Source organism: Alcaligenes faecalis (assembly GCF_041521385.1).
Lineage (GTDB): Bacteria > Pseudomonadota > Gammaproteobacteria > Burkholderiales > Burkholderiaceae_B > Alcaligenes > Alcaligenes faecalis_E.
Genome location: NZ_CP168006.1, coordinates 2,320,126 through 2,377,796, shown reverse-complemented (window position 1 = coordinate 2,377,796; position 57,671 = coordinate 2,320,126). Strand labels below are relative to the sequence as shown.

The window sequence follows — 57,671 nt, the reverse complement described above, 5'->3', positions numbered from 1 at the left end:
ACGGTTCTCTCTGTTAATAAACACAACAAACTAAACGGGACTGCGGGAAATCCCGGTGGCCCACTGATATACTTTACAACTAAAATAAAGCCGCTGCAAACCGTTGAAACTCAAGGTTTTACGTCTCCTTCCTGCCTTTCAGAACCATCTAGGCACATGAAACATGGAAAATAAGCCCGATCACTGGGCACGTGTAGCGTCTGCTGACCTGGAACACGTGCGCAAATCTGTCAGCGACATGTTCAAGTCGCACCAGCTCAAGCAGCTACGTGCCGATCAGACCCTGCAAACCCGGCTGCGCCACGCCCAGTTTGGTCAGGTCGCCTTGAGCCGCCTGGGCTATGGCGCTGACGTACATATCCAACCTGATCATCTGGCCGGCTTCTACCTGGTCCAGATGCCCCAGTACGGCACCGCCACCATCCGCTGCGGTGGCCAAACCGTGGACTCCAGTCCCTACGCCGCCACCATCCTCAATCCCAACGAGGACGTGGATATGGTCTGGCACGCCAATAATGAACAATTAATGCTCAAGATAGACCGCAATCTGGTGGAACAGGCTGCCCGAGGTCTGGGTCTGGATGTCGGCCCGCAAGGTCTGCTGTTTCCGGTACGACTGCAGGCGCACACCCAACCTTCCTGGCAAATCATGCTGCGCTACGTGCTGGACTGTGCCCGCAACTACGAGTACATCCGACGCTCCCCGCTGATTATCAATCAACTGGAACAATTGGCGGTGACAACCCTGCTGGATCTACATCCACCGGCTCAGATTCAGGCCCTGAACCCCACCCGTATCTTGCCGCGCCATTTGAAGAAAGTCGCCACCCATTTGCATGAGCAGGCCCATTTGCCGGTCACAGTGGACGAGCTCAGCACCATTGCAGGCGTCAGCTCGCGCACCTTGCAGCAAGCCTTCAAGGAGCACTATGGCGTCAGCCCCATGCAGTACCTGCGCCAGGTGCGCCTGGATCGTCTGCGCCACGAACTGATCCATTCCAACGAGCCTCATCTGACGCTGGCCGATCTGGCCATGCGCTGGGGCTTTGCACACCAGGGCCGTTTCAGCGCCGAATATCGCAGCCGCTTTGGCGAAACGCCTGGCGAGACCCTGCAACGAGTGCGCGGCGGTCAGCACTAAACAGCCCAGACCGCCTCACCCGTCCTCTCACCCCTTCAAGATACGCTGGGCGGCCAGATAGCCGGATTGACCACCCAGGCCAGGGCCCGGATGCACAGCCGCACCAATTTGATGCAGATTACGCCAGGGCGTCGTGCCACTGCGCGCCTTCTTGTGTCCTGCAAAAGGGCGCATGAAAAAGAACTGATCGGGCGAGCACACGCCGCTATACGGGTCGCCCCCCACCAGGTTCATATTCAAAGCCTCCAAATCCGCCGGGCTGACACTGCGACGCCCGATGATCTTGGCGGCCAAGCCAGGCATGACGGTTTCCAGACGGGCCTGTACACGGTCGGCCATGGCCTCGCGCACAGCTTCATTCCAGCGCCCATCGGCCGGCACAGGAATCTCGCCCGCCTCATCGCCTTTGATGTGACGCGGCAGCTCCTGCATTTGTACCCATAGAATCCAGTGACCTTCCGGGGCGCGAGTCACATCCACCGCCACCGGCTGGCCCACGGCCAAGGTCGGTTTGGCAGGTAGATAGCCATTGCTGGCCGTCACCACCGAGGAACATACCTGCTCCATGCTTTCCGTCACATGCACCATAGGGACATGGCGCAGTTCCGGGTCCACCCAGTCGGGCGGGGAATTCAGGGCAAAGTGAATCTGCATGCCGCCGCGACCATAGTGATAATCCTGGGCGGACTTCAACAACTCAGGCTCTACTTCCGGCAACAAATCGCCGTAGAGTTGGCCGGGCGTCACATTGCACACCACGGCTCGGCGGGCCAGATAGCGTTTCGTACCCACACACACGCCGGTGGCTTTATTACCCTCCACCAATACGCGATCCACGTGAGAATGAGTCAGTACTGCGCCACCCGCGTCTTCAATAATGCGGGTAAACGCTTTCACAATCTGGTAACTGCCCCCTTTAACCACCGGCATACCGCCACTGACTACGGCGCTGAAGGTCAGTTTGCCGATCAAGGCCGAGCTGGCCTCGTCCGGGCCCAAGCCGCTATGCAACACCCAGGGAGCAATCATGGCGCGAGCCAGATCACTGCGCAGATCGCGCATGGCCCAGCGCCGGAAACTTTCCAGGGCTTGCGAGCCAAAGGACATCAAACCGTCCAGACCCCGTTCCCGCCAGGCGCCAAACGCCAGTTTGGCCATGGGCCAGCGGTAAGGCTCACCACCCAGCAAGCCAAACACCAGACCAGCATCCGGGCCAAACATGCGTGCCGCCATGGCACCCAAGGCATCGCCTTCGCCGGGCATCAAATCATTGAAACGACGCACTGTGTCGTCCATGTCCTGACGCAAGGCCAGGGCTGGGCCACCGGGGATGGCCAGACCGGTGCTGTACTCGCCTTTGACAAATTCCAAACCGGCCTTGGCCAAGGGTTCGGCCAGGGCGGCATAAGACGCCCCCCCCATGAACAGGGGATACCAACTAGACAAAACATCATGGGTAAAACCGGGGAACAGCTCCTCGGTACGGATACAGCCCCCGGCAAGCGCATTGCGCTCCAGCACGGTCACTGACAAACCCCGTTGGGCCAACAAGGCAGCGCAGGTCAGGGAGTTCATCCCACTGCCAACAATGACGACATCCGTGCTGTGCGCATCACTCATTTCAACGGTCTCCGCTAGGCGTGGTCAGGTTGGCGAAACGACCACGGTGAAACACCGCAGGCTCGTGTTCGGTCAGCGTGGTGTGGCGCACCACACGGCCAATAAACAAAGTGTGATCACCGCCTTCGTGCTGACGATAGTTCTCGCACACAAAGGTTGCCACACAATCGTCCAGCAGCGGCACGCCTTCTTCCCCATCCACATGCGAGACCAGCGAGAACTTGTCCTTGACCTGGGAATTGGCAAAACCCAGGGCCACGGGCACTTGCTCCTGGCTGATCACATTGATGGCAAAGTGGCTGCAATTTTCAAAAATCTCCAGACTGGGCGAGTGATTCACCAAGCTCCACATCACCAGAGGCGGCTCCAGCGACAGGGAGGTAAAGGAGTTGATGGTCAGACCCACCGCCCGGCCATCGGGGCAACGAGTGGTGACAATGGCCACGCCCGTTGGAAAATGGCCCAGTGCCTGGCGAAACGCACGGCTATCGACCACATTCAGATTGGACGGTGTGGGTTTGGCGTCAGCGGCTGCCAACGCTTGGGCAGACACGGCCTGCCGCTGGTCAGCGGCTTGGGACGGGGAGTCTTGCAGCGTTGCGGTGGGGGTCATGATACGTCTCCTTGAATACTATCTATCAGGCAGCCACAGATTGGCCGCGAGTCTTCTCGATCAATGCCTGGGCGGCATTCAGATCTTCCCAGGCCGGGAACAGAACCGGCGGGTGGTTAAAGCTGTTGGCCAGGAAATGAGCCAGGGCAGGCGACTGCGGGGCCGAGGTCAACAAGGCAAACGAGGACTCGGTTGGTGGCTTCAACATGGAGTTGGTCCAGCGCACCACCAGATTGGCGTAATCCCAGTAACGCTCGAACGTTTCCTGCATCCAGTTACGGTCAAACGCGCCTTCGCCACGTTGCAAAATGCTGTCCAGATACACCTGGGCGGCTTTGGCGGCGTTGTTGGAACCTTGGCCGGTAATGGGGTCGTTCACGACCACGGCATCGCCCAGACCCAGCACCATGCGGCCCGAAGGCAAGGTCAACACAGGCTTGCGTACCGTGGGAGGGAAGGCGCCAGACAGGTAACCCTGGGCGTCGGTCAGTTCCACATTGCGGGCACGGTCGGCTTCCCAAGGCAAGAATTCGCGCAGGAAAGACACGCTTTGCTCCAGGTGAGCCTCGGGAGTCTTGGCATCGCGGAAGCGATCCAACGGGCCACCGGGCACGCCTTCAAACACCATGATGTCGCAAGGACCGGACAGGGTCAGCGACGGGAACACAAAGTATTCGCCCACACCGGGGATGAAGTTGAAGGACACGCGCGAGTATTCAGGCGTAGGCTCCAGACCGTGTACATAGGTCAGGGCCAGAGCGCGCTGGGGTTTGTCGTACATGGAACGCTGATCATCACGCTCGAACAGTTTGACCACCTCGCCTTTACCGGCCGCCAGCATGGTCAGATCGTATTCCTGGGTGATACGCTCCAGCTCGGCCACGCCCACATCTTCCATGATCAGCTTGCCGCCACGCTGCTCAAACAGCTCCAGCCAGTACGGCATTTTCAGGCGCTGGTCGGTGGCTTGGGCTTCACGATCCAGGCGAGCACTCCAGTCCACGGCCTTGGTGTCAGGCTGATCGGGGTTGGGCAAGGCAAAACCGATACCTTGTACGGGAGGGCATTCGTCGTCCCAGAAGTTCAGACCCAGGCGGCGCTCGACGTCCAGCGCCTCGGCAAACATGCACTGACTGGACATCACACGGCCACCACGAATATCGTCAGGACCACGGTTGGTGAAAACGGCTACGTCGTAGCCCTGGGCCAAAAGGCCAAATGCAACGGGCATGCCAGCTTGGCCAGCGCCCACAATAGCAACTTTACGCATGATTTTTTTCCTTCTGAGGGAGCGAAGGACGCCACCCCGGCGGCGTCCTGGTTTTTCTTATTCAGCCAATTTGGGAATGGCGGGTACACCTTGCTCGGGCCCCATGGCCGAGTAACCGCCGTCCACGGCGTAATCGGCTCCGGTCACGAAACTGGCGGAGTCCGACAACAGGAAGGAGACCACTTCACCGACTTCCTGAGGATCACCCACGCGTCCCAGCATGTGAAATGCCGAGGCCACGCGGTCGGTTTTGGCACGGTCGCCCCCCGTCAGCTCGTCCATCACGCGCGACCAGATCCAGCCGGGCGAGACCGAGTTCACGCGAATACCATCAGGAGCAAAGTCCAGCGCCATGCTGCGTGTCAGTTGCAACAAGGCAGCCTTGGAGACCGGGTACAACCAGCGGCCGGTTTGAGCGATCGACGATGAAATGGACGTGAAGTTGACGATGGAACCACCACGCGGCAACAAGGGACGCACGGCCTTGGCCGCTTGCACGGCACTGACCAGGTTGATGTCCAAGGCCTTGAGCCAGTCTTCACGGCTGGAAGCCATACCCTCATCCAGATAGGAACAGGCCAGATTGACCAGGCCATCCACACGGCCAAAATGCGCCTTGACCTGCTCGATGGCGGCATTCAGACTGTCATCGCTGGTAATGTCCACGTCCCAGAATTTGGCTTTGGCGGCATCGTTGCCTACCGCTTTCTGACCACCGGCGGCGTCAATATCAAATACGGCCACACGTGCGCCGTAGCCCATCAGCACCTCGACCACGCCCGCGCCTACACGCGTTGCACCGCCGGTCACGATGACTACCTTATCCTTCAGTCCTTTCATGTCGCTCTCCTGCCGCGGGCCTTAGAAAGGCACCGCCACTTTTACAAAAAATTGTTTTCCTTCCGGACGGCCACGCACACCCAGATCCTGCTGGTACTTGGCCGTAATCAGCAGACCTTTGTCATTGGCGTAACGCAGGCTGGGGCCAATCGCGAAGGCTCGCGCCTTGCTGTCGCCAGCCATTGGGCCACGGTCGCTTTCAATCTGTTGATAGGCGTAACCACCCACCCCCAGCACCAGACCATTGCCAAAACCCCAGCCCACGGCGTAGTCGGCGTGAATGGCCTTACCCGTGCGGGTTTCGGTGTCGCTATTACGGAAGTTGAAGTCCACCATCATCTTCAAATCCCAGTTGATGCCGCTGGGCTGCGTGTAGCTGAACGCAGCAGCGGGCTGAATGGCCCAGTAGTTGCGGCCCAGGTTGGCGCTGTCGGTCACCTTGTAGCGGCCAGTCGGAGCCACAAAGTCCACGCCCAGGATGTAGTGCATCTTCTCGCTGGGGTGAAAGCCCAAAGCAGGACCAAACACCACATCACCCAGACCACTGCGGCGCTGGGACTGGCCAGCAGCTTGCGCCTTGACCGTCAACAAGGGAGCCAGCGCGTGAAATGCCAATTGGCCACCCAACACTTGCTGGTCCGTCACCCAAACCAAACGAGGCGCAACCATCGCCACATCCACTTTGAAGTCGGGAATAGGCAACTTGTCGCCGTTCTGGTCGCGTACCGAGTCATAACGCATGGCACCGCCGTACATCAGCAAGTGAACACCGGGTGGTGGCAGAGCGCCACTCATGAAATTTTCCAAACCGTCGGGATAAATGGGCAGGCCATTACCCTCAATGGCATAGGCTGGACCGGCGCCCAATGTGCCTGCTCCCAGTACAACGGCTGCTATTGTTTTATTGATGTCCCCCACGTCCGTTCTCCTTTTGTTTTTTAGGTATGACGATGAGGCCAATGGTAGAAGTGCCGTTTGTGCCGGTATATCCACTTTGCGCAGCACCTAGCCAATAAGCGCAAGAAGCCGCAAAAGCAGGGAAAACCCCGATTTGATTTAGATTTAAAGGATAAGGTCCGGACAGGTGGGCGAACGCTGTGTTTCAACGGATGCCAGAGATAATTGCTTGCGCCCGTCTGTGCTGTTGGTCACCCTGCCTAGTGATGGGCATGACTACGCAAGCAAATGCGAGGATCCACGAAGAGGCCGTCGATCAACACGATGACCTAAAGACAGGAACACCCCCACCCACCCCCTGAAGCTATAAAACTTGCACATTTGCTCCGCTGCAAGCCGCTTCAGGCCCTGGGGGGCTGGCAGGGCGAGTCAGACTGCTTGCCGCAGGCAAGAGAGAGCGTAGGGATGCAAGCATCCTGCTGCTTGAGCCGGGCGCTTGTACTTGGTCCAATGGGATGGACGCCCCTACCCGCACCGGCATCCTATGTGCCAAAGTGGGCGTAGCACCAACCACTTGAACCGAGCGAGGCGTCCATCATGAAGATTACGACACTGGGTATCGATCTGGCAAAGCACGTTTTTCAACTGCACGGCGTTGATGAACAAGGCCAAACCGTATTAAGAAAACAGCTCAAACGCGACCAGATGGCCACGTTCTTCGCTACCTTACCGGTCTGCCTTATTGGCATGGAAGCATGTGGCAGTGCGCATCATTGGGCCCGTAAATTAGAATCGTTCGGACATACCGTACGCTTGATTGCCCCTCAGTTTGTTAAACCCTACGTTAAAACCAACAAGAACGATGCTGCTGATGCCGAAGCCATCTGCGAGGCAGTGGCTCGGCCTAACATGCGGTTTGTACCGATCAAAAATATCGAACAACAGTCCGTCTTGGCCTTGCACCGGGCTCGACAAGGGTTCGTACGGGCACGGACCGCACAGGCCAATCAGATCCGCGGATTGCTGGCTGAGTTCGGGCTGATCGTCCCACAGGGAATCTCTCACCTGCATACACGTGTCCCTGCGCTACTCGAGCAGGCGAATCAGGAGCTGACAGGCTCATTTCGATTACTCATACTCCGGCTCCTGGATCACTTAAAAGAACTGGATAAACAGGTCCATGAGTTGGAGCGGCAGATTAAAGCCTGGCATAAGGCCAATGAAGCGAGCTGCCGACTTGAGAAAATTGCGGGCATTGGCCCGATCACCGCCAGTGCCTTGGTTGCCACGATCGGCGATGCCAAAAACTTCACCAATGGCCGACAGTTAGCCGCGTGGCTAGGCTTAGTGCCCAAGCAGCACTCCAGTGGTGGCAAGTCCGTGCTCCTGGGAATCAGCAAACGAGGAGATCAATATCTGCGTACCTTGTTAATTCATGGCGCTCGAGCGGTAATCTATCGTGCGCGGCAAGCCGCAGAGCCCACCGGTTGGCTACAACGACTCTTGCAGCGATCTCACACCAACGTAGCGGCGGTTGCATTAGCCAACAAAAATGCCCGTATCGTCTGGGCGTTACTGGCCAATCAACGAACCTTCCAGCCTGACTATACGCCTGACGGCTCATAGTCAGGCTGAACTGAGCTCCCCTTTAAAAACCACTATTAACCCTTCCCCCGATTGCTCAGGCAAGCACGACATGATGGCAAGATAGGTCAGACCGTGGTTGGTTAAACCCGATGTCCCCCAGGCACAACGCAGTGCGCTGGTCCGATTGAGGCACCAACCAGCAAAACCCATCAGGGACCGCCGCTGACGCGGCAATCAAGTCCGAATGTACGGGTGCAATCTCGACCCACTGTCCAACATGAAGTGAGTGCTTGGCAAAACAGGGGCGTCCATGTACGGGGGACCAAGTACCCGGCGAGTTCAGGATGCGCCCGTCGCTCTCTCTTGACCAGGGCACCGGTGCGCAGCACCAGCAAGTGCTCAGCCCAGCCGGAGCCTGCCCCGACTCGAACAGCCCCCCGGTCCAGACTCCTGAGCCCGTCTGTAGCCCGTACCTCACCGCCTATAAGCCCAACTGCAGCTACCTCTTCCGCTCAGCCGGAGCCTCTTCATGTTCAACCCCAAACAAATGCTCCAGCCCCAGCGCCAACGCATCCCTCCACGCCACGAAATCATGCGCCGTCGCACTTTCCACGTAACGCACGTCATACCCCCGGGCCCGCAGCACATCATCCAAATGGCGATTAGCCTGCACCAGGCTGACATCCCGGCTGGAGCCTGAGGACTCAAACACCCCGGCGCTCATATAAATCTTCACCGGCACAGCAGGCGAATCCGCCATCTGCCGCGTCAGCCACTGCCCACGCGCCTGGCCAGCGGGAGCCCACCAAAACGAGCCGGACATACTCAAAACATTGCCAAACCACTGCGGCAAACGCCAAGCCGCATGCATGGCCGCCAAACCCCCATAGCTGGAACCGCCAATCGCCGTCTTGTCCGCTGCCGACTGCACCCCTTGGGCCTGCAACCAAGGCATCAGCTCCGTGTCCAGAAACTGGATATAAGCCTCATTCGGCGGCAACTCCCGTGCCCGCTCCGCCATGCCCGGGTTGTCCACCAGGACTAACCACATAGGCTCCACGCGCCCCTGCGCAATCAAGGAATCCAGCATGGCGGGCGCGCGCGCCAAATCCCGATAGTCACGGCCATCAAACAAAATCAAGGTGTGATCAATGTCCTGGGCTCGAGTGCCAGCAGGCTGATAAATCTGCACCTGCCGCTCCACACCCAAAGCCTCGCTGGGCAGGCGTTCCGTACGCCATTGCCCCTGTCCCAACTGTTGCGACTCCAGACTCACCACCTGGGCCGGTGCCTGCGTCAAACGCAAGACCGACTCGCCATCGAACAGATCCTTGCTGTTCTCCGGCAGCGCCCTGGAATTAAGCGGGTCCCGCTGCAAGGCCGCACGCAACACTTCACGTGCCAGATTCTGGCCTACATAAGGCACATCCGGTGCCATGCGATAGGCAAAGCGGGCATCACGCGGCAAATCGTAGGTGATATACCAGATATCAGACTCACCCAAGCGATGCATACGATCGCTATACGAGAAGGGCCCACCATGCAGACGAACCTCGTTTCGGGCACCGCGCCAGACAAACGTGACGCGATCATGCGTATTGCTGTAGCGTTCCACCAAAGGTGAACCTACACGTTGCACATAGTCCCAGAAACCGCGAGACGACTCACCCGCCCGCAAACGCATGCTCCACTGGCGGATCACATCACCTTGCAAAGGCTCGGCCTGAACGGGCGTTTGCGGCGCTGTGACGGATTTCACCTGCCACTGATACTCACCCTGCCCCAGCACACGCAAACGATACTCGCCTGCTGTACTGGCAATAAAACCAAAAGAACCATCCCGTCCCGGCTCATCCGCCCAGTGACGAATCGCCTGGCCATCCGGGCCGAACAATTCCAGCGCCACATCACCACTGTGCTGCCAACTGCCTTGCACCAGATCATTGTGCTGCAAACTCAGTATGCGTTCATGATGTTCGTGCGCCTGAACCTCACCCTGCGCTGAGGGCAGCGTAGCCGCCCAAGCCGACCCAAACATTCCCACCATCAATACAGCAACAACAGGTGCGCGCAACATACATCCTCCTAAACGCCGGTTTGCCGCAGGACAATCCCAGTACCAAGAAGCAGTATACGATCAAAAATAATCAGCGCCCCCTTGGCTAATGCGAGATATCGCCATTTATCACTCCAGGCGGAAAGCCTGAATCAAACGATCCAGCTCTTGCACCTGGTCCTGCAACTCGCTGGAGGTGTGTGCCACCTGATTCACCATCTCCGCGTTTTGTTGGGTGGCTGAATCCAACTGCCCAACGGCCACATTAATTTGCTCGATACCAATCGTTTGCTCACGGGTAGAAGCGGCAATCTCATGCACAATCGTCATCACTTGCGAACTGCCAGTGACCATCTCGTCGATCACCTCGCCCACCTGTCCCATCAACTTCGCCCCTTCCCGAGTACTGTCGGAAGACGCCTCCACCAATTGAGCAATCTCCTGAGCAGAGGCCGTGGTGCGCTGCGCCAAGGCACGCACTTCACCGGCTACCACTGCAAAGCCTCGACCTTGCTCACCGGCCCGTGCTGCTTCCACAGCCGCATTCAAGGCCAGAATATTGGTCTGGAAAGCAATCGAGTTAATCACCGTCGTAATGTCTGCCACCTTGCTGCTGGAGTCACGAATCGCATCCATGCGATCCACCAGCTCACTGACCATCTGACCACCATGCTGAGCGGTTTTCTGCACTTGGCTGGAGACCTCCTCGGCTCGCATGGCATTTTCTTCGCTCATGCGCACTGTGCCCGTCATCTCTTCCATGGCCGACGCTGTTTCCTGCAAGGCCGCAGCCTGTTGAGTGGTGCGACTGGACAGCTCCAGATTGCCCACGGACAGTTGCGAGGTATCGTCTGCAATCACTGCGCTGCTGTGCTGCAAGGTGTGCATAACGTCATTCAACTTCAAACGCATCTGCTCGAGGGACGCCATCACGCTATTGTCTGGAATCGAACGCAGAGAATGAGCAACCCGCAAGTCACCATCAGCAATGGCTTGGGCAGCGCCATGCAAAACGGTGGGTTCAGCACCCAGCTCAGCAAGAATCTGCCGCGCAAGAAACACGGTAACTGCCGACACCAACACAATAATCAACAAAAACACCACCGAGGAGCTCAGCAGGTTGCTCTGAAAACTGGCCTTGATATTGTCGATATACACACCCGAGGTCAGCACCCAGTCCCACTGGGCCACCCCTTTACCATAGGCCAGTTTGGGAGCATTACTCTTGTCGGTAAGTTTGGGCCAGTGGTACTCCAGAAACCCTTCGCCATCATCACGAGCAATACGGCTCATTTCGGCAAAAGGGTGTACGCCATTACTATCGACCACGGCGCTGACGTCCTGACCATCGAGATCCGGTCGGGTGGGGTTCATAATGGACACGACGTCAGTGGATAACACCGACACGTAACCTTCCTGTCCAAAGCGGATACTGCCGATGCGTTGCAGTGCCTGTTTTTGCGCCTCGTCCTTGCTAAGGACGCCTTTGCTGACCAGTTGCTGGTAGTCCTGCGTAATGTTTACGGCAATATTGACGATATGCTGCAAACTACTTTTTCGCTCTTGCATCTGTGCCTGATAGAGCTGATAGTTCACAAACGCAAAAACCGCCGCCAAAGCCGTCAAGCCCAAGATCAATGGTAACCACAATTTCTGTTTCAAACCCAAACGCATCATATTCCCCGAGCAACGCTGAAAAGACAGGTCCCAGGTATGCAAAAGCCGACCGTGTCAAAGCGGTCGGCCTGCCAGGGGGCCCCATCGAACAAGCTGGGTAACGGCCTCGGGCTTAAAATACTTAAGCAAAGTTACACATAGAGATAATTAATACTAAGGCAGCTTACAAAACACTCCCGCTCAAGCGTCGGGAGGCTTCGTGACCTTGGGCAAAAGAAGGCTCACTGCTGGCTAGCGTCAGCAAGAAACCGTCTTCGGACATTAGCTCCGAGGTCAAACGGCCCTGATAATGCCCCAACTCCAGCCCCAAAGCCAGATCACGCTGCTCCAGGTTATCTACACCTTTAATGACAACCTCAAAACCTTGCTCGCTCAGCAAATGGCATCCGGTCTCCAGCAAAGCCTTGAACGTGGGCTCACGGCATGCGCGCTGAATGACCTCCGCCTCCAGCTTAACGCCACGGATCGGCCAGCCGCGCAAACGGTTGAGCCTGTTGTTTTCAATATCAGTACTCGTCAGCCAGACCTGAAAGTCCTGCTCCTTCAGGAACTGCAGGGCCTGGAACAGTTCCGGCGTTTCTTCCAGCTCCTCGTCGCTGAACAAATCCAGCTCCACGCAGCAAGGCTGCAATTCAAACTGACGCAACATAGCAGGCATGTGCTTATAGATGGGAAGCAGCATATCGACAGGCAGTTTCAGGCCAATATGGCTGGCACGCAGCGAATACTCCTGCCACCAACGACGCACATCGGCCATCAAGGTGCGCAGCATCCATTCACACAAAGCCTGGCGGCGAATCAAGTCCGGCATATGACGCAGCACCAGATCCGAGGACAAACGCAGGCCGGTAGGCGCTGTCCAGAACACCTGAGCATCCACACCACTGTACTGACCCGTACTCGTGGACACACGCAACTGATAAGAAAAAGACAGTGCTTCGCTGGCCTGGAGATCGAGCACATCCAGCGTTTCCAAGGCACGCAGCAGCTCCATCTGCGTAGGCTGGGCCGCTTCTTGCTCGATTCGCGGGGCGTAAAACTCCATAATTTCGGTATCTTGCGGCTCTTGCTGGGCGGTTAATTTACCCGTAAAGGTATAGCCCCAGCCATGCACCGACTTGATCGGCAAGGCCACACCCGCCTGGCTGGCCTTGCGGCGCAAACGGCTGATCAAAGAATCCACGGCACGGCTGTCGCTGGCAGCCAATCCCTTGTCGCGCATCAGGTCTTCACGGCTGAAACGGGCATCGGCATGCCGTATAAATGCATCCATTAATTGACGCTCGCTATGCGTCAGCTCCAGGCCGACACCATTGGGAGCCACCAGCGTCCAGCCCTTGTCTCGCAAGACCCATTCCTGCTGCCCGCTATGATCCTGAGTCTCGTGCGCGGCCTGGGAGGCATCCACAGCCGCATAAACATTCCGGCGGCGCACAGCATGACACCAGGCCATCAGCTCGGGAGCTTGCACATCCAAAGCCAGACAGGCATCTGCCCCCGTCAGCAACAGTTGTACTCGCGCACTGGCAGACAAACCGGACTGAACGGCCACAACGCCCAAAGAGCCGAAGTCATTGCGCAATTTGGCCACCATTAACGGCACGTAGCCCGCCTCGACGGGGAACAGCAACAAATCAGCCTGACTCAGGCGTGCCTCGGCTACCTGCTCCAAGGATCTGACAACGCTTGTCTTGGTACCGAAAACCCGCAATTGCTCCTGCCAGTAATGCAAGCCCTCGCCTTCTTCCAAAACGATCAACACGCAGCGTGCATGTTCCATAAGCGCCTACTATTTAATTATTGTCAGTGCAGCGATGAACCAAGCGCAGGCCGACAATACTATTTTTTATCAATAGTTGGAATTATCACTTCTAGGGTACAGAGCACAAAGTAAAGAATGGTCAAATGTGGCTTTTGAAATTTTTTGTCTTCAAAACAATGCCCGTCTTACCCTCTGAAAGTGATCAGGATTATTTTCCAATACTGTTTTTTTAAAATACCCACAGAGCAAATAATTATAGTTTTCATAACACACGGGCATAAAAAACCCGCTCGAAAGCGGGTTGCTCTAGCTCAAGACCAGCCAGAATACTTACTGGGCAGCAGCGTCCAAGCGCGACTGCAACTGGGCAGCGGGTAACCAACCATCCACACGACTGCCATCGGCAAAATAAATCGCTGGTGTGGCTCGAATGCGCAGCTTCTGCCCAGCAGCCTGTATCTGATCCAAGGGATGCTCACACGAGGCTTTCTCGGGCCGGACCCCATCCCCCATCCACTCACTCAAGGTTTTAGCTGGGTTCTGTGCGCACCAGATATCCTCGGCTTTCCGGCGGCTATCGGGGCCCAGAATGGGGAACATCAGGCTATAAACCGTAACATTGTCGATCTCCTGCAACGTTGTATGCAGACGTTTGCAATAACCACAATTGGGATCTTCAAAAATCACCATGTGGCGACTACCATCGCCTTTCACCAACTTAATGGCCTTATCCAGTGGTAAGTCATTCAGTGAAACACGGCTGAGCTCCTGCATGCGCTGCTCGGTCAAATCAATTCGGTTTTTACTATCCAATAAAGACCCCTGCATTACGAAGTTGGCCTGTGGATCGGTATAAAGCAAGGTTCCGCCGACCTCCACTTCCAGCAGATTGGGAAACGGTGTGGCGCGAATGCCATCCACCGTCACACCCGGGAAAACGGCTTCAAACGCCTGGCGTGTGGCCTCGAACCGAGCGTCTATTTTGCTGGGGCTGGCCGCCTGGACCAGGCCGCACAGCGACCAAAGCGCCAGGGCCAAGACAGAACGAAGATGCAACATCATGATGTACTTCCTTTGCTAATCAACAAGACTCTAGCGGCCTTAGAACAAAAGTGCGCCTGGCTTGATTCCAGCCGCATGCGCAATCAGACGACGTTTAACCCAAGGCAGGCGGTCTACCACTTGCATGCCGGCATTGCGCAACATGGAGGCCGGTGCTCCCGGCGCTGCAAACAGACGGTACAAGCCATCCGTGGCAGCCCGCATGGCCGCAATCGGCTCAGCGCGAGCGCGCTTGTAGCGATTGAGCACACGCATATCCCCAACCGAATAATGCGGACCGCGCTCGGACAAAACCTTGATCAGGGCCTCGATATCGCCCAGGCCCAGATTCAAGCCCTGACCGGCCAAGGGATGCACGCGATGCGCCGCATCACCGACCAAGGCCACGCCGGGCGACACCAGGCCGCTACGCTCAAAAGTCAAAGGGAAACCATATACAGGACTGCGCAAACTGAGCTGCCCCAAACGGCCATTGGATAGGGAGAACACACTGTTTTGCAGATACTGCGCCTGCTCATCTGAAGGCATAGCCAGTACCTTGTCTGCCTGTGCTTGCGGCACGGACCAGACCATGGAAACTTGCGCTTTGCCATCCACATCCGGTATAGGCAACAGGGCCAGAATCGAATCGCCGGTAAACCACTGCAGGGCGACTTGCTGGTGCGATCGCTCTACGTTGAAGTGAGCCACCAAACCAGCGTCCCCATACTCACGCCCCTGATGCTCAATACCGGCAGCAGAGCGCAGGCCAGACCGAGCACCATCGGCACCCACAAACAAATCGGCACTGATACGCTTTTGCCCGGCGGTAACGATGGTATGGCCTTCCAGACGCTCAAAGCGGTCTTCAATCCAGGGCACACCAAACACTTGCAGCGCCTGATACAGTGCCTGCTCCATCTGGCCGGATTCAACGATCCAGGCCAAATAATCCTGCGCATCCTGCCAGGCATGCAAATTCAGGCAAGCACCGCCATCACCATGGACTTCCATGGCTTGCACCGGCGAAATACGCTGGGTCGACATCAAGTTCCAGGCACCCAACTGCGCCAGAAAGTTCTGGCTGGCAACTGAGACGGCATAGACACGGGGGTGATATTGTCCCGCCGCCAGCGCCATAGGCTTGTAAGCGGGCGACAAGATGCTGACATCAAACCCCGCCTTGCGTAAACCCAGGGCACTGGCCATCCCGGCCAAGGCCCCGCCACACACCACAATCCGTTCTTTGCTCATCGTGCGCTCGGTGCTCCTGCCTGACGTGGCCACAACAGCCACATTTGACCTTGCTGCTTCATGCGCCCGGCCTGCGCACCAGCCTGATCTCCCGTTCCCCAGTACAAGTCGGTACGTGCCGGTCCCTTGATGGCCGCCCCCGTGTCCTGGGCAAAGACCAGCCGCTGCAAAGGCTGCTTAGTGGCAGGCTGCGAAGTGGCCAGGTACACCGGTGTGCCCAACGGCACATAAGTAGGGTCAACGGCAACGGAGCGTAGACCAATCAAGGGAATGCCATAGGCGCCTTTAGGCCCCAGTTCCGGGTCCACAATAGCCTCTTCACGGAAGAACACCATGGCCGTATTGACATTCATCATTTCCTGAACGCGATGCGGGTTGCGCTTGGCCCAGGCTTTGATGTTTTGCATGGAGGTTTGCGCCAAAGGCATCTCACCTTGCTTGGCCAACCATTGGCCCACCGACGCATAGGGACGACCGTTATGATCGGCATAAGCCAGTCGCACGGCGCTGCCATCGGGCAAGACCGCACGACCCGAGCCTTGGATCTGCAAGAAAAAGCCCTCTACCGGATCTTCTGCATACACGATCACGGGCGGCTGCCGATCCTGCCTGGAGACAATCTGCTCGCGTGTGTCGTAAGGCACAATGCGTTTACCCACTTGCTTGCCGCGAATACGCTTGCCAGCCAGCTCGGGATACAAGCTACCCAGATCAATCGTCAACAAATCATCCGGTGCAGCGAAAAGCGGCCATTGATAGCTGGAGCTACGTGTACGCGAGGCCTTGAGCAACGGCTCGTAATAACCCGTGACCGTATTCTGAGCCACCTTGCCATCGCCAGTCAGCAAACGCCAGGGCTGTAGTTGCTGCTGCAGGAAATCACGCACAGCGGCTGTGTCTGTGGTGTCGGCATTCAGACCTGCCGACGCCGCTGCCTGACACACGGGTTGCCAGGCACGGGGATTGGCACGCGCAGGCATGGCCAGCGAGCCGCTGACCGGGCGCATCAAGCCTTTGCAATTATTGATAAAGCCTTTCCAGACGTGATCCAACGAATCTGCCTGCCAACCCGGCAAGGTGGACCAGTTCACCGCCTGGTAGCGCCCCGCCAGTGTTCGCGCCGGGGTGTCCGGCAGAGCCGACAAGGACGGCACCTGCAAAGGCTGCAAGGCGATATCAGAACCACTGTCTGCGGTGCCCGGAGCCGTTGACGAAGAGCCCTGATCCACAGGCGTGCTTGAACAGGCGCTTAATGCCAGCAGTACGGCTGGCACGCAATAAATTAACTTCATGGCTGGGTTTGGCCCTTAGTGCAAGGTACGGGGGGAGGAAAGGATGAACTCCTGAATGAGAACCTCAAAAGGCACACCATTTTCACCCACACATTGATAGCTGCCACGCATGGTGCCAAACGGTGTATTCAGGGGACAGCCACTGGTGTACTCAAAGGTCTCGCCTGGAGCCAGCACCGGCTGTTGGCCCACAACGCCCAGGCCACGCACTTCCTGAACCTGCTGATTGTCGTCTGTAATGATCCAGTGACGACTGATAATCTGGGCCGTCTGCTGTCCATTGTTGGTAATCCGTACGGTATAGGCAAAAACGTATTGATTGCTCTCGGGTTCGGATTGCTCAGGCAGGTACTGGGGCGTGATTTGCACCTCAATATCGTCAGGCTTCATGATGGATTCCAGGTTACGGCTGTACAAATACGGGGCGCTGCACAGCCCCCCGCTTGAAACTATAATGATGACATACGGCCACGATTTTCGTGATGTCTAATCTTTACGGCACCTATTATGTCCCAAGCCAGCACCACACGTATCGCTCCCAGTATTTTATCGGCTGACTTCGCCCGCCTGGGAGAAGAAGTCCGCAATGTCATTGCCGCCGGCGCCGACTGGGTTCATTGCGACATCATGGACAACCACTTTGTACCGAACCTGACTTTCGGTCCCATGGTCTGTGCCGCGCTGCGCCCCCACACCACCGCCCCCATCGACGTACACCTGATGGTGGAACCCGTAGACGCACTGATCCCCGAATTTGCCAAAGCCGGTGCCGATTACATCAGTTTTCACCCCGAAGCCTCGCGCCACGTGGATCGCACCCTATCGCTGATCCGTGACCACGGCTGTAAGGCCGGCCTGGTATTCAACCCGGCCACCCCGCTGAACTGGATGGATCACTTGATGGACAAGCTGGACCTGGTCTTGCTGATGTCCGTGAACCCCGGCTTTGGTGGCCAGGCCTTCATTCCCAGTGCCATGGACAAGCTGCGTCAGGCCCGCGCCCGCATTGATGCCTGGACCGCAGAAGGCGGCCAGCCCATTCTGCTGCAAATTGATGGTGGCGTGAAAGTGGACAATATCGGCGCCATTCGTGCTGCCGGTGCCGATACCTTTGTGGCCGGTTCGGCTATTTTTGGCCAGCCTGACTATGCTCAGGTCATTCGCGACATGCGTGCTCAAATCGCTTTGGCAGAACAAGCTTAAGTACGGTATCCGGCCCGCCAACAGGCAGGGCCGCGGCAAACCCTTGCTGCCTCATCTACTGCAACATCGTAGCGCGACTGTAACAGCCCTGCTGCAATGTATTGTCTGGTCGCCGACGCTCCACAAACAAGGCGTTGCCCTGCACGCGTTTGGCCTGCGCCTTGGCGGAGGTCGCCAGCTCTGCAATTAAAGAGCCCGAATACAAATCGGGCTCATCAACCGTCACAACACCTAAAGACAGGCTCACAAGCGGGTGAAACACCAGCACGCCCTGGCGGTTTTCAGCCAAGTAACCGCCTGCTTGCCGGTGCTCCATTCGATACAAGGACTCCAGTTCTTTCTCCAGCTCGTCCAAAATACCTTGGCAGCGCACAGCCCAGTCCGGGCTGGTAAACACCAGAATAAAGTCATCTCCCCCCACATGGCCGACAAAATCCATGCGAGCAACGGCATATCGAGTAAAGAGCTCTGCCATAGAACGCAGTAACTCATCTCCTTTGCGATAACCGTACAAGTCGTTATAGGGTTTGAAATGGTCCAGGTCTGCGTAACATACGGCAAAGCTCTGACGATTACGCAGCAGGCCCTCAATATGCTCATCAATAGGCACATTGCCCGGCAATTGCGTCAGTGGGTTGGCATAGCGGGCCGTCATGATCTGAATCTGCGTAATTTCACGCATCAGTTCCACACTGGAGCCCAAGCCCAAATACTCATCCGCCCCCGTAATGATGAACCCATCGCTCAATGCCTCGCCCTCACCCTGCGTCATCAAGGTGCCCAGCTCCAGCAAACTGGTATCACAGTCCACAATCAATGGCGGCGTTTCAATAAACAAGGAACATGGCTTGTTGCCATACAGCTCGCGGTGATAAGGACGTGCCAACTGATCGTAAAGCTGACTACGACGCAAGATCCCCGTCGGCCTGTCGCCCCGCAACAAAGCCACCGCGCTCACATCAGGACGGCTTTGAAAGAGCTCATACACGCGATTGGTCGGGGTGTGATCCGGGACAGCCGGCGCCGCACGCAGCAAACGCCGTACACTCATGGAGTCCCGCCCCTGCGCTTGGCGCTGTGTCCGCACAGTGGAAGGACCAAACAAAGCAGCCTGGGCTGGCTCCAACTGAGGGGGAGGATTAGGTTGAGGCCGACACAGCAAATAGCCCTGACCACAAGCCACACCCAAATACCGCAAGGTGCGCAATTCTGCCCCGGTTTCAATTCCCTCTGCAATTACAATAGAGTGCGCGTGGCTGGCAATATCGCAAATGGAACGCACCAATTGCTGCTTGAGCACATCAGTATCAATATCGCGCACAAAATATTTATCGATCTTGACGTATTCAGGTCGCAACTCGGACCACAAGCGCAGCGAGGCGTAACCTTCGCCCAAATCGTCAATCGCAAACTGCAAGCCTTCTTTTCGGTATAAATCAAGCGCCTGATTCAAATAGTCGTAGCTGTCGGTGCGCTCGGACTCGGTCAGCTCGACCACCACCCGGCTCCAATCGATACCATCGAGTTGTGGCATGCCCGTACGCGGTTCAATGCGGGCCGAAGGCAACAGCCCCATCACGACATCCGGGCTGGAGTTCAAAAACAATTTGCCAGCCAAACCCTGCTGATTAAAGCTACTGACCAAGGTATGACAGCACAGTGCTTCCAGATCCCATAAACGTCCGCACTGCCGGGCAGCGTCAAACAAGGCCAAAGGCGAATAAAAACTGCTGTCCTTCGGCCCTCGGATCAAGCCCTCATAGCCCAGAATCAAGCCAGACTGCAGATCGACAATAGGCTGGAACACGGACGTAACTTGTTTTTCTGCGAGAATCTGATGAAATGTCTCGAGCATCATTCTTCCGCTCCTAGGGCCTTTCTGAACAGACTATCGAAAGCCAATCTTGTACCAAAATATGGTTTGCTCACTAAATTGATAAGCCCGCGCGCAGTAAGGAGCTTTAACATGATGAATCAAACGAAATGAAAACTCGATTTTCCGAAAACTGTTTCTGTTCGACCTTAACAGGAATTCGACAATATTTTGTCACAAACTCGCTACAAAAAGATGAATATTTGCTCTGTACTGTTTGATTTGGATGGCACCCTCCTGGACACCATTCCTGATTTGGCCTCGGCATGTAATGCCATGCGTCTTGACCTGGGCCTGCCTGTGCTTCCAGAGGAGCGTATCGCCACTTTCGTGGGTAAAGGCTCAGAAAACCTGGTGCGACGCGCCTTGGCAGACCTGCCAAACCCTCCTGACAACCATACCCAGGCATTGGAATCATTTTATTACCATTACCAATTATGTAATGGCCAACACAGCCGCCTCTATCCCGGTGTACTAGACGGATTGAACGACTTTACAAGCCAAGGATTACGCCTGGCCGTCGTCACCAACAAACCTGAGCAATTTGCGCGCCCCTTGCTGGAACAAACAGGTTTAAGCCCCTATTTCGAGCTGGTAGTGGGCGGCGATACCTGCCCGCGCAAAAAGCCCGACCCCATGCCTTTTATCTACGCCTGCGAGCAAATGAAACTGGCTCCCGAACAGGCTTTGGTCATTGGGGATTCCATGAATGACGCCCAGGCAGCGCGCGCAGCTCACATCCCCGTACTGTTGGTGCCCTACGGCTATAACGAAGGCAAGGATGTGCAAAGCCTAGATTCCGATGGTATAGTTGCCTCTATTGCCGACGCCGCCATTTGGCTGCGCAACAAACGCAACCCTGTATTCACGTCATAAAATTCATGTCTACTCGCACTCACGCATCCACAATTTACGGCGCTTATTGGCGCTGGTGGCGTTCGTGTATCGGGTAGATATAACCTTGAAGTCTGGCGTCCCTGCAAAGTAGTACACAGCGGACCGCCTCCAGGAAAATAAGCCCGGTAATCACAACGACCGGGCTTTTTTTGTTTCTGTCCGGCTCGTCGTACCCACTGACCCTCGAGATCCCAATGACAGAAATAGAATTCAATGCCCTAGCAGCAGAAGGCTTTAACCGCATTCCCCTGATTGCGGAAACCTACGCCGACCTGGATACGCCCCTGTCGATTTATCTGAAACTGGCGCACAACGGCCCCGAAGGTGGGCGTTACAGCTGCCTGATGGAATCGGTTGTGGGCGGCGAACAGTTTGGTCGCTACTCCTTTATTGGCCTGCCTGCCCGTACCGTGATCCGCAGCTATGGCCGTCATACCCAAGTGCTGCACGATGGCAAGGTTGTCGAAACAGCCGAAGGCGATCCGCTGGAATTCATCGAACAATTCCAGGCCCGCTTCAAAGTGGCCCTGCGCCCTGGCATGCCCCGCTTTGCAGGTGGTCTGGCCGGTTACTTCGGCTACGACACCGTGCGCCACATCGAACCGTCCCTGGGCATGAACCGCAAACCCTTCCCTGCTGATCAGGAAGAAGGCGTACCGGACATCATGTTGCTGCAAGTGGACGAGCTGGTCATTGTGGATAATCTGGCTGGTCGCACCTACCTGCTGGTCTACGCCGATCCCGCCCAGCCCGAAGCCTACGTACTGGCCAAGCGCCGTCTGAAAGACCTGCGCGAAAAACTGCGCTCGCCCGTGGTGATCCCTTACGCCTATGCCAGCATGCNGGCGCTTGTACTTGGTCCAATGGGATGGACGCCCCTACCCGCACCGGCATCCTATGTGCCAAAGTGGGCGTAGCACCAACCACTTGAACCGAGCGAGGCGTCCATCATGAAGATTACGACACTGGGTATCGATCTGGCAAAGCACGTTTTTCAACTGCACGGCGTTGATGAACAAGGCCAAACCGTATTAAGAAAACAGCTCAAACGCGACCAGATGGCCACGTTCTTCGCTACCTTACCGGTCTGCCTTATTGGCATGGAAGCATGTGGCAGTGCGCATCATTGGGCCCGTAAATTAGAATCGTTCGGACATACCGTACGCTTGATTGCCCCTCAGTTTGTTAAACCCTACGTTAAAACCAACAAGAACGATGCTGCTGATGCCGAAGCCATCTGCGAGGCAGTGGCTCGGCCTAACATGCGGTTTGTACCGATCAAAAATATCGAACAACAGTCCGTCTTGGCCTTGCACCGGGCTCGACAAGGGTTCGTACGGGCACGGACCGCACAGGCCAATCAGATCCGCGGATTGCTGGCTGAGTTCGGGCTGATCGTCCCACAGGGAATCTCTCACCTGCATACACGTGTCCCTGCGCTACTCGAGCAGGCGAATCAGGAGCTGACAGGCTCATTTCGATTACTCATACTCCGGCTCCTGGATCACTTAAAAGAACTGGATAAACAGGTCCATGAGTTGGAGCGGCAGATTAAAGCCTGGCATAAGGCCAATGAAGCGAGCTGCCGACTTGAGAAAATTGCGGGCATTGGCCCGATCACCGCCAGTGCCTTGGTTGCCACGATCGGCGATGCCAAAAACTTCACCAATGGCCGACAGTTAGCCGCGTGGCTAGGCTTAGTGCCCAAGCAGCACTCCAGTGGTGGCAAGTCCGTGCTCCTGGGAATCAGCAAACGAGGAGATCAATATCTGCGTACCTTGTTAATTCATGGCGCTCGAGCGGTAATCTATCGTGCGCGGCAAGCCGCAGAGCCCACCGGTTGGCTACAACGACTCTTGCAGCGATCTCACACCAACGTAGCGGCGGTTGCATTAGCCAACAAAAATGCCCGTATCGTCTGGGCGTTACTGGCCAATCAACGAACCTTCCAGCCTGACTATACGCCTGACGGCTCATAGTCAGGCTGAACTGAGCTCCCCTTTAAAAACCACTATTAACCCTTCCCCCGATTGCTCAGGCAAGCACGACATGATGGCAAGATAGGTCAGACCGTGGTTGGTTAAACCCGATGTCCCCCAGGCACAACGCAGTGCGCTGGTCCGATTGAGGCACCAACCAGCAAAACCCATCAGGGACCGCCGCTGACGCGGCAATCAAGTCCGAATGTACGGGTGCAATCTCGACCCACTGTCCAACATGAAGTGAGTGCTTGGCAAAACAGGGGCGTCCATGTACGGGGGACCAAGTACCCGGCGAGTTCAGGATGCGCCCGTCGCTCTCTCTTGACCAGGGCACCGGTGCGCAGCACCGGCAAGTGGTCAGCCCTGCCAGCCCCCCGGGGCCTGAAGCGGCGATTTTACAGAGACAAACGACGACCAGAGCTGAAGCCACAACTCAATTTCCTATCCTCTGACCCCACGGCATAAGCCCCAAAAAAAACCCCGCCCTCCCAAAGGAGCACGGGGCCAAAACTGTAGTGTGTCTCTTGCTGCAGATTACTTGGCAGCACTCAGCTCTTTGATCTGCTCGCGGAAGTAGGCCAGAGCGGCTTTGCCGTCTACGCCCTTCTTGTCTGCGGCCTTGATCCAGTCCTCTTCCACAAAGGCCAAACGCTCCTTGAGCTTGTCACCCGCCTCACCTTCGATACGCAGCGTCTTCAGACCCGCAGCCGTGTGCTTCTCAATGGCTTGCTGCTCAGCCGCTTGCCACTTGGAACCAAAATCGTTGGCAATCCACTCGCCACTGATCTTCTCGATAGCCGCACGATCGGCTTCGGACAGGCTCTTCCATTTACGCTCGTTCATGAACAGGTACTGACTGGATTTACCAAACCCGCCAGGAACAGAAACCGCCGTTTTGATCAGCTTGTCCAGCTTCCAGTTATCCAACTGGTCGTACTGAAAATACATGCCGTCAATCACACCACGCGACAGCATTTCGTAGCTGTCTGAGGCGGGCGCATTCACCGTCACAATACCCAAAGCCTTGCCGATGGCATCGAACAGCGGGCTGGGAGAGCGCAACTTCTGGCCATCCAGATCCTCAACGCTTTGCACATCTTCCTTGCTAGTAAAAATCACCGTTGCGGGACTGGTCCACATGCCCAGCAGTTTCACGCCTTTGTGCTCGTTGGCATCCATCATGAACTTTTCATAGGTACGCCAGTAGGCAACCGAGTTGACGCCGCCGTCATCCGTTGTGAAAGGCAATTCGGCAAATTCAATCAAAGGGAAACGATTGGCGGTGTAGCTGTGTACCGACATGCCCAGATCCGCAATGCCGTTACGGACCAGATCCAGGTGAGCCTGGGGTTTGCCCAAAGCATTGATGAACTCGACCTTGACGCGGCCCTCTGTCACCTTCTCCACTTCCTGGGCCCAGGGCTCGAACATATTGGTCACGATAAAGTGACCGGGCGGCATCCACTGCGAAAAACGCAAGGTTGTGACTTCGGCAGCAACCGAAGGCAAGGTCGGTGCCAGGGCGGCGGTAGCCAGGCCCAGGCTCAAGGCCAATTTTTTGAAAACACGCATCTCGACTCCTCGTAAACTATTTTTTTATCGGACCACCGGCCCGACCTCTTGACCACCATGTCACCCAGACCGACTAACAGGTGGCCCTTTCCTAGGCCCGAATAAGTGGGCCGCTTTTACATACTGTTCGGGATCACCAACACAATCCAGGGAACAAACACCAGCAACAACAAACGGGCAATATCCGTCAGAACAAAAGGTGTCACACCCCGAATAATCGTGCCCAGGGAAACATCGGACATCACGTTCTTGATCATGAAAATATTCAATCCCAGCGGCGGGGTAATCAAACTGATTTCAGCGGCCACCACCACAACCACCCCGAACCACACCAGATCAAAGCCCAGCGAGGCCACAATCGGATAGAAGATGGGCACGGTCAGCATGACCATGGACATCGTTTCCAGAAAACAGCCCAACACCAGATAAATCAGGCAAATGATCAAAATCACCGCAATCGGGGAGACATCCAGGCCCTCGATGAAACTGAGCAATTCACTGGGCAAACCAGCCACGGACAGGAAGTTGGTAAAAACCAATGCCCCGATCACCAAAGCGAACATAATCGCTGTTGTCTGGGCGGCCTCGATCAGCACCGTCAAATACATGCGCGGCTGCCAGCCCCGGCGCTTCAAGGTCAGCAAAAAGGTGGCAGCAGCGCCAATACCGGCCGCTTCAGTCGGGGTGAACACCCCCCCGTAAATACCACCCATGATGACGATGAACAGCACCGTAATGGCCATCACGCCTTTGGTCGCCTCAAAGCGTTCACGCCAACTGGCTTTTTCACCGGGACGGCCCAGATTGGGGTTGATCGCGGTAATGATGGTGACCGTCACCAGATACATCAGCATGGCGATCAAACCGGGCAAAAATCCGGCGGCAAACAGCTTGCCAATGTCGGTTTCAGTCAGAATCCCATAGACCACCATCATCACGCTGGGCGGAATCAAAATGCCCAGTGTGCCGCCGGCAGCAATACTGCCTGTGGCCAGACGATCATCGTAGTTATATTTGCGCATATTGGGCATGGCCACGCGGCCCATGGCGGCCGTGGTCGCCATGCTGGAACCACAGAGCGCACTGAAGGCTCCACAGGCAACAATCGTGGCCATCGCCAGACCACCGCGCAAGTGCCCAATAAACGCATGGGCTGCTTTGTACAGGTCTTTGGACAGGCCCGACGCATTGACCAGATTTCCCATCAGAATAAATAGCGGCAACACCGTAAAGCTATAGCTCATGGCGGTGTCAAAGCTGGTTTGCGCGGCCATGATCAAGGCCGCTTCCATGCCTGTGAATTGGGCAAAACCCACCGTTCCAACCAGCAGCATCCCCCACGCAATGGGCAAACCCATGAACAAGCTAGCCAACAGGACAAGCAGTCCGATAATAGAAATCAACATGAAACAACTCCGTCTTTATCGGCGGGGGGAGCGAAAAATTTGCAGCAAGGCAGCCACCGCTGCGATGCCGGTCATGACTGAAATGGCATAGGCAAACGGCGCAATGGGCACTTGCAAGGCATTACTCATATCACCATACTCAGCCAGCTCATTGGCCCGGTGCCACAGATACACGGTCAGCACCGCCAACATAAGGGTTGAAATGATATTGATCAGGCATTGCTGCACCCGTCGTGCCCACGGCCCCAGCCAGGCATCCAGCAAACTGACGGTCAAGTGCTGCTGATGCCAGGTCACGCGTGGCAAGGCTGCAAAAATCAGCACACCCAGCAAGATCTCGCTGGCCTCATAAGCTCCCAGCAAAGGGGCATGGAATACATACCGGCCAATCACGTCCACGGTCGTGATGCCCGTCATCAGGATCAAGATGACCACACAGGCAGTATCCAGAATTGTCTCTACAACCCGTACTACTCCACGTGAACGCACCAGCTCCATTCCTGGCAGATCGTCGTTCATTACAGCTCCACTCTTTCTGGCCTGCGTAGGCCTGTTTTTTGGGTCATCATGCCCCCCGAAAAATCGGCGAGCATTGTTATATTTTTGTTCTAAATAGTTTATAGATGAACCAATACAGGTAAATAGAAAGAAACCCTTAATTCCATCCAAAATCATGGATTTGGGGTTTCGATCTCACATAGTAAGAAAGGCAGTCACAAACAAAAGCCCTTGTCCTGTGTAAGAACAAGGGCTATCACGCTGGAGCTTGGATACCCATCTCCCCCTTTTGAAGGGCCAGGCCAGATATTTTCAATCATGTGAAAGGTTACGCATCACTTTCTCTGACAGCGTGTCGCAACACATCCCTGGCAGCCTCTGTAGGGCAAGCGGCGCGAAGCAACTTCTGAAATCTGGAGCACTCCAGATGAGAGGGCTCGGGACACTCTGCGACGTGCCGCAGCATGTTGCTCAAGGTCTTCAGTCTTTGAGCCTGGCGATCGAGTTCATCGGCGCGCTCACTCAATGTAGATCTGGGCAGGTTGGGCTTTCGATCCTTGTCAAACATGCTACCAATCTCTTCCAGCGAAAAACCCGCACTCTTGCCCAAGGCAATCAAAGCGAGCTGCACGAGTGTGTCCTCACGGTACTGCCGACGCAATCCATTTCTGGTGACGGATCGGATCAGGCCGATTTCCTCGTAATAGCGCAGAGTCGATGTGGCGACACCACTGGCCTTGGACAGTATGCCGATATCAATGAGGTTCATGCTTGACTTCAAGTTGACTTGAAGTTGGATACTAGCTTGCAACCAAGCCTAGATCAAGGGTCAGACATATGAAAGAACCAACGTTTCCACCTGGCAACAAGCTCGCTTTGACCGCACTGGCGGGCTCCATTTTGCTAGCCTCACTGGGCATCAGTGTCACGACAGTGGCACTCCCAACACTGGCCTCCGTCTTCTCGGCCTCGGTACAACAGGTGCAATGGGTCGTGCTTGCCTATCTGGTTTCATTGACGGTGGCTATCGTGTCCGCCGGACGCCTGGGCGATCTGTACGGAAGTCGCCGTGTACTGCTTTCCGGCCTGGTGCTCTTTGCCTTGGCCTCAATCACTTGTGCTGTAGCACCGACCCTGGGCTGGCTGTTTGCGGGCCGGGTGGGGCAAGGTCTGGCTGCTGCGGTCCTGATGGCATTACCCATGTCACTTGCCAAGGCCCTGATCGCCAAAGAACGCATGGGGGCAGTGATGGGGTTGCTGGGGACCATGTCAGCAATCGGGACCGCGCTAGGCCCTTCTCTTGGCGGCGGTTTGATTGAGCTACTGGGTTGGCGCTCGGTCTTTGTTCTGTTGCTTGTGTGCGCCCTTGGCATGATCGCCATTACGGCGATCGGTATCCCCAAGCAGCAAGGACCGACCAGCACGACGGCGCGTATGGACTGGATGGGTAGCCTCTGGCTGTGCCTGGCACTGCTGTTCTTCGCAATGTCCGCCACTGGCAGCAAGGTCGGAATGGCCATTCCTCTTTGGATGTTGCTTGCTGCGACGGCCATCGCGCTAGCGGCCTTTATCGGCTTCCAACGACGCGCCACCCACCCACTGGTGCCCTTGGCCCTGTTGGGTAGTCGAGTCCTTGCATCATCACTGATCATGAACCTGATTGTCAGCGCCATCATGATGTCCACGCTGGTGGTTGGCCCCTTCTACCTGGCATTTGGCCTGGGCCTGAATGAACTGATGACGGGCCTTGTGATGGCGGCCGGTCCTGCTGCCGCCGCGCTGTCCGGTGTACCCGCCGGCCAGCTCACGGACCGATTCGGCACCGATCGAATTGTGCTTGCTGGTTTGGTGCTTGCAACGGGCGGATTGATCTGCTTCGCACTGCTGCCTCTTCAAGTTGGAATTCCCGGCTACGTCATGGCACTGATACTCACAACACCGGGTTTTCAACTGTTCTTGGCCGCCAACAACACCGCCACAATGGCAGCCGCTCCAGACGCTCAACGGGGCATGGTTTCCGGGCTGATAGGCCTGTCACGCAATCTTGGATTCATGACCGGCGCAGCACTGATGCCGCTGCTTTTTGCCTCGTTCCTGGGCGATGAAGAGATGGCCTTAAATTCCCGAGTCACCATCGGCGAGGCCTTCTCCCACACGTTTCTCTTGGCAGCCGCGTCGTTCGGACTTGCCATGGTGACCTTCTTCGTGGGGAAGAGACGCCCGACATCCAGTGCAATGTCATCAAAAGGTGAACCATGACTGATGCAAGCGCAAAGGCGATCCACGCTAGCCGACAATCAAATCGTCAGCGTACCCACGCTGGCACCACCGCAAACATACAAGGTCTGGCCCGTGATGAAGCTGTTTTCAGGGTCCGAGAAGAACATCGTGGCGCGGCTGATGTCATCGGCACGGCCCAGGCGCTTCACAGGAATTGCGGCCGCCAGCTTGGCTTCACGCTCGCTACCGGCTTCAACCACGTCGTAGAACATATTGGTAGTAATGGGGCCGGGGGCAATCACGTTGACAGTAATGCCCTGGTCAGCCAGTTCCAGCGCCCAGGTGCGAGCCATGCCCAACATGCCCGCCTTGGTCGCGGCATAGGCGGTACGGGTTTGCAGGCCTAGTGCGCCACGCGAGGACATCAGCACGATGCGGCCAAAATGGCGTTCGCGCATGCCAGGCACCACCGCCTGGGTAATTTGCAAGGCCGCACCCAGGTGAATCTGGGTCAGGCCCTGCAAGTCTTCCAACTTGACCTCGTCCAGCAGGGCTGGCCAGATCACGCCGGCATTGTGGATGAAGTGGGTTACTTCAAAACGCTCGGCAATATCCTTGGCGGCTTTCTCGGTTGCCACGGCATCCAGCAAGTCCACCTGCACGCAATGCAGACGCTCGTGCGTCCAGGGCAGTACATTGCGCGCCATGCTGATCACGGTGTAACCCTGATCCAGCATCTTGCGGCAAATGTCTTCACCAATACCGGTGCTTCCGCCCGTCACAATGGCGGTGTATTGAGCTTGTGTCATCTTGATTGTCTCCAGGCAAATTCAGGGCGCAGGACGCGCCACCAGCACGGCTACGCCGCCAGCATCCAGCTCCAGACTCAGGCGCACTTTCTCATCGGCCTGCCCGCCTTCGGGCAAATGAGCGATGGCAAAAGGGCCGCAATCCAGGGCAACGGTGCCGATACGCCAGGGCAGTCGTGCCTGAAAGTAGGGTTCGTTGCTGTGATGCAGGGTCGTGGTGGCACGCAACACGCCTGTGTCCGCCACCGGCTTCCAGTTCAGCGTGGTGTGCAGGCAATGGCCGCAGACGTCCCTGGCGGGATACTGCACCGTGCCGCAGGACGGGCACACTTGCAGGGCAAATTCGCCGCGCCGGGCGGCCTCGGTCAGACCGGCTGCCGTGGCGCTGCGTGCGCCGGGTGGCAAAATTTGGGTGTCGCTCATGACTGCCCCCGTTCCAGCAAGGCCGCAGCAGTACAAATGCCACGGTCGTAATTGATCATGCCAAAGCCGGACACCAGGCCGATGCGGGCATTGGCCACTTGCGTGTCACCTGCGGTATCCGTCAATTGGCGCAGCGCCTGAACCAGACCCAGATAACCACCGGCTGCACCCGCCTGGCCTACCGACAACTGCCCGCCACTGGTGTTGAAGGGGAAGCTGCCATCCACGGTAAAGGTGTTCTTGCGGATGAATGCCGGGCCTTCGCCCTTGGCGCAGAATCCCAGGTCTTCAAACTGCAAAACATTGATGACGGGGTAGTCATCGTAGGTTTCCATGAAATCCACGTCTGCCGGGGCAAGGCCCGCATGCTCGTAGAACGCATCCTTGTCCATGGCCCAGCCACCGCGATGCTGCACAGGGTCTTCAGGGAAAGCATTGTGACGCTCGATAGTAGAGCGGATACGCACGTAAGGCAGGCCCAGTGCTTCGGCCTGTTCACGACGCATCACCAGATAGCCTTCGGCTCCGGCACACGGCATCACGCAGTCAAACAAGTGGATGGGGTCGGCAATGACGCGCGCCTCCATGTACTGTTCCAGCGTCAGCGGTTTTTTCATCAGGGCATGCGGATTGCGCAGTGCATTGTCGCGCTGGGCCACGCACAGCTTGCCGAAGTCTTCACGCGTGGCACCGTAGTGACGCATGTAGTAGTCCGTCAGCAGCGCAAAGCTGGCATTGGGACCACCGGCACCATAAGGGTAGACGGCATCCTGCGAGAAACGCGAAAAGCCCGACACCGTGTTCTTGAAGGACTCACGATGGTTGGTATCACCCGCAATACACGCCACGATGGACGCATCGCCACACTGCACAGCACGGGCCGCACGACGCATGGCCACCACACCGCTGGCTCCACCCATAGGAATGTGGTCCAGCCAGCGCGGGCTCATTTGAAAATGCTGCATCACACCGACGGCCGTGTCCGAACCCAGCGTGAAGCTGGATACACACACGCCATCAACATCGGCTTTTTCCAGGCCGGATTGGGCCAGCAACTGACCCAATGCCGCACCCAGCCACCAATGCGCGGTCTGCTCGGAATGGCGCTCATAGGGAATGGTCACCGGGGCGACCAGCACCACATCGTCATAGCCCTGGCGGGCTGCTTGCGGCAAGGCCATGGGCTTAGGCCTCCTGACGTTTTTTCAGGTGATTCGTGTTCACGCAGGCCGGGTTTTCCAGCGCAGCCAGAGCAACCGTTTTCAGTTCACCGCGCTGAATCTTGTTGGTCGAAGTCAGCGGCAGGGCATCCACAAACAGCACGTAACCGGGCACCTTGAAGTAGGCCAGTTGGGTCAGACCCCACTGCACCATTTCCTGGGCAGCCTGTTCGCGCTGTTCCTGGGTTTCGATCGGGTTGTGGGGCACCACCAGCGCCATCACTTCGTCGCCACGGATGGCGTCGGGCACAGCGGCCACGGCAATGGAGCGCACCAGCGGGTGCTGCTGCATGATGTTTTCCACTTCCACGGCAGCGATGTTCTCGCCACTGCGACGGATCACGTTCTTTTTACGGTCCACAAAGTGCAGATAGCCTTGTTCGTCACGGCAAACGATGTCGCCCGTGTGGAACCAGCCGCCTTCCCAGGCTTCGTCGGTGGCTGCCGGGTCTTTCCAGTAACCGGAGAAAAAGCCGTAGCGTGGGTTGTCACCGGCCGAGCGCACCAGCAGCTCGCCGTTTTCACCGGCTTGAGCGGGTTCACCGTCGTCTTTACGCAGCAGCACTTCCACCACAGGCATTTCCTTGCCAAAGCAGGAAGTACCAATGTGGCGTGGCTCGTGATTGGCGATGATGCTGGCACCTGCGCCGGTTTCTGTCATGGCCCAGGCTTCCAGCAGGGGGAAGCCAAAGCGTTCTTCAAAGATAGGATGCAGGCCACGGTCCACACCGGCGCCAAAACCAAAGCGCACGCTGTGTTGACGGTCTTTTTCGCTGGCCTCGGCCTTCATCAGGATGGCAGGCATCACACCCAGGTAATGCACTACGGTTGCGCCGGATTCACGCACCGAATCCCACCAGCTACGTGGGTGGAAACGGTCCAGGGAGATCAGGCAGCCGCCGGTCTTGACCATGGCCATGGTCGAGCAGGCCATCGCATTCATGTGGAACAGGGGCAGTGGCGTCAGCATGCGTTCTTTGCCATGCTCCAGCAAAGCCAGACCACCAATGTCGCGGTACCACTCACCCGCGTAATGGAAGTACTGGTTGGCCAGCATGCAGCCTTTGGGACGGCCTGTGGTGCCGGAGGTGTACAGCAAGGCACATTCGCTGTTTTCATCAGGAATGTCACAGGAGCGGCACGCGGCGCGCTCGACCATCGGAGGCATGTCACCATCAGCCATGATGGCAAAGGGCTGGCCGGCTCGCTGAGCCGCTTCCAGCAGATCCTGGTGGCGGCTGGGCAGGGCAATGGCCATGATCATTTCCGAATGGCCGATCAGATATTCCAGCTCGGCAGCGCGCAGGTCAGGGTTGATCGGCACAATGGACACGCCCAGGCTGTTCAGTGCGAACCAGTGCAGGAAGAACACGGGGCGGTTCTCCAGCAGGATGCCGACGCGGTGACCGTGGCCGTAGCCAGCAGCAGCGTAGCCGGCGCGCAAGGCGTCGATACGCTCCAGCGCCTGACCGTAAGTCAGCTCGCCCGCTTCAATACCGTAGATCTCGGCGGTCTCAGGCAGGGTACATACAAAGGGCTTGTCGCCCCATTTCTGGGCGGTGTCTCGAAAAGCCTGGTAGACCGTGGTGTTGGCCATCAAAAATTCTCCTGTCCTGTCACATAAACAACTGGATATTGCCGAAAGGCGCGTCGCAATTGAGCAGATCCACCCGTTTCAGGCGCATCTTCAAGGCGTCGTCCTGGCGCACCAGGGTGTAGGTATTCCAGCCTACGTAAATATCTTGGTTGTCGCCGCGCGTTTCCGTGTAATGGAAAGCGCAACGTACGGTGTATTCGCCTTTTTCATCGTCCATGCTTTCCACAGTCGGTTGCTGGAGCAAGTGATGGCTGCGGCTCTTGGGCTGCTGGGAAAAGGTACGGCGGCCTGCCAGACGTTCCACACGGATACGCAGCAAGAGCTTGTCCTCGTGCATCAGGGACGCATGCAAACGGGCGTCCTGCTGATCGTGAGCCAGAGGCATCCAGTAGTAGCCATCCTCGGTGAACAGGTCGAGCCACTGCTCGTAACGCTGTTCATCCAGCAGGCGGCTTTCTGCATACACAAAATCGATAAGGGCCTGACGGCTGATTTCGCTCATGGTTATTCCTCTTCTTTCTTGGCCTGCTGCTCGGGCAGCATGAACTTCAACCAGGCGCGGAACTGAGCGCGCATCTGCATTTCGCTGGTGCCGTTGATCACCACGTTCTTTTGCTGGTCTTCGTCTTTTTCCACCAGACGGGCCAGGTTCATCCAGTCGCGACCACGCGACTGCAAACCGTGCTGGGCACGCTCGTACATTTCCAGATCGTCGTGACCCACCATGGAGGTCGGTGCGTTGATCAGGCGGTTGTACATCAGGGTGCGTTCCAGGAAGGTGTCAGGCGCACCCACCAGGCGGAAAGTCCAGGACTCCACCAGGGTCTTGTCAGCAGCCAGCGGCTTGAACAAACGCAAGGTCTGAATCGGGCCCTTGACCATGATGTTGGGGAAGTAACAGGTGTTATGACGCGTATCGCCCAAAATGGTTTTGGCGCGCTCTTCACCGTAAGCTTCGACCATCTGGTCCCAATAGCCGGGGATTTCGGAGTAATCCGCGTGGATGGAGTTGCTCACGCCAGTATGGCCGTGACCGTTTTCCCACACGCGAATGCCCATGCCTTCGTAGAACTCGTAAGGCGACATGAAGGGGGCAAACAATTCAACAGCCATGGGTTTGGGTGTACCCGCAGGGGCCGCTTCCCAGGCTTTTACAGCGGTACCCGCCGAGGACTCGTGCGCCACCATGGGGTGACAGGTATCGGTCTGGTTATCGACCAGCATTTTCCAGTTGCACTGGTGCATGTAACGCATCACGCCACCGGCCACTTCCAGGCGACCTTCGGGGGAACGATCCACCATATTGTCGATGGTGCTCAGGGACTCGCCAAAGAAGTCCTCAAAACTCACACCTTCGTCGGCCAGACGACAGAAGACGAAATCGCGGTACACCTTGACGTTCTGTACCGCCGCCATGCCCTTGCTGCCTTCGGTACATTCAAAGCCGGTGTTCTCGTAGCCTTTCTTCAAGGGGATGGACAGCAGGGAGCCGTCCGTCTTGAAGGTCCAGGCGTGGTAGGGGCAACGGAAGAATTTGCCCGTGTTGCCACAGGTCTCGCCCGCCACTTGCACGCCTTTGTGCGGGCAGCGGTTGTAGAGCACACGGATGCTGTCGTCGGTATGACGCACCATGATGACCGATTCAGTACCGACCGTCGTGGTGTAGAAGTCGCCTTTATTGGGCACCTGGCTGGCATGGCCAACGTAGACCCAGGTATTGGCGAACAACTGCTCCATCTCCAGTTCAAACAGCTCCTGGTTGATGTACAAATCCTTGTGGACCTCGGCCTCGCGTACCAATTCGCGGATGGCCTGGGGATTATCACGATACTTTTCCATCATGTTCTCCGTCGCCCTTGGGCTTATAGATCCAGCACCAGACGCGGGGTCTTGGCACGGGAAATACAGATCTGGATAACCTTGTTGCTGGCTTTTTCCGAGTCACTCAGGAAATAGTCGCGGTGGTCAACCTCGCCTTCGATCACATCACAGGTACAGACGCCGCACTCGCCGCGCTTGCAGTCGATCATGGGGTCCAGGCCCTGCTCTTCCATCACGTCCACAATGGTCTTGTCCGCGGGAATTTGCAGGGTCACGCCGGTCTGGCGCAATTCCACTTCAAAAGGCTGGTCACCTTCCTGGGGAGCAGCCGTCACGAACAGCTCGAAGTGAACATGGTCGCCAGGCCAGCCGCGCTGCTTGCAGGCTTCGATCACGGCGTCAATCATGCCTTTGGGGCCACAGACGTAAATGTGCTGGTCCTTGGACAAACCGTCGAGCAGGGTATTCAGGCAGAAACGGCCTTCGCTGTCGTCTGCATAGTGACGCAGAGCCGGGCCGGACAGGGCGCTCAGCTCATCCAGAAAAGCCAGTTGTTCCACGCTGCGACCCGCATAATGCAACTGATAAGGGCGACCCTGGTGATGCAGGGCAGCGGCCATGCTGGCAATGGGGGTGATACCGATACCACCGGCAATCAGCACGGTTTCGGTTTCGCCTTCAGCGCCAGCATGCAAGGGGAAGTCATTCTTGGGGCCAGCCACGCGCAGGGTATCGCCGACTTTCAGGCTGTGCATGAAGCGCGAACCACCCGAGCTGTTGTCTTCCAGGCGCACGCCCAGGCGGTAACAGGTCGGACCCTGTGCCGTGTCGGCGTCCAGCGAAATCAAGGAGTAGCAGCGGTGATCGTTCAGATCAGGAATCTGTACCTGCAGGTGCGAACCCGGCGCAAACGCGGGCAGGGAACCGGCCTGGGCAGGCTCGAGCGTAAAACTGCGAATCAGCGGGGATGCGTTCTGGATGTCCCGGATGACGAGTTCAAAAGTATCCATCATGTGCCTACCATTGAGCATGACTACATCAATTACCCAGCCGAAAAGGCCAAGCCATGGCATCATGTAGCGCCGCAGGGGGCAATGGGACGGTATCGCGTCGCCTGTGAAGGCTGCGTAAGGCTCGTCTACTGTCTCCGCTAAAACCGGCTGTCTGACACCCACATTGGCTGTACGACTGGATCGCTATTCATTCTTTTGTGAATTTATTTTATTGATGAATAGTTTACGGATAAATATATACTGCAGAATATAATGGAAAACCACTAGGTGAGAAAACAGCAGAACCGCATGGTACACAGTTCTGCCACTTCCCCACCGTTTTCTACTTACTGAGCAACCAGTGCAACCACGCGTAATGGGCTGCCAGAACCGGCTTCAATCTTCAAAGGGGCCGACATGATCAGCGCACCTTGAGGGGGCAACTGATCCAGATTGCACAGACACTGCAAACCATAACGGTTGGCACCGTGCATCAGGGTGTGGCAAGGGTAGGCAATCGGCCAGGCGTAGGATTGACCCGCATCGGTGTTGATGGTTTCAACGCCAAAACCGTGAACCTTGCGCTCGTGAATCATCCACTCCACGGCTTCCTGGGCTGGGCCAGGCGTGTGAGCACCGTCTTCACGCATGTTCAGGAATGCCTCGGCATCGTCCACACGCTTGGACCAGTCGGTGCGAAACAGCACCCAGGCACCTTCAGGGATACGGCCATGCTGGGCTTCCCAGTTCTGCAAAAATTCAGAGGTCAGAACGAAGTCTTCGTTCTGGGCCACTTCAGCAGATGCATCCACCACGACGGCGGGGCGCAGGAAGTTGTCCACCGGAATGGTATCGACCGTGTTGTCTGGATGATCCTTGCCGGAGATCCAGTGGGCTGGCGCGTCAAAGTGGGTGCCGGTGTGTTCGCCACAGGTGAAGTTGTTCCAGTACCAGCCTGGACCGTTTTCGTCGTATTGGCTGATGCGCTCAATCGAGAAACCGACCGTCTGGCCAAACTGAGGGGGCAGTTGCAAAGCGGGGAAGCTGGGAGACAGCGTTTGGGTCAGATCCACAAAACGGACCTGTTTGCTGTCGATCGCCTGGATAAAGGCTGCCAATGGATTCGTGTCGCTCATGTCATCTCCTACTTGAATCTTATGTCGTCGTTATCGTTGCCTGTCCCGCATGACGCAGGATAGGGACCAGCCGTTAAAACAGCCCGCTCCTTCAGGCCCGGCACCGCCTTTTTTACAAAGGCAGCTTGCATCTTGAACCGCTGCGGCCAAGCCACGGCGGTTTTTTTTGAGCAGGTCGCTTGAGCAAAGAGACCGGCTCAAAAAACGGTCCCGATCCAACACTGGAAAGGGACCGTCTTGAACCTGCTTACACTTCCTTGTCGTCCAGAACGGAGAACTCGGCAGGATTCAGGTCTGGCTGGGACGCTGCGTCGCCTTCGTAAAAGCGGGCAGGCGTCAAAGCCTTGCGGTTCACACGCAGGTCAAACACATCAAAACGGTTGTAGTGGCCGGTGATGTCGTGCATTTGACGCGGCTGAATGCAGCGCGACAGATCGATATCGGCGTAGGCAATGCCTTCCTTGTCGATCAGTGCTTCGCCCTGAACGCGACCGTCGGGGCCAATAATGCCCGAGAACGCACTGTTGGGACGAGCCAGCAGATCACGTGCTTCAGGATGGCTGGCCGACATGGCATCCACAATTTCCTCGGAAACCGTCGAGCAAGCCACAACCGTAAAGACCTTGCCTTCAAAGCAGTGAGCCGCAGCACGCAGGCGAATGGCCTCAGCCATGTCGTAGTCTTTCGGTGCCACAGGCAAGGCGATATAGCTGGCAACGTGGACCAGCTCACCTTGCGACAACAGGCTGAAACGAGCCAGCGTGTTGGTGTTTTCACCGCAAGCCAAGGCACCCAGAGGGCCGATGGTGGTGTCATGCACACGCATCGAAGAAGCGTCGCCATTGGCCCAGGTCAGCTTTTCAGCCCAGGTGGGAACCAGTTTGCGGTGACGGCCCAGAATGCGGCCGTCCGCGCCAATGGTGACCAGCGTGTTGTAAATGGTGCCGATGCCAACGGGACTGCGCTCGTTCACACCCAACACCACGTTGACCTTGCGCTGGCGACAAACCTGCGCAACCTTCTGGATCTCGGGACCGGGCACTTCGATGGCCGATTTGCACAGGCGCTCGAACCACGGGCTGCCCTCGATCGGGTTCATCACCCAGCTCCAGTAGGGGTAACCGGAAACGAACACCTCGGGGAAGGCGATCAGCTCGGCACCGTTGTCGGCTGCTTCATTGATCAGACGACATACTTTTTCGATGGTCGCATTCGTGTCCAGGAACACAGGCGCTGCCTGAACAGCGGCGGCCTTGAACTGACGCAATTCCAGCATCATGCTCTCCTTTACTTAGTTTTGGGGGGTCACGTCCACGATGGGGTGACGCAATTCACCAATGCCTTCCACCACTGCGTGCACCACGTCACCAGGCCACATCCACTCTTGAGGATCACGGCCAGCGCCCACGCCTTCCGGGGTGCCGGTAGCGATGATGTCACCGGGTTCCAGCGTGATACCGGCGCTGATGTCAGCGATCAGGTCGTTCACGTTGAACAGCATGTGCTTGGTATTGGAGCTTTGCTTGGTCACACCGTTCAGAGTCAGGCTCAGGTTCAGGTTGTGCGGGTCGGTCAGCTCGTCAGCGGTCACGATCACGGGGCCGAAAGGCGCGTAGGTGTCCTGGCCTTTGGAGTAGATCCACTGACCGGCACGACGGCAGTCGCGGGCGCTCACGTCGATCATGACGGAGTAACCGAACACGTACTTCAGGGCGTCTTCCTTGGCCACGCGCTGGGCACGGGTGCCCATGATCACGGCCAGTTCCACTTCCCAGTCCATTTGCTGAGTGATGTTCTTGTTGTGCTCGATGGCATCGCCAGGGCCAACCACGGTGGTTGGTGGCTTGGAGAAAATCACGGGCTGTTTGGGCAGCTCTTTGGAGGTGTCCAGCGTGCGGCTGGATTCGGCCACGTGTTCTACGTAGTTCAGGCCAATACCAAAGATGTTCTTGCGTGGGCGTGGGATAGGCGCCAACAGCTTGACGTTGGCCAGGGGCAGCGCCACACCAAAAGGCATATCGTCGGCGTAGGTTTCCAGCAAGCGAGCCGTGGAGGTCACAGCGGCGGGGCCCAGGTCGATGAAATCGAGCATATTGTCAGGCAGCATGTGGCCTGTGGCGTCGCCCAGGTAACCCAGGTCAACCACCAGATCGCCCACAATGGCACCCAAGCGGCCAGCGGCAGCAACTTCACTACGGTACGTTACAAGACGCATTTCTATCTCCAGATTGGGCCATCTTGTGCAGATGGCTTGAATGAATCGGGTCGGCCCGCCTTGGCAGGCCGTCCAAATAAGTTAAACAAGTAGTCTTACAGCAAGACCTGGTGGCCGCCGTTCTCTGCCAACGCTTCTTCGCGGTACAGATTCAGGGCGCGCATCACGGGCAGGTCGTGGAACGAGAACAGGCAAGCGTCATCCGACGAGGAGCCGTTCACGTGCTCGTGGAACATCCAGGACGGTACGCAGAAAATATCGCGTTCACGCCAGTCAAAGCGTTTGCCATTGATGATGGAATAACCTTCACCCTTGGCGCATTGATACATGATGCTGCCGGTGTGACGGTGAGCCTTGGTGTGCTCACCAGGACGCAGCATTTGCATGCTGGCACCAATGGTGGCCATGACAGGGCCGCCGGTCAGTGGATTGATGTAATCCATGATGACACCATCAAAGGGGCTGCCATCCGTAACCTTGGCGTAGGCCGACAAGGCTTCGTAAGTGGGCTCCCACTCGTACTTGAGCAGGGGCGAGTACGGTTTTTGCCAGTCGTGCAAGGTTGGCTTCAAACCACGGCCACCCCAGATACCCACCGCGTCATTGACGGGGTGCGTAATGGCTTGGGACAAGTCAGGGTGAACGGCGTAGAAACCCGCTTCCAGTGCGTTGACCAAGGGGATGTCCAGACCGTCTTGCCAGATGCAAGGCAGGCCATCGGCTTCCACACCGTGCTCGTGCCAGCAGCCGTTAGGCGTCAGCACGAAGTCATTGGCGCCCAGCGTCATCTTGTGGCCGTCCACAATGGTGTAAGCACCACGGCCTTCCATGATGAAACGCAGGGCCGAGGAGGAGTGCGCATGTGCGGAAGCCGCTTCGCCCGGTTTCATGACCTGCAAACCGGAGTACAGCCAACCCACCGCCGCCGACACTTCCTGGCGACCGGGGTTGTTCAGGTAAATCACGCGACGACCGGCTTTTTCAGGGCTGACCAGATCGACCGAACGCAACACGTAGTCGCGCAGGTCGCGGTAGCGCCAGACCACCGGCACGGATTCAGACTTGGGCTCCCAGGGCTCAATCTTGTTGGCCACCGTCCACAGGGCACCGGCCTCAAACTGAGTCAAATCCTGGTAGTACTTCACCAATTCGGGCGTGTCCTCAACATCTGCACGACCGAGCACGCTTTCGCGGTGGGTGTCAAAACGTTCTTCCGACATGATGCTGTCTCCTTCTGTGTTTTATGACTTGGCAGGGCCGTCCTGGGCCACTGGCGCACGTTTGATTTGGCGCTGCAACCAGTCCTTGCCCCATTCGTACTGAACGGGCCAGGCCAGGTCGGTGTAACCCAGCTCCGCAGCCTGACGTTGTGGCCAGTTCGCGTCGGCCAAAAAGCCGCGCGACAGGGCGCACAGGTCAGCACGGCCTGCAGCAATAATGCTGTTGGCGTGATCCGCTTCCATGATCGAACCCACCGCCATGGTGGCGATACCGGCTTCGTTACGGATACGGTCGGAAAATGGCGTCTGGTACATGCGGCCGTAAATTGGCTGCTGCTCCAGCACCACTTCACCCGAGGACACGTCGATCAGATCGGCACCGGCTTGCTTGAACAGGCGGGCAATTTCCACACCGTCGTCCGCCGTGTTGCCGCCTTCGGCCCAGTCGGTTGCCGAGATACGCACCATGATGGGCTTGTTCTCTGGCCAGACGGCGCGGATAGCCGCAAACACTTCCAGCGGGTAAGCCATGCGATTTTCCAGACTACCACCAAACTCGTCACTACGCTGATTCGTCAGCGGCGAGATGAAGCTGGACAAAAGGTAACCGTGAGCGGCCTGCAATTCGATGCAGTCAAAACCAGCCTGGTCAGCACGCTTGGCCGCGGCCACAAAGGCGTCACGAATTTCGTCCATCTGGGCACGGGTAATCTCGGCAGGCACGGCAGTGACGCCCGCCTGGTAAGGCAGGGCGGAGGCCGACACCAAGGGCCAGTTGCCCTCAGCCAGCGGCTGATTGGCTTTTTCCCAGCCCAGTTGCGTCGAACCGCGACGGCCAGCGTGGCCCAGTTGCACACCGATCTTGGCACCCTGTTCGTGGGCGAAAGCCACCACCGGTTTCCAGGCATTGGCCTGCTCGTCGTTCCACAGACCGGTACAAGCGGGGGTAACACGACCTTCAGGCGTCACGGCCGTCATCTCAGCCATGATCAGGCCAGCGCCACCCATGGCGCGGCTGCCGTAATGCACCTGGTGTGTCGCACCGGGCATCCCGTCCTTGGCGCTGTACATCAGCGTGGGCGAGAGCACGACACGGTTCTTCAACTGCATATCGCGCAGCTTGAAGGGCGTGAACATCGGCGAAGGGGCCTTTTCACCGTCAGCCAACGTCATGCCGGCTTCGGTTGCCATCCAGCGTTCGTATTTTTCCAGCCAGGCGGCGTCACGCATGCGCATGTTCTCGTGCGAGATGCGCTGCGAGCGGGTCAGCATGGAGTAGGTAAACTGCTCGGGCTTCATATTGGCGTAACGGGCCACGTTCTCGAACCATTCGGTCGAGTTGCGGGCCGCGTTCTGAATGCGCAATACGTCCACGCTACGAGCGGCTTCGTAATCTTTCAGGGCCGCTTCCATGGACTCATGGTCCATGTGCTGGGCCAGCGTAATGGCATCTTCCAGGGCCAGCTTGGTGCCGGAACCAATAGAAAAATGAGCGGTATGGGCGGCGTCGCCCATCAGCACCACGGGCACCTTCTTGCCGGTGCCGTAATCTTGCCAATGCACCCACTTGTTGCAGATCACACGTGGGAAACGGATCCAGATGGCCGAACCACGCAGGTGAGTGGCATTGCTGATCAGCTTGTTGCCATCCAGGTGATCGGCAAACAGCTTTTCGCAATAGGCAATGGCGTCTTCCTGCGACATTTCGCCAATACCGGCTTTCTGCCAGGTTTCTTCAGGCGTTTCCACGATGAACGTGGACAGGCCGTCCTGGAAGCGGTAGGCGTGAGCCTGGAACCAGCCGTGTTCGGTTTCAACAAAGATGAAGTTAAAGGCGTCGAACACTTTTTCCGTGCCCAACCACACAAAGCGGCAGTTACGGGTGTCGATATCAGGCTGGAACGCGTCTTCGTAACGGGTACGAATGGCGCTGTTGATGCCGTCAGAAGCAATCAGGATATCGGCGTTGTACTTGCGGGCCAGTTCGGCTTCGTCCGTGACCACGGTCTCGAACACCAACTTGACGCCCACTTCTTCACAACGAGCTTGCAGGATGTTCAGCAATTTCTTGCGACCAATCCCGATAAAGCCATGACCGCTGGAGCGCACGGCGCTACCTTTGAAATGGCATTCAATGTCGTCCCAGTGGTTGAACGCGTCACCGATGGTCTGCGCGGACACGGGGTCAGCTTCACGCAGGTTTTCCATGGTGGCGTCCGAGAACACCACGCCCCAACCAAAGGTGTCGTACGGTCGGTTGCGCTCGACCACAAAAACCTCGTTCTGAGGGTTTTGCAACTTCATCAGCAAACCGAAATACAAGCCGGCTGGGCCTCCGCCAATACATACGATATTCATGATATGTCCGTATGGTCTGAATACATGCTTTCGAGCATAGTATATTTATTAATAAATATTATACAAGTCAACTATTTAAATCAAAAAAAATGGCTGACCTGCACACTACCTGCTACTACTTCAACTAGATCAAGCCTTGCTGCTTTCTGGCTGGGCAATCACATACGCTTGCATGGGGTTGCGCAGAAAATCAGGAATGGGAATACCCAGGTGCGTCTCCAGCGAGGTGGTCACCACAGTCTGGCGCACTTGCATACGCAACACACCGTCTTTACCGATGCAGCGCAACAGCAACGTCAAAGAGCTATTGCCGATGCGCTCCACTCCCAGGCTCATCACCACATCATCACCCATACGGCTGATGGACTTGAACTCGGCATCGATATGCACCGAGGGCATGCCTACCCGTTTGCTGGCGATCATGTTGTGAAAACCCTCGGGGGTCATGGAGTCGATCCATGCTTCCATCAGGTCGTTAAACATCACAAAGTACTGCGGATAAAAAACGATACCCGCTGGATCGCATTCCGAAAAACGGATGCGATGTTCTTGTTCGTACAGCTTGGAAACCATGTTGTAGACACCTTTTTAGCAAGTGTTTTGTGCGCCTGTTCGTGACGCTATCCGCATCCTGCCCGGTTCACAGGCCTGGCAGGATGCACCTTATGCTAGCTGGCCGTGCTTTGCAGATGAACCCGTAACAGGCCCAGATGCTGATGGATATGCACGACCTCCTCGGTACCCAGCCCTTCAAACATTTCAGCAATCCAGTCGCTGTGGGCCTGGGCCATCGCCTCGAAACTGCTTTTGCCCTTGGGGGTCAGTCGCAACACCCAGGCACGTCGATCTGTCGGGCTGCTCTGGCGAGACACCATGCCCTCGCGGGCCAGCTCGTCCGTCAGTCCGGTAATATTGCCGCCGGTCACCATCAGATAGCGCGACAACTCACCCATCTTCAGGCCCTGCGGGTAGCGGTACAACTGGGCCATATAATCAAAACGGGCCAGCGAAATATCAAAATTCTGGCGCAAGCGGCGACGGATTTCGTCCTCGATCTGCTTGGTGCAGGTCAGCATGCGCAACCACAGTTTCAGGCTGGCCGGGTCCTTGGGGCCGACGCGCCCTTCAAAGCCGGCATCGGCCGGCTCTACCAAAAATTCGAGTGCTGCTTCGCTTTGATTCATATTGTTTTTCCCCCAAGCTTTGGCTAATTCAGTTTGACCAACAGGCGGGATATTCTTGCTTGAACAAGTGGCCAAGTAGACACAGGATCTCTGGCTTTCAGGGCCGTGGTCGCAGTGCCAATCCGAATTTATATTCTACTATGAATATTTTAGAAATAAAGTATTTAGGGGGTTAAATCCGTGTCCTCAAGGGTTTTCACCGAGGCCGCCCGAAAGCGGCCCGGTGTGACCCTTTACACCAGAGCGTACTGGCGCAGTGCCGCCTCCAGTTTGGTGCCGTGCTCGTCGGCCAACGCCGCATCACGCAAGGCACCCAGGATGGCAGGTGACAGGGTGCTGGGGTTACGCTCCAGCGCCGACATCACGGTCTGGTAGTTACGCAAGCCACGAGCATGCGTGTCGCCATAGCCTTTAACCAGACGCTGACATTGGGCAATTTCCAGCGCCAGGGCCGGGTGGGCATCGGCAGCCTGTTCAATCTGCTTTAACCAGCCTTCAATACGCTGCTGCTCAGCCTGGTAACGCAGCGTACGACGACGCCAGCGTTTGAAACCCGAGAGCAGGTACAGCGGAATAAAACCGCGCACCGAGCTGGTTTGAATCACGCGACCGGATTTGGTCTGGGATTTCACCAGCTTGTTACCCCAGGTAGGACGCATCAGCCAACGGCCTACGCTGGCAAAAGGCAGGATTTCGCTGATTTCTTCCACGCGGGGGTGCATGTATTCATTGATCGCCACGATCTGGCCGTCGGCAGCGCGCACTTCCTTGTGCACACGGTCAAAACGACTGGAGCGGGTTTTCAATTCGGCCACGCGAATGGCGTCCTCGTAGGACATCCACAGCGCCAGGTAGCGGCCGGTTTCGCGGATCAGGGCCACATCGTCAGGACGGGCAAACTGGCTGATCTTTTTCAGGCGGTCCAGGTACAGATTCGCGTAGGCCACATCCTGGAAGTCCAGAACACGACGCACACCTTCCACCACGATAGGCTGAGCCTGTTCAGGCACTTCGGTACGGACGCGGTCGATCAGCTTGGCCACCGCAGGGTCGCGGGGGGCCAGGGTGGCCATATCAACCGGCTTGTTTTCTGAATCAGATTTACCGGCGTCGCCTTCAGCAACACGGGCGTAAGCGGCACCAAACGCTTTCAGGCTGGGCTTGACGCCCACACCACCGCGTTCGATGGTCTGCTCGAACTGCGAGCGGCTAAAGGGCAGCACGCCGGTGCTGGCCAAGGCGCCAAACAGCACGGCGGAAATCACGCTGCCCGAATCCTCGGCCGCTTTTTCCATATTGAAGTACACAAAACGCTTGGCTGCCTGGGTTGCGTGCGCAATCAGGGCATTGTCGTCCACACGGCCATCGCCCATGGCCGATTTTTCGGCAATGGAATAGACACGGTGTGTGGACGCCACCAGCGTAGTGCGGTCCTCTGTGACCAGGCCACGTTGCACGGCACGACCGGCTTCCATCAGTTCGGAAGCCAGCACCACGTCCACGTCACCGGGCATGGGCATCAGAGCCAGCACGGGTTTTTTGCCATCCACGGCGGCCGAGTGCGGGAACAGTTCCACGTAGTAAATCGTGGCGCCGGTACGCTGGGCCACGCCAGGCACCGAGGTGGTCTGTGCAAAGTAGCCGTTTTGTTCGCCCAGGTTGACGATCCAGTCGGCCAGCACGCCGCCGCCTTCCCCACCCATGGCCAAAATAGCAATCTTGATTGGTTTGATCTGCATGATAAAAATCTCTACGGGTGTGCTTAGAAGGCCAGACGATCACGACGAGCAGCGTCACGACGCTGCAACCAGCCGATAAAGCCACGGCGGGTTTTTTCGCGGAACTTGTCCCAGCCTGTCGGGTTGCTGACCACTTGTGCACGGTAGAAAGACGGGCACAGAATCGCCGCGTGGGAAACCTCACCACACAGACCGCAACCCACACAACTGTTCATCACGTTCGCCACGGGGTCCTGACGCAAAGCGTCCGGATTGGGACGAATCGACAGCGAAGGGCAACCGGACAAGCGAATGCAGGAGTGATCGCCGGTACACGTGTCCGGGTCCACACCGAAGCGTTCGCGCACCACACGTTCGCCCGCTGCCACGGCTTTACGCACCTGGCCTTTTTCACGACGCTGACGGTTCAACATACATTCGCTTTGCGCCACCAGCACCTTGGGACCTTTTTCCTGGGTCGTCAGGGCTTCACGCAGGGTTGCCGTCATGGTCTTCAAGTCGTAGGTGCGACGGATCATGCGCAACCATTCCACACCCACGCCACGCGCCGCTTTCTCGATCAGGTGACCGGTACTGCGGGTTTCGTTCTTGGCCTTGGAGGACAGAATGTCCTGACCACCCGTGGCCGCGGTGTAGCTGTTGTCGATCACAATCGTCAGGTTGTCACTGCGGTTGAACACGGCGTTGGCAATACCACTGGTCAAACCGTTGTGCCAGAAACCACCGTCCCCCATCACCGAGATCGCGCGCTTGTCCGAATCCACGTTCAAGGCAGCCGAACCAGCGCCACCCAGGCCATAGCCCATGGTGGTGTTACCCAGATTGAAGGGCGGCAAAATGGAGAACAGGTGACAACCAATATCGGCCGACACGTGGTGTTCACCCAATTCGCGCTCCACCAGTTTCAAGGCGGTAAAGATAGGACGCTCGGGGCAGCCGGTACAAAACCCAGGGGGGCGAGCGTGAACGTTCTCGTCCAGGCTGCCCAGGGGTTTGACTTCAGCCGCTTCGGCTTCCATCAAGCTGGTTTGTTCTGCTTTGGGACGTTCCACGGTCTCGACTTTCATCGGAATCACGCGTGGTTTGCGGGCTGGCAGAGGCTCGATGCGCTCGTATTTTTCCATGAAGGCGCGCAGGCCTTTCAACATGGTGGCGGTGTTGTATTCGCCAGCCAGTGGCAGCAGATCCTTGCCGTGCAAGGTGACATCCACATTGTGACGACGCACGATATCGGAGATGTTCTGTTCCACAAAGTTGGGCTGACCTTCTTCCAGCACCAGCACCGCACGCTTGCCTTCACAGAAGCGGACGATTTCAGACTCGATCAGCGGATAGGCCACGTTCATGACGTACATCGGCACTTTGGATTCGCCAAACACGTCGGCCATATCCAGGTGCTCCAGCGCACGGATCACGGTGTTGTAGCCACCGCCCTGGACAATCAGACCCACATCATCGGTGCCATCAGCAAAGAATTCATTGAGCTGACGCTCTTCGATGAACTTGACGGCGTTAGGCCAACGCTGTTCGATCTTTTCTTTTTCATGCATGAAGCTGGCAGGCGGAAGCACAATGCGATTGACGTCGCGTGTGGGCTGTTCCATGGCTTCTTTGATGGTGAACTTGGCACGGCGGTTATCCGAGGCCACAAACTGACCATGCACGTGGCAGGCGCGAATGCGCAACTGCAGCATCACGGGGGTGTTGGACGCTTCGGACAGATCAAAACCGTCTTTGACCGCTTGCACAATACAGGGCAGATTGGGACGGGGGTCCAGCATCCACATCTGGGATTTCATGGCAAACGCGTGGCTACGCTCCTGCATGATGGACGAGCCTTCGCCGTAGTCTTCGCCCACAATGACCAGCGCACCGCCCTTGACCCCACCCGAGGCCAGATTGGCCAGCGCGTCCGAGGCCACGTTGGTACCCACGGTTGCTTTAAAAGTGATGGCGCCACGCAGCGGGTAGTTAACCGATGCAGCCAGCGTTGCCGCAGCCGTTGCCTCGCTGGCACTGTTTTCAAAACGGATTCCGTTCTCTTGCAAGATATCCTGGGCATCGGCCAGCACATCCATCAAGTGCGAGATAGGCGCACCCTGGTAACCGGCCACGTAGGACACGCCCGACTCCAGCAGGGCTTTGGTCACCGCCAAAATGCCTTCGCCACTGAATACGTCTCCATCACCCAGGCGCAGCTTTTTGACTTCTTCGACAAACGATCGCTCAGCCATTTTTCTTTCCTTACTTACCGCTCATTGTGAACATGGTATTTATTTTCATATGAATATGTTTATATCTCAACATATCCATCCTCATGGTTTTCCCTAGTAAAGTCAGCAAACTATTTGCGACACGCAAACGGACAGCTTGGTTATAGTGAGCCCTGTTGCCGCCCGGCGGCACCCACTAGCCTGTAACGACAATAAGCACATGAGCCCCACCGAACACGACACCGTCTTTGTCGAAAACTACCTGCCCGCCTTGTTGGCCCAGGCCAGCCAACTGATCTCTGCCGAGTTCCACGAAGTGGTGCTAAGCAACGGTTTGTCCATTTCCGAGTGGCGTGTCCTGTCCACCCTGTCAGGCGCGGGCGAAGTCAGTATTGGCCACCTGGCTCGTATTGCAACGACCAAACAACCCACCGTCACCCGCTTGCTGGACAGACTGGAAAAACAGGGCTTGCTGCGCCGCGTGGCCCACGATGTGGACCGCCGCATCACGCTGGTCCGTATTACCGAAGAAGGTCAAACCCTGATCTCCGGTCTGATTGCCAAGGCCCGCCTGCACGAACAGGAAGTGGTGCAGCGCCTGCAACCACTGGATGTCGGTGCCCTCAAGACCACCTTGCGGCGCCTGATCTCCGAGCAGCACGACTACAACGATCAGTAAAACGCAGCCTGCCCAGCCGCACTATCGGTTCTAACCCTGCAAGGGGGCTGCCCCGACGGTCCGAATCCGGTCTTTAACGGTCGCCAACGTCACGAAACACCACCCGCGCACCACTGGAACAGTGCGTGGGTGGTGTTTTTTTGTCTGCTCAAGCCATCGAATCTCATCACACCCTGTCCGACCGACAGGCCGGCACGGGGTGCGATCAAACAACCCACCTATTCAGGCTGAATGCCCAAGGTAGGAATCAGCTCGGAATAGACCTTGGAGTCATTTTGCACGCGCTCCAGCGTCTGGGCCGGGGTGGTGTAGAACTGGGCCAACCCACGGTTCTTGAAAGCGGCCAGCATCTCGGGCGTTTTCAGGGCCGCATCGACCTGTTCCTGAATCTCCTTCACGGTGTCATCCGGCGTGGTCCCAGGGGCAAACAGCGCAAAGGTCGTCGTGGGGATACTGTTGGCATGACCGCCTGCCTCCTGCACCGTCGGCACGTTGGGCAGCAACTCGGTACGCTCGTCTGCTCCTACTGCCAGAACACGCACCTTGCCGCCATTAGCGTGTTGGGATGACAAAATCCCGCCAACCAGCATGGCATCGGTCTCACCACCCAAAATCGCGTTTGTGGCCGGGGCCATCCCCTTGTAAGGAATGTAGGTGAAGTTCACCCCTTCCTCGCGAGCCAGCAGCCCCATGCCCAGGTGCGTAACATGCCCACGCCCACCGGTGCCTACATTGATATCCCCATTGGCTTTCTTGGCCTGGGCGATGAACTCCTTGTAGTCCTTGGCGGGAAAGTCATTGCGCACCAGCAGATACAGGTTCACACCGGCCACGGTGGTCACCGGCTTCAAGTCTTTTTCCCACGTGTAGGGCAGGTTGCTGTAGAGCAGGGGATTGGTGGAGACCGCCAGACTGTCCACCATCAGCAAGGCAGAACCGTCACCTTTGGCTTTGGCAATATTGTCAGTGCCGATAATGGCATTGGCACCTGGGCGGTTTTCAATCACAAACACCTTGCCGGTGGCCTTGTTCAGATGCACACCCAGGTCGCGGGCCAGAATATCAGGCTCGGTGCCGGGTGGGTAAGGAACCACAATACGAACCTGCTCCGTCGTCGGCCAGGCAGCCTGAGCCATCATCGGGGCCAAGGCCCCCACCCCTGCCACCAACAGGGCCAGCGTCGTATTTTTAAGCTGCTTCATTGTCCACTCCTTATCGTTATTGATTGCGGCCAGCCACCCACTGGTAGCCCCCCGCTACACACTTACCATCGTCCAATCAAGATATTCATCATGCGCTCGTGCGCATTGGTACGATCCTCTACCGCGGCCCAGCTCTCGCTGGCACGCCCTTTCAGAGTGTCATGCCAGTCCAGCAGGCCTTCTTTCATGCGCCGACAAACCGCTGCATACGCTGGGTCTGCGCCCAGATCGTGCAGCTCATCAGGGTCTTGCCTCAAATCGAACAGTTGTGGCCGATAACCCTGCCAGTGCATGTATTTATAGTCACCATCGCGCAGCATCAAACCCCGGCATTCATCCACACCACGTCCCAGAATCTGGCGGGCTTCCCGATACGCATAATCCAGACTGGCCACGGTGTACTCACGCGCCCAGTCCGACTGGCCGTGCAACAGCGGAACCAGGGAACGGCCTTCCACCCGATGCTCCTGGGCAGGCAGGTGCAAGGCATCCAGAATCGTAGGGGTAACATCCACACACTCCACAAAGGCATCGCTGCTTTGGCCGCGTGTGGCATTCGCTGAGGATCGTGGATCCACCACGATCAGCGGAACGCGAATGGCGTTTTCAAAGAAGTACTCTTTCTCGCCCAACCAATGGTCGCCCAGCAAATCGCCATGATCGGAGCTGAAAATGATCAGGGTGTCTTTCAAGCGGTCTTGCTGCTCGAGCATGTCCAGCAAACGGCCGACTTCATCGTCAATCTGTTGGACCAAGCCCATATAGACAGGCTTGATCGTGCGCCAGACCTCGTCCTGGGCAAAAGACTGAGACTCTTCGTGCTGCTGATAGGCCGCATGCACCGGATGTGCATTCTGGCGCTCGTGCTCCGCACGCAAGGGCGTACAGGCGTCTTCCGGGCCGAAACAGTCGTGGTAGGGCGCCGGGGCCTTATAAGGCCAGTGCGGTTTAATGAAAGACAGGTGCAAGGCCCAGGGCTCTTCGCCTTTGGCCGTGATGAAATCCATGGCCCGCTGGGTAAAGTACGCGGTTTCGGAGTCCTGTGCCTGTACCCGTGCGGGCAGGCTGGCATTGCGCATGTACCAGCCGGACGCAAACTGCCCCTGGGCGTCCTGGCTACCTATGACATAGTCCTCCCAGGGGCGCTCGCTGTCGTAACCCTGGGCCTGCAAATACTGGCGATACTCGCTATCCGGGCCCATTTCAAAATGGCCGTCATAACGCTCAATCGCGGTAAAACCACCTTGCCAGAACCGCTCGGCGGCCTCGGGCTGAACCTGAAAACGACGCGCATTGGCTCCCGCTGGGTCCGGTACATGATGCGTCTTGCCCAACAGGTGGCAGTCCCTGCCCGACTGGGCCAGATAATCGCCCAGATACAGCTCGTCGATGGGATGCGGGACACGGTTCCAGGTAACCCGATGCGACAAGGGATACCGACCAGTGTAGTACGAGGCGCGTGACGGGCCACAGACGGCCGAGTTCACATAGGCGCGATCAAAACGCACACCCATCGCCGCCAGGCGATCCAGATTCGGCGTCTTTAATGCGCCACCAGGGCGATAACAGGACAGGTGATCCGCGCGTAACTGATCACACATGATGAACAGTACATTTTTAATTTCCAACGACACCTGACTGTGCTGTGCCTGATCCATGTCCACCTCGTCAAACCGGGGCCGGGACCGTAAGGTGCCCAGCGTCACAAAAAGAGTAGGCCATGTGTAAGCAAATACATAACAGACCCGCTTATGCTCCCAATTATTACCGCAGTCTGATAAAAATTTCCGGATAATCTGATAGTTTAGGTATAAACCAGTAGAGCAGAGCAAGGCTTGCTGTTGCTCTCCACTGACAGGCCAGAGCGTGGTTAGAATAGTGAATCAACAACTCCGTTCTTACGAGGGCACATGAATAGTCTAAGACGCATGCTGCAAATTTTGGACTTGTACGGTGCACACACGCCGGTGCTGGATGTGGAGACCATCTGCACTCGCCTGAGCTACCCTCCCGCCACCACCTATCGCTATCTGAAAGAGCTCTGCAATAGTGGCCTGTTGATCCGCAGCCCAGAAGGCTACGCCCCTGGGCCACGGTTTATAGAAATGGATTTGCTGATCCGCGAATTTGATCCACTGGTCAGCCGCTGTCGTCCCCTGTTGCGCTCGCTGGTCGAGCAAACCGGGCTGGACGTGCTGATCGGCCAGCAGTACGGCGAACGCATCTTGACCACCCATCAGGAAACCGGGCCGGGGCGTTTCGAGCTGCTGTTTGGCCGTGGCCGAACCATGGATATGTTCCGCAGTTCTACCGCACGTATCGTCACCGCGTATCTGCCCACCCGCCACCTGCGCCGTCTGTACGAGAAGAATCAGGACATTGATTATGTACAGCGCCTGGGCAAGGAATGGCCAGCCTTCTCCGCTCACATGCAAGAGCTGCGCCGTGCCGGTTATTGCATCACCAAGGAGCAGATCAACCCAGGCATCGCCGGGATTTCTGCGCCTGTGTTTGACGATGCCAAACGAATCTTCGGCAGCCTGACCTTGCTAGGAAGCCTGGAACGCTTTGAGGCCATCCACCCCGAAGCCCTGGCCAGCCTGATTCAACCCGCCGCACGCGCCGTTAGCCGCGCCCTGGCCCAAGTCTAAGGACACGAGGACCACAAAGAACCAAGCCGCGCCGGGTCCCACCTTTGTGCGCGGCTTGGTCTTGGGTGCCACGAAGGGAGTAAAAGCAGCTAAGGGGGTTAAATGGGGCTGAATCCGAACAAGCCAGATAGCAAACCGAGCCCTTGATCGGGGTTGCAAGGCCGGCTGAAAGCGGCAAGCAGTCCGGGGTCATCCCGACACTGGTTTTGATAAGCAGGCAGCTACCGCGTCGACTTCGGCTTGGCCGGTTTCCGGCCTTTCTTTTTCTCCGGCTCCACCGCCTGCACCTGTGGGTGATTCACCACCCCAAACGGAATATGCACGGAGGGCAAAGTCTGCGCAGTGGGGATCAGGTGGGTGGTCTGGTCATCAAAAAAGATATGCGGTTGCAACACCTCCAGCACCCGACGCTTTTCAATCCCACCCAGAAAAAAGGCTTCATTGACTTCAATGCCCCAACTGCGAATGGTATTGATAACACGCTCATGGGCTGGGGCATTGCGTGCTGTCACAATCGCAATTCGCAAACGCGGCACATAGCGGGCATCCTGCGCCTGACGCTGCTGCTCCACTTCCTGAATATGCGCCAACTTCAGCAAAAACGCCTGTAAAAGACCCGGATTATGGGGCTTTTGCACCAAACGCACTTCGTGCTCAAAAAAGGCCGGTAGGCCGCCTTCCTGCTGATACACGCGCTCGGACTCGTCGTCCGCAATCACCCCATCAAAATCGAACGCCACCCGAATAGGCTGGTCGTCATAGGCATCCTCATACGAGGAGTTCAGAACCTGACCTGCGGGATAGCCTTGCTGCACCGCCCGGTGCACATCTTCCTGATTGGCCGACAGGAACAGGCTGATGGACAGCGGCTGAATATAAGGACTGGGATCGCCCCCTTGCAAAAACACCGCCCGCGTAATGTCCAGATCATGGTGGCGGATGGAGTTCATTACCCGCAAACCCGTATTGGGATCGTTACGCGACAGCAATACGACCTCCACCAGGGGATCGTCGGGCGACAAGTCGTTCAAGGCCAGCAAACGCCGTATAAAGGAAAAAGCCACACCCGGTTTCAGAGGCTCGTGTTCGCGGGCCAACTGGTAATCACGGTAGGCTGCCTCCCCTTGCTCCAGGAAGACCTGATGAGACTGGCTCAGATCAAACAAAGCACTGGACGCCAAGCCAATGACCAGTCGTTTTTCCAGGTCATACGCCATGGACGACTCCCCAAGTCAGTAAAAAAAACCGTCGACCAAAACGGCAAGACGGTGCCGGTACTACCCAAGCAGATCAAAGCCTACTACAGTGCAAACACCATCCCCTTCGTGAATCCGTGCCACTATGCAAGCCTCCAGAAACTATACCCTTGTCCTGGGCAATCCCCATTATTCGTCCTGGTCTTTGCGCCCCTGGTTATTAATGAGCCACTTGGGCATGAGTTTTAACGTGCACTGGTTCAACTTTGGCCCTCCCTTTAGCAGTGTGGCCTTTCACGACATGGCCCCGGCGGGCCAGGTCCCTGTGCTGCATACCAATGGGCAAATTATTTGGGACAGCCTGGCCATTACGGAATATCTGGCCGAACAACACCCCGGCGTCTGGCCGATTGACCCCGTCGCACGCGCCTGGGCTCGCAGTGCCAGTGCGGAAATGCACGCCAATTTCTCCTCGCTACGAAGTCTGTGCCCCTTTGCCGTTGCCGTACGGGCCCATCACCATCAACACGATATGCGCCTGCAAGGTGAGCTGGAGCGCCTGCAAGCCATCTGGCAAGAAGGTTTGAACCGTTTTGGGGGGCCCTTCCTGGCCGGCGAGCGATTCAGTGCCGTCGATGCCTTTTACGCCCCCGTTGTATTTCGCCTGCAAACCTATGGTCTGAAGCTGGATGAAACATGCCAAACCTACATCAGTCGCTTGTTGGAGCTACCCTCCATGCAACGCTGGCACCAGATGGCCTGTCAGGACACGTGGCGTGATCCGGATCACGACGCCGAAATTTTGCGTGTGGCTGATATACATCTGGATTTACGCCAGCAAGCCTAGTGTCAGCTATTTGCCATGTAAGTACAGGCACGAAAGAGTATCCTTGATGGTCCCGAATGATTTCGCTGTCAAGGATTGCGTCGCATGGGCGATACGTACTTTCGTACTACACACTACCATTTCACCGATCTGGATCCTCAGGCACAGGACGCATATACGGACGCGCTGGCTGAACAAGCTCGAGCCAACAGCGCCTGTTTACGCTTCGATGTATTGCGCAAAGACCCGCCCCCAGGACAATGGGTGCTGCATGAAAGCTGGCGAGATTCCCAAAGCTGCAAGGACTTTCACGCCAGCGCCCCCGCCCAGACCCTGCAAACAGCACGGCTCGAACCAAACCTGAACCATCCGGCCCAGCCAGCGGGTGTTGACCAGCCTGCGGCTGCACGCCCGGCGTGCAAGAAAGGCAAGTGGGACCCTTATGTGTGGATCAGTATTGCCATGTGTATCGGGGTAATGGGTACGGCGCTGGCCAGCCCACTGTATCCGCTCTACCAGGACCGCTGGGACTTGAATGCCAGTCACATCACCCAACTATACGTGGCCTATATGGCCTCCGGTTTGACTGGCCTGCTGTTTCTGGGCCGCTTAAGCGACATGAAGGGCTTTATGCCCGTGCTGCGTACCGGCCTGATTCTGGTCACCAGCGGCGTGACCCTGTCCGCCTTTGCCTGGGATGTAGGCAGCTTTGTGTTCAGCCGCATCATGATCGGGATGGCCTCAAGCATGATTGTGACCTCAGCCTCCATCGGTCTGGGGCAATTTAACCGGGGCGGAGATGTGCAACGCGCTGCGGCCACCACCTCGCTGATGCTGGCCTTTGGCTTTGGCCTGGGCCCGGTGGTGGGTGGCCTGATCGCACAATGGATACCGAACCCGCTGTTCTCCAGCTATATCCCCTCCATGGTTCTGGGCATACTGGCCATCTATGCCCTGTTTCAAATCAGGCCCATTGCCAGCAAACAGCCTGTGCCGCAAAAAACTAGCTGGCGCACCTGGATGCCGCGCCTGACACTGCCGGCCCCCCATTTACGACGCCCCTATCTGATTGGCTGCCTGTCCGCCTGTTGCGCCTTTGCCATGTTCAGTCTGTTTGCCTCTCTGGCGCCCAGCTTCATGGAGCAGATGGTGCCTTGGCACGGCCCGGCCACCAGCGGCTTTTCCATCGGGATTATTCTATTTCTGTCCTCGGGTTTCCAGTTGCTGATCCGCCGCTGGCCAGCCAAGCGCAGTGTCATCGTGGGACTGCTGTCCTTCACCCTGGCCTGTATCGCCTTGCTGATCAATCTGTGGGCCAGTTCCTCGCTGCTGTTCATTGTGTGTGTACTGCTGACCGCCTTTGGCCACGGCCTGTGCATGTACGGCGGCATGTCCATCGTGCAGCGCGTCTCGCCCCCGCACCAGCGGGCCGGCCTGACGTCCACCTACCTGATCACCGGCTATCTGGGTGCCATCCTGCCTATTTTGGGCCTGGGCTGGCTGGCCGACCACTTGGGACTGGACCAGGGGCTGATGATCTTTTGTAGCCTGGTCGCCACGGCTGCGCTGACGATTTCCATCATCGCCTACTTGACGCCGGTCCTGCATAAACCAGCCTCTACCTGACCCCTCACTCTGGCAAGCCGTGTGCTTTGGCCACGGCTTGCTTCCTCTTTTATCCCGGTATATTCCCCTAGCCCATTTCAGCCCCTTACTAGGGTTAGACCTGAACAAGAAACACGTCTGCCCTCAGTAGAATAAAGCCACTCCTGCAACGCTTCGCAACACAGAGCGACCGGACCCAAGTAGCTCCCAAAAGAATAAGCAATCCTTATCAAGGAGGCATTATGGCTGTTGCATTAAACAAGCTGTTTGTCAGTCTGGGCACGGCCTTGGCCTGCTCGGTTACCGCACAGGCAGCCGGTTATCCGGACCACCCCGTCAATATGGTGGTGCCTTTTGCGGCGGGCGGCCCCACGGACAACGTGGCACGCGCGCTAGCCGAAGCCATGCGCCCAGCCTTGGCTGAAACCATTGTGGTCGAGAACAAGGGCGGTGCCGGAGGCTCCATTGGCACCTCCCAGGTCGCCCGTGCCAAACCGGACGGCTACAACATACTGCTGATGCACATCGGCTTTTCCACCGCTCCTTCGCTGTACAAAAAACCTGGCTACGACGCCATCAATGGTATGTCCCCCATCGGTCTGGTGGTTGACGTTCCCATGACCATCATTGCCCGCGAGGATTTCCCGCCCAACAACATTCAGGAACTGGTGCAGTACTTGAAGGACAACCAGGACAAGGTTTCCCTGGCCAACGCCGGAATTGGTGCCGCCAGCCATCTGTGCGGCACCATGCTCACCGAAGCACTGGGTATCGAGCTGCTGACGGTCCCCTACAAAGGTACCGCCCCGGCGATTGCGGATTTGATGGGCAAGCAGGTGGACGTCATGTGTGACCAAACCACCAACACCACCCAGCAAATCAAATCGGGCAAAGTGAAGGTCTATGCCGTCACCAGCCCACAACGCGTCCCAACCTTACCGGATGTCCCCACCATGCAGGAGTCCGGTTTCAAGGACTTTGAAATCGGTATCTGGCACGGTATGTGGGCACCGAAAGACACGCCCCAGCCTGTCGTGGATACCTTGGTGAAAGCCTTGCAGACCGGCCTGGCCGACAAGGACTTCCAGAACCGCATGGCCACCCTGGGAGCGACGGTCCTGGACAAAGAAGCCAACCCGACCGCCTTGCAGGCCAAGGTGGAGCAACAAGTGCCCCAATGGGCCGCCCTGTTCAAGAAAGTGGGCGTCGAGCCCCAATAAAACCTGTGAGCCCAACGGCTTTTGAAAAGGACGCTACGGCGTCCTTTTTTTCGGCTGGCGGCGCTGTCTATCGTAGCGGTGGATAGTCTGTTCAGATGACGTAGAGACCCTGCTCCATCACGCTCCCGGCGACTCAAGAAAATCCGATCAAGAGAGACTCGGACCTATCGAGTCTTAATCCGTCTTGCGGACCGCAGCATCCAGTTCCTGCAATCGCGCCCACAGCGCCTGAAAATCCAGATCCTGCGTGATCAATACCATGCGCCCTTGCTGATCCGGCCAAGGCCACTGCGGCACGGTCTGCCAAGGGTAGGACTGATGCTGCACGGCATGAATCACCTGTGGCAGGTCCATGCCTTGTACGGGCAAAACGGCTTTCAGGCGCAAGAGGCGCGGGCCAGCCCATTGGCACAGATCCGACAGCCAGGATTGCAGCCTGTCAGCAGGCAAAGGCTGAGGGAACAGGGCGCTTAATGAGTAGATGGCGTCTCCATGGCGGGAGACATCCGGCATGCTGACTGCAGACGTTTTTGGACTCTCTCCATGCAGGTGAGCAGACCCAGGACTGTTGCTGTTGCTGTTGCTGTTGCTGTTGCTGTTGCTGTTGCTGTTGCTGTTGCTGTTGCTGTTGCTGTTGCTGTTGCTGTTGCTGTTGCTGTTGCTG

Annotated in this window: 49 protein-coding genes and 2 pseudogenes (1 of these 51 running past the window's edge); 13 read left to right on the top strand and 38 right to left on the bottom strand. The window is 57.1% G+C overall.

All coding sequences use genetic code 11. The features are described 5' to 3' along the window. Positions 1-2 carry a 2-nt sliver of a flavin reductase family protein gene (locus ACDI13_RS10685; protein WP_316989327.1) on the bottom strand. It extends 616 nt beyond the left edge of the window, so a 2-nt sliver of its 618-nt coding sequence is all that appears in the window; only part of the start codon is in view: it crosses the left edge, with 2 bases visible at positions 1-2; the stop codon falls past the left edge of the window. A gap of 161 nt (positions 3-163) precedes the next feature. On the opposite strand from ACDI13_RS10685, the gene ACDI13_RS10680 reads away from it, so the two are divergent. Next, on the top strand, positions 164-1,141 hold the full coding sequence (locus ACDI13_RS10680) for an AraC family transcriptional regulator (protein ID WP_316990409.1): 978 nt from the start codon (positions 164-166) through the stop codon (positions 1,139-1,141). Between the two features lie 27 nt (positions 1,142-1,168). Here ACDI13_RS10680 and ACDI13_RS10675 read toward each other — a convergent pair whose 3' ends face one another. The 5 genes from ACDI13_RS10675 to ACDI13_RS10655 are packed head-to-tail and all read right to left on the bottom strand — an operon-like array spanning position 1,169 to position 6,393. Then, on the bottom strand, positions 1,169-2,761 hold the full coding sequence (locus tag ACDI13_RS10675) for an NAD(P)/FAD-dependent oxidoreductase (protein WP_316990408.1): 1,593 nt from the start codon (positions 2,759-2,761) through the stop codon (positions 1,169-1,171). 1 nt (position 2,762) lies between these two features. Next, positions 2,763-3,374, bottom strand: a complete 612-nt coding sequence (locus tag ACDI13_RS10670) for a flavin reductase family protein (RefSeq protein WP_316990407.1) — start codon at positions 3,372-3,374, stop codon at positions 2,763-2,765. A gap of 25 nt (positions 3,375-3,399) precedes the next feature. Further along, positions 3,400-4,644, bottom strand: a complete 1,245-nt coding sequence (locus ACDI13_RS10665; RefSeq protein ID WP_316990406.1) for a styrene monooxygenase/indole monooxygenase family protein — start codon at positions 4,642-4,644, stop codon at positions 3,400-3,402. A gap of 57 nt (positions 4,645-4,701) precedes the next feature. Next, complete coding sequence (locus tag ACDI13_RS10660) at positions 4,702-5,484, bottom strand: SDR family oxidoreductase (protein ID WP_316990405.1); 783 nt, start codon at positions 5,482-5,484, stop codon at positions 4,702-4,704. A gap of 21 nt (positions 5,485-5,505) precedes the next feature. Continuing rightward, entirely contained in the window at positions 5,506-6,393 is an 888-nt protein-coding gene (locus tag ACDI13_RS10655) for a transporter (RefSeq protein ID WP_316990410.1), read from the bottom strand. Positions 6,394-6,978: 585 nt separating this feature from the next. On the opposite strand from ACDI13_RS10655, the gene ACDI13_RS10650 reads away from it, so the two are divergent. Then, positions 6,979-8,007: an IS110 family transposase gene (locus tag ACDI13_RS10650; RefSeq protein ID WP_372372445.1), complete on the top strand. Its 1,029-nt coding sequence runs from the start codon at positions 6,979-6,981 to the stop codon at positions 8,005-8,007. Between the two features lie 460 nt (positions 8,008-8,467). On the opposite strand, the gene ACDI13_RS10645 is transcribed toward ACDI13_RS10650, so the two are convergent. The 7 genes from ACDI13_RS10645 to apaG form a co-directional block, all read right to left on the bottom strand. Continuing rightward, positions 8,468-10,045, bottom strand: a complete 1,578-nt coding sequence (locus ACDI13_RS10645; RefSeq protein WP_316989300.1) for an alpha/beta hydrolase-fold protein — start codon at positions 10,043-10,045, stop codon at positions 8,468-8,470. 108 nt (positions 10,046-10,153) lie between these two features. Then, entirely contained in the window at positions 10,154-11,701 is a 1,548-nt protein-coding gene (locus ACDI13_RS10640) for a methyl-accepting chemotaxis protein (protein WP_372372447.1), read from the bottom strand. A 163-nt stretch (positions 11,702-11,864) separates the two neighbouring features. After that, positions 11,865-13,481: an EAL domain-containing protein gene (locus ACDI13_RS10635; RefSeq protein ID WP_316989302.1), complete on the bottom strand. Its 1,617-nt coding sequence runs from the start codon at positions 13,479-13,481 to the stop codon at positions 11,865-11,867. A gap of 312 nt (positions 13,482-13,793) precedes the next feature. Next, the gene (locus ACDI13_RS10630; RefSeq protein WP_316989303.1) at positions 13,794-14,525 is read right to left on the bottom strand and encodes a DsbC family protein; all 732 of its coding nucleotides are present in this window, start codon (positions 14,523-14,525) and stop codon (positions 13,794-13,796) included. Positions 14,526-14,564: 39 nt separating this feature from the next. Continuing rightward, positions 14,565-15,758, bottom strand: coding sequence for an FAD-dependent monooxygenase (locus ACDI13_RS10625; RefSeq protein ID WP_316989304.1), 1,194 nt, complete (start codon positions 15,756-15,758; stop codon positions 14,565-14,567). After that, positions 15,755-17,050, bottom strand: coding sequence for a murein transglycosylase A (locus ACDI13_RS10620; RefSeq protein ID WP_316989305.1), 1,296 nt, complete (start codon positions 17,048-17,050; stop codon positions 15,755-15,757). The genes ACDI13_RS10625 and ACDI13_RS10620 overlap by 4 nt, the downstream gene beginning before the upstream one ends. Positions 17,051-17,065: 15 nt before the next feature. Continuing rightward, on the bottom strand, positions 17,066-17,440 hold the full coding sequence (gene apaG / locus ACDI13_RS10615; RefSeq protein ID WP_094195355.1) for a Co2+/Mg2+ efflux protein ApaG: 375 nt from the start codon (positions 17,438-17,440) through the stop codon (positions 17,066-17,068). Positions 17,441-17,557: 117 nt separating this feature from the next. On the opposite strand from apaG, the gene rpe reads away from it, so the two are divergent. Further along, complete coding sequence (gene rpe, locus ACDI13_RS10610; RefSeq protein ID WP_094195354.1) at positions 17,558-18,253, top strand: ribulose-phosphate 3-epimerase; 696 nt, start codon at positions 17,558-17,560, stop codon at positions 18,251-18,253. Positions 18,254-18,308: 55 nt separating this feature from the next. Here the strand turns inward: rpe and ACDI13_RS10605 are convergent, their stop codons facing one another. After that, complete coding sequence (locus ACDI13_RS10605) at positions 18,309-20,111, bottom strand: GGDEF domain-containing protein (protein WP_316989306.1); 1,803 nt, start codon at positions 20,109-20,111, stop codon at positions 18,309-18,311. A 210-nt stretch (positions 20,112-20,321) separates the two neighbouring features. Here ACDI13_RS10605 and ACDI13_RS10600 point away from each other — a divergent pair, with 210 nt between their 5' ends. The 3 genes and pseudogenes from ACDI13_RS10600 to ACDI13_RS10590 all read left to right on the top strand — a co-directional run bounded on the left by ACDI13_RS10600 (position 20,322) and on the right by ACDI13_RS10590 (position 23,002). Next, positions 20,322-21,002, top strand: a complete 681-nt coding sequence (locus tag ACDI13_RS10600) for a phosphoglycolate phosphatase (RefSeq protein ID WP_316989307.1) — start codon at positions 20,322-20,324, stop codon at positions 21,000-21,002. A gap of 215 nt (positions 21,003-21,217) precedes the next feature. After that, a pseudogene (locus ACDI13_RS10595) lies at positions 21,218-21,865 on the top strand (anthranilate synthase component I); the annotation flags it as partial. A 108-nt stretch (positions 21,866-21,973) separates the two neighbouring features. Beyond that, positions 21,974-23,002: an IS110 family transposase gene (locus tag ACDI13_RS10590; RefSeq protein ID WP_372372445.1), complete on the top strand. Its 1,029-nt coding sequence runs from the start codon at positions 21,974-21,976 to the stop codon at positions 23,000-23,002. 537 nt (positions 23,003-23,539) lie between these two features. Here ACDI13_RS10590 and ACDI13_RS10585 read toward each other — a convergent pair. The 4 genes from ACDI13_RS10585 to ACDI13_RS10570 all read right to left on the bottom strand — a co-directional run bounded on the left by ACDI13_RS10585 (position 23,540) and on the right by ACDI13_RS10570 (position 27,250). After that, positions 23,540-24,577: a TRAP transporter substrate-binding protein gene (locus ACDI13_RS10585; protein ID WP_316989271.1), complete on the bottom strand. Its 1,038-nt coding sequence runs from the start codon at positions 24,575-24,577 to the stop codon at positions 23,540-23,542. Positions 24,578-24,693: 116 nt separating this feature from the next. Beyond that, a complete protein-coding gene (locus tag ACDI13_RS10580) occupies positions 24,694-25,983 on the bottom strand; it encodes a TRAP transporter large permease (RefSeq protein ID WP_316989272.1) in 1,290 nt (429 codons plus the stop codon). 15 nt (positions 25,984-25,998) lie between these two features. After that, positions 25,999-26,502 carry a TRAP transporter small permease gene (locus tag ACDI13_RS10575; protein ID WP_316989273.1) on the bottom strand — a complete coding sequence of 168 codons (504 nt, stop codon included), beginning with the start codon at positions 26,500-26,502 and terminating at the stop codon, positions 25,999-26,001. A gap of 307 nt (positions 26,503-26,809) precedes the next feature. Further along, positions 26,810-27,250 carry a helix-turn-helix domain-containing protein gene (locus tag ACDI13_RS10570; protein WP_316989274.1) on the bottom strand — a complete coding sequence of 147 codons (441 nt, stop codon included), beginning with the start codon at positions 27,248-27,250 and terminating at the stop codon, positions 26,810-26,812. Between the two features lie 68 nt (positions 27,251-27,318). Between ACDI13_RS10570 and ACDI13_RS10565 the strand changes: the two genes are divergently transcribed. Beyond that, entirely contained in the window at positions 27,319-28,740 is a 1,422-nt protein-coding gene (locus tag ACDI13_RS10565) for an MFS transporter (RefSeq protein ID WP_316989275.1), read from the top strand. A 38-nt stretch (positions 28,741-28,778) separates the two neighbouring features. Here ACDI13_RS10565 and ACDI13_RS10560 read toward each other — a convergent pair whose 3' ends face one another. The 16 genes from ACDI13_RS10560 to ACDI13_RS10485 form a co-directional block, all read right to left on the bottom strand. Then, positions 28,779-29,510: an SDR family NAD(P)-dependent oxidoreductase gene (locus ACDI13_RS10560; protein WP_207872760.1), complete on the bottom strand. Its 732-nt coding sequence runs from the start codon at positions 29,508-29,510 to the stop codon at positions 28,779-28,781. A 21-nt stretch (positions 29,511-29,531) separates the two neighbouring features. Next, a complete protein-coding gene (locus ACDI13_RS10555) occupies positions 29,532-29,933 on the bottom strand; it encodes a zinc ribbon domain-containing protein (RefSeq protein ID WP_316989276.1) in 402 nt (133 codons plus the stop codon). Next, positions 29,930-31,114 (bottom strand): thiolase family protein, encoded by a 1,185-nt coding sequence (locus ACDI13_RS10550; RefSeq protein ID WP_316989277.1) that lies wholly within the window; start codon positions 31,112-31,114, stop codon positions 29,930-29,932. Before ACDI13_RS10550 ends, ACDI13_RS10555 begins: the two co-directional genes overlap by 4 nt. Before the next feature lie 4 nt (positions 31,115-31,118). Then, on the bottom strand, positions 31,119-32,750 hold the full coding sequence (locus ACDI13_RS10545; protein ID WP_316989278.1) for an AMP-binding protein: 1,632 nt from the start codon (positions 32,748-32,750) through the stop codon (positions 31,119-31,121). Positions 32,751-32,769: 19 nt separating this feature from the next. Next, the gene (locus tag ACDI13_RS10540; RefSeq protein WP_316989279.1) at positions 32,770-33,252 is read right to left on the bottom strand and encodes an aromatic-ring-hydroxylating dioxygenase subunit beta; all 483 of its coding nucleotides are present in this window, start codon (positions 33,250-33,252) and stop codon (positions 32,770-32,772) included. Between the two features lie 2 nt (positions 33,253-33,254). After that, complete coding sequence (locus tag ACDI13_RS10535) at positions 33,255-34,589, bottom strand: aromatic ring-hydroxylating dioxygenase subunit alpha (protein WP_316989297.1); 1,335 nt, start codon at positions 34,587-34,589, stop codon at positions 33,255-33,257. Between the two features lie 23 nt (positions 34,590-34,612). Further along, positions 34,613-35,581 (bottom strand): PDR/VanB family oxidoreductase, encoded by a 969-nt coding sequence (locus ACDI13_RS10530; RefSeq protein ID WP_316989298.1) that lies wholly within the window; start codon positions 35,579-35,581, stop codon positions 34,613-34,615. 329 nt (positions 35,582-35,910) lie between these two features. Beyond that, positions 35,911-36,699 carry a cyclase family protein gene (locus ACDI13_RS10525; protein WP_316989280.1) on the bottom strand — a complete coding sequence of 263 codons (789 nt, stop codon included), beginning with the start codon at positions 36,697-36,699 and terminating at the stop codon, positions 35,911-35,913. 247 nt (positions 36,700-36,946) lie between these two features. Beyond that, entirely contained in the window at positions 36,947-37,975 is a 1,029-nt protein-coding gene (locus ACDI13_RS10520; RefSeq protein ID WP_316989299.1) for a carbon-nitrogen hydrolase family protein, read from the bottom strand. A gap of 15 nt (positions 37,976-37,990) precedes the next feature. Then, the gene (locus ACDI13_RS10515) at positions 37,991-38,914 is read right to left on the bottom strand and encodes a fumarylacetoacetate hydrolase family protein (RefSeq protein WP_009463820.1); all 924 of its coding nucleotides are present in this window, start codon (positions 38,912-38,914) and stop codon (positions 37,991-37,993) included. Between the two features lie 95 nt (positions 38,915-39,009). Then, entirely contained in the window at positions 39,010-40,134 is a 1,125-nt protein-coding gene (locus ACDI13_RS10510; RefSeq protein ID WP_316989281.1) for a cupin domain-containing protein, read from the bottom strand. 21 nt (positions 40,135-40,155) lie between these two features. Then, positions 40,156-42,492: a bifunctional salicylyl-CoA 5-hydroxylase/oxidoreductase gene (locus ACDI13_RS10505; RefSeq protein ID WP_316989282.1), complete on the bottom strand. Its 2,337-nt coding sequence runs from the start codon at positions 42,490-42,492 to the stop codon at positions 40,156-40,158. A gap of 129 nt (positions 42,493-42,621) precedes the next feature. Continuing rightward, complete coding sequence (locus ACDI13_RS10500) at positions 42,622-43,065, bottom strand: thioesterase family protein (RefSeq protein ID WP_316989283.1); 444 nt, start codon at positions 43,063-43,065, stop codon at positions 42,622-42,624. Positions 43,066-43,160: 95 nt separating this feature from the next. Continuing rightward, positions 43,161-43,676, bottom strand: a complete 516-nt coding sequence (locus ACDI13_RS10495) for a MarR family transcriptional regulator (protein ID WP_316989284.1) — start codon at positions 43,674-43,676, stop codon at positions 43,161-43,163. 233 nt (positions 43,677-43,909) lie between these two features. Next, positions 43,910-45,415 (bottom strand): indolepyruvate oxidoreductase subunit beta family protein, encoded by a 1,506-nt coding sequence (locus ACDI13_RS10490; RefSeq protein ID WP_316989285.1) that lies wholly within the window; start codon positions 45,413-45,415, stop codon positions 43,910-43,912. Between the two features lie 23 nt (positions 45,416-45,438). Beyond that, a complete protein-coding gene (locus tag ACDI13_RS10485) occupies positions 45,439-47,649 on the bottom strand; it encodes an indolepyruvate ferredoxin oxidoreductase subunit alpha (protein WP_316989286.1) in 2,211 nt (736 codons plus the stop codon). A 199-nt stretch (positions 47,650-47,848) separates the two neighbouring features. Between ACDI13_RS10485 and ACDI13_RS10480 the strand changes: the two genes are divergently transcribed. Beyond that, entirely contained in the window at positions 47,849-48,307 is a 459-nt protein-coding gene (locus ACDI13_RS10480) for a MarR family winged helix-turn-helix transcriptional regulator (protein ID WP_009463827.1), read from the top strand. Positions 48,308-48,525: 218 nt separating this feature from the next. Here ACDI13_RS10480 and ACDI13_RS10475 read toward each other — a convergent pair whose 3' ends face one another. After that, positions 48,526-49,509, bottom strand: a complete 984-nt coding sequence (locus tag ACDI13_RS10475; RefSeq protein ID WP_316989287.1) for a tripartite tricarboxylate transporter substrate binding protein — start codon at positions 49,507-49,509, stop codon at positions 48,526-48,528. A gap of 62 nt (positions 49,510-49,571) precedes the next feature. Further along, complete coding sequence (locus ACDI13_RS10470; protein WP_316989288.1) at positions 49,572-51,167, bottom strand: sulfatase-like hydrolase/transferase; 1,596 nt, start codon at positions 51,165-51,167, stop codon at positions 49,572-49,574. A gap of 252 nt (positions 51,168-51,419) precedes the next feature. Here ACDI13_RS10470 and ACDI13_RS10465 point away from each other — a divergent pair, with 252 nt between their 5' ends. Next, a complete protein-coding gene (locus ACDI13_RS10465) occupies positions 51,420-52,160 on the top strand; it encodes an IclR family transcriptional regulator (protein ID WP_316989289.1) in 741 nt (246 codons plus the stop codon). A gap of 221 nt (positions 52,161-52,381) precedes the next feature. Here the strand turns inward: ACDI13_RS10465 and ACDI13_RS10460 are convergent, their stop codons facing one another. Next, positions 52,382-53,377, bottom strand: coding sequence for a 5'-nucleotidase (locus tag ACDI13_RS10460; protein ID WP_316989290.1), 996 nt, complete (start codon positions 53,375-53,377; stop codon positions 52,382-52,384). Between the two features lie 124 nt (positions 53,378-53,501). On the opposite strand from ACDI13_RS10460, the gene ACDI13_RS10455 reads away from it, so the two are divergent. The 4 genes and pseudogenes from ACDI13_RS10455 (at position 53,502) to ACDI13_RS10440 (ending at position 57,007) form a co-directional block, all read left to right on the top strand. Beyond that, a complete protein-coding gene (locus ACDI13_RS10455) occupies positions 53,502-54,203 on the top strand; it encodes a glutathione S-transferase (protein ID WP_316989291.1) in 702 nt (233 codons plus the stop codon). Between the two features lie 84 nt (positions 54,204-54,287). Beyond that, positions 54,288-54,458: pseudogene (locus ACDI13_RS10450) on the top strand (MFS transporter); the annotation flags it as partial. 186 nt (positions 54,459-54,644) lie between these two features. Further along, on the top strand, positions 54,645-55,808 hold the full coding sequence (locus ACDI13_RS10445; protein WP_372373114.1) for an MFS transporter: 1,164 nt from the start codon (positions 54,645-54,647) through the stop codon (positions 55,806-55,808). A gap of 221 nt (positions 55,809-56,029) precedes the next feature. Next, positions 56,030-57,007, top strand: a complete 978-nt coding sequence (locus ACDI13_RS10440; protein ID WP_316989293.1) for a tripartite tricarboxylate transporter substrate binding protein BugD — start codon at positions 56,030-56,032, stop codon at positions 57,005-57,007. A gap of 174 nt (positions 57,008-57,181) precedes the next feature. On the opposite strand, the gene ACDI13_RS10435 is transcribed toward ACDI13_RS10440, so the two are convergent. Then, positions 57,182-57,520, bottom strand: coding sequence for a GTP-binding protein (locus tag ACDI13_RS10435; protein ID WP_372372439.1), 339 nt, complete (start codon positions 57,518-57,520; stop codon positions 57,182-57,184). Between the last annotated feature and the right edge of the window lie 151 nt (positions 57,521-57,671).

Bases quoted from the DNA above. Each gene is read 5' to 3' on its own strand.
- ACDI13_RS10680 (WP_316990409.1), top strand. From the start codon at position 164: ATGGAAAATAAGCCCGATCACTGGGCACGTGTAGCGTCTGCTGACCTG.
- ACDI13_RS10675 (WP_316990408.1), bottom strand. From the start codon at position 2,761: ATGAGTGATGCGCACAGCACGGATGTCGTCATTGTTGGCAGTGGGATG.
- ACDI13_RS10670 (WP_316990407.1), bottom strand. From the start codon at position 3,374: ATGACCCCCACCGCAACGCTGCAAGACTCCCCGTCCCAAGCCGCTGAC.
- ACDI13_RS10665 (WP_316990406.1), bottom strand. From the start codon at position 4,644: ATGCGTAAAGTTGCTATTGTGGGCGCTGGCCAAGCTGGCATGCCCGTT.
- ACDI13_RS10660 (WP_316990405.1), bottom strand. From the start codon at position 5,484: ATGAAAGGACTGAAGGATAAGGTAGTCATCGTGACCGGCGGTGCAACG.
- ACDI13_RS10650 (WP_372372445.1), top strand. From the start codon at position 6,979: ATGAAGATTACGACACTGGGTATCGATCTGGCAAAGCACGTTTTTCAA.
- ACDI13_RS10645 (WP_316989300.1), bottom strand. From the start codon at position 10,045: ATGTTGCGCGCACCTGTTGTTGCTGTATTGATGGTGGGAATGTTTGGG.
- ACDI13_RS10640 (WP_372372447.1), bottom strand. From the start codon at position 11,701: ATGATGCGTTTGGGTTTGAAACAGAAATTGTGGTTACCATTGATCTTG.
- ACDI13_RS10635 (WP_316989302.1), bottom strand. From the start codon at position 13,481: ATGGAACATGCACGCTGCGTGTTGATCGTTTTGGAAGAAGGCGAGGGC.
- ACDI13_RS10630 (WP_316989303.1), bottom strand. From the start codon at position 14,525: ATGATGTTGCATCTTCGTTCTGTCTTGGCCCTGGCGCTTTGGTCGCTG.
- ACDI13_RS10625 (WP_316989304.1), bottom strand. From the start codon at position 15,758: ATGAGCAAAGAACGGATTGTGGTGTGTGGCGGGGCCTTGGCCGGGATG.
- ACDI13_RS10620 (WP_316989305.1), bottom strand. From the start codon at position 17,050: ATGAAGTTAATTTATTGCGTGCCAGCCGTACTGCTGGCATTAAGCGCC.
- apaG (WP_094195355.1), bottom strand. From the start codon at position 17,440: ATGAAGCCTGACGATATTGAGGTGCAAATCACGCCCCAGTACCTGCCT.
- rpe (WP_094195354.1), top strand. From the start codon at position 17,558: ATGTCCCAAGCCAGCACCACACGTATCGCTCCCAGTATTTTATCGGCT.
- ACDI13_RS10605 (WP_316989306.1), bottom strand. From the start codon at position 20,111: ATGATGCTCGAGACATTTCATCAGATTCTCGCAGAAAAACAAGTTACG.
- ACDI13_RS10600 (WP_316989307.1), top strand. From the start codon at position 20,322: ATGAATATTTGCTCTGTACTGTTTGATTTGGATGGCACCCTCCTGGAC.
- ACDI13_RS10590 (WP_372372445.1), top strand. From the start codon at position 21,974: ATGAAGATTACGACACTGGGTATCGATCTGGCAAAGCACGTTTTTCAA.
- ACDI13_RS10585 (WP_316989271.1), bottom strand. From the start codon at position 24,577: ATGCGTGTTTTCAAAAAATTGGCCTTGAGCCTGGGCCTGGCTACCGCC.
- ACDI13_RS10580 (WP_316989272.1), bottom strand. From the start codon at position 25,983: ATGTTGATTTCTATTATCGGACTGCTTGTCCTGTTGGCTAGCTTGTTC.
- ACDI13_RS10575 (WP_316989273.1), bottom strand. From the start codon at position 26,502: ATGAACGACGATCTGCCAGGAATGGAGCTGGTGCGTTCACGTGGAGTA.
- ACDI13_RS10570 (WP_316989274.1), bottom strand. From the start codon at position 27,250: ATGAACCTCATTGATATCGGCATACTGTCCAAGGCCAGTGGTGTCGCC.
- ACDI13_RS10565 (WP_316989275.1), top strand. From the start codon at position 27,319: ATGAAAGAACCAACGTTTCCACCTGGCAACAAGCTCGCTTTGACCGCA.
- ACDI13_RS10560 (WP_207872760.1), bottom strand. From the start codon at position 29,510: ATGACACAAGCTCAATACACCGCCATTGTGACGGGCGGAAGCACCGGT.
- ACDI13_RS10555 (WP_316989276.1), bottom strand. From the start codon at position 29,933: ATGAGCGACACCCAAATTTTGCCACCCGGCGCACGCAGCGCCACGGCA.
- ACDI13_RS10550 (WP_316989277.1), bottom strand. From the start codon at position 31,114: ATGGCCTTGCCGCAAGCAGCCCGCCAGGGCTATGACGATGTGGTGCTG.
- ACDI13_RS10545 (WP_316989278.1), bottom strand. From the start codon at position 32,750: ATGGCCAACACCACGGTCTACCAGGCTTTTCGAGACACCGCCCAGAAA.
- ACDI13_RS10540 (WP_316989279.1), bottom strand. From the start codon at position 33,252: ATGAGCGAAATCAGCCGTCAGGCCCTTATCGATTTTGTGTATGCAGAA.
- ACDI13_RS10535 (WP_316989297.1), bottom strand. From the start codon at position 34,589: ATGGAAAAGTATCGTGATAATCCCCAGGCCATCCGCGAATTGGTACGC.
- ACDI13_RS10530 (WP_316989298.1), bottom strand. From the start codon at position 35,581: ATGGATACTTTTGAACTCGTCATCCGGGACATCCAGAACGCATCCCCG.
- ACDI13_RS10525 (WP_316989280.1), bottom strand. From the start codon at position 36,699: ATGAGCGACACGAATCCATTGGCAGCCTTTATCCAGGCGATCGACAGC.
- ACDI13_RS10520 (WP_316989299.1), bottom strand. From the start codon at position 37,975: ATGCTGGAATTGCGTCAGTTCAAGGCCGCCGCTGTTCAGGCAGCGCCT.
- ACDI13_RS10515 (WP_009463820.1), bottom strand. From the start codon at position 38,914: ATGCGTCTTGTAACGTACCGTAGTGAAGTTGCTGCCGCTGGCCGCTTG.
- ACDI13_RS10510 (WP_316989281.1), bottom strand. From the start codon at position 40,134: ATGTCGGAAGAACGTTTTGACACCCACCGCGAAAGCGTGCTCGGTCGT.
- ACDI13_RS10505 (WP_316989282.1), bottom strand. From the start codon at position 42,492: ATGAATATCGTATGTATTGGCGGAGGCCCAGCCGGCTTGTATTTCGGT.
- ACDI13_RS10500 (WP_316989283.1), bottom strand. From the start codon at position 43,065: ATGGTTTCCAAGCTGTACGAACAAGAACATCGCATCCGTTTTTCGGAA.
- ACDI13_RS10495 (WP_316989284.1), bottom strand. From the start codon at position 43,676: ATGAATCAAAGCGAAGCAGCACTCGAATTTTTGGTAGAGCCGGCCGAT.
- ACDI13_RS10490 (WP_316989285.1), bottom strand. From the start codon at position 45,415: ATGCAGATCAAACCAATCAAGATTGCTATTTTGGCCATGGGTGGGGAA.
- ACDI13_RS10485 (WP_316989286.1), bottom strand. From the start codon at position 47,649: ATGGCTGAGCGATCGTTTGTCGAAGAAGTCAAAAAGCTGCGCCTGGGT.
- ACDI13_RS10480 (WP_009463827.1), top strand. From the start codon at position 47,849: ATGAGCCCCACCGAACACGACACCGTCTTTGTCGAAAACTACCTGCCC.
- ACDI13_RS10475 (WP_316989287.1), bottom strand. From the start codon at position 49,509: ATGAAGCAGCTTAAAAATACGACGCTGGCCCTGTTGGTGGCAGGGGTG.
- ACDI13_RS10470 (WP_316989288.1), bottom strand. From the start codon at position 51,167: ATGGATCAGGCACAGCACAGTCAGGTGTCGTTGGAAATTAAAAATGTA.
- ACDI13_RS10465 (WP_316989289.1), top strand. From the start codon at position 51,420: ATGAATAGTCTAAGACGCATGCTGCAAATTTTGGACTTGTACGGTGCA.
- ACDI13_RS10460 (WP_316989290.1), bottom strand. From the start codon at position 53,377: ATGGCGTATGACCTGGAAAAACGACTGGTCATTGGCTTGGCGTCCAGT.
- ACDI13_RS10455 (WP_316989291.1), top strand. From the start codon at position 53,502: ATGCAAGCCTCCAGAAACTATACCCTTGTCCTGGGCAATCCCCATTAT.
- ACDI13_RS10445 (WP_372373114.1), top strand. From the start codon at position 54,645: ATGTGTATCGGGGTAATGGGTACGGCGCTGGCCAGCCCACTGTATCCG.
- ACDI13_RS10440 (WP_316989293.1), top strand. From the start codon at position 56,030: ATGGCTGTTGCATTAAACAAGCTGTTTGTCAGTCTGGGCACGGCCTTG.
- ACDI13_RS10435 (WP_372372439.1), bottom strand. From the start codon at position 57,520: ATGCCGGATGTCTCCCGCCATGGAGACGCCATCTACTCATTAAGCGCC.